Below are 57,659 nucleotides of genomic sequence, written 5' to 3' on the forward strand. Positions count from 1 at the left end.
AAGAAGATCGCCTTCCACCTGGATAGGAAGGCGAAGGAGGCGTGAGCCTTCCTAAACCACCTCAAAAACAACTCGAGAAAGCAAAAGAGAAACCCAACGTTTGAAAAAACGTGGGGTTTCTCTACAATCTGAGCCCTCGGGAAGAGGGCTTTTTGTCTTGTGCCATAATATTATATGATAGGAAGATGGACTAGCTTGTTAGGAAAGGAATGTATTCGAAGCATGAATCTTACCGTTATTGCGGCAGAATTATTCGCTGCTGGCATTCTGCCGCCTGGCGAACTTGTCATATCCCCACTTGCAGGCGGTACGTCCAGTATGGTGTACCGGATGAAATGCGGCGATGCCGATCCGCTTGTGCTCAAACTGAACGAGCCGAGAACCATTGCCGCGGAAGCGGAGTATTTGGACCGTTACCGGCATTTGCCTCTTCTGCCGACCTTCCAATACGTGAATCCCGAGCACCGTTTCCTCGTCTATTCCTATATCGACGGCAATTCGAATTATGTCCCTGGGAGTAAGCTGGAACTGATGAATTCGCTTGCCCGCGATATTATCGCCAAATACGATCAGGTGCCGTGGACGGGAGGCAAATTCCCGACCTGGCACGACTATCTGATCGCGGAGATCGAAGATTCCAGACGGAGCTCGGGGACGCTGTTCACCGCCTCTGAGCATCGGATGATCTATACCATGGCGGAGAAAAAGGAACGGGTGACGGGGCCGTTTTGCAAGCTGCACGGCGATTTCGGGGTACATAATTTTATTTTTGACGAGGGGAAGCTGAAGGGCGTCATCGATCCGATCCCGCTCACGGGACAGCCTGTCTACGAGCTGGCCTTCGCCTTCGTCTCCTCGCCGGATGAACTGGAGCCCGACATTATCGCTAGCGTTGTGCGGCAGAAGGATTGGCCGTTCACGAAAGATCTTCATACCGTCTACGAGGATATTCTGATCGCGCTGTACAATCGGATCATACGTTGTACGCATCATCATCCAAAAGATTTAAGCGCTTATATGGAAGCGTGGAAAGATTGGAAGCTGTTCGTGAACTCGAAATCTTGACTCGGAAAGCGAGGAAGCAAGTATGCCGAGACTGTATGGCAATCGGATTATGCTGCGCGAATATCAGACCGAGGATTATGCCTGCATGCGCGAATGGGTGAATGAGCCGGAGATCGTGGACTGTCTCTCCGATGTATTCTTGTATCCGCAGACGGCCCACGACACGCGCAAATTTCTGGATGCCGTCATCGAGCGGGAGAACGAGGACCATCGCGGATTCGTCATTGCGGATCTGGAAACCAGTGTATACATGGGCCAAATCGATCTGTTCAGCTTCGATTGGAGGAGCCGTGTCGCGGAGATGGGAATGGTCATCGGCAATCCGGCGCTGCACGGACTCGGCTTCGGGAGTGAGGCCATCCGGCTGCTGCAGCAGTTTGCCTTCAACCAGCTGAATTTGAATCGGCTAGAATTGAAGGTTCATGCAGACAATGCCAAGGCGATCCGCTGCTACATCAATTGCGGATTCCAAGAAGAGGGCCGCCTGCGCGATCGACATTTTGCGAACGGGAAGTATAACGATTTGATCCTCATGTCGATTCTGAAACGGGAATATGACGCGCGAGAAGGAAGCTCGGTATGAGCAGGGCGATGCTGGAGGAAAGTACGGCGAACCCTAACTCGGTTGATGCAGCGCGCGGGAGCCAACCAACAGCGGGCTTAGGCGGTTGGCTCATCCTTGGCCAAATGATGCTGTGGTGGTCGCTGATCGGTTCCGTAATCACGATGGTCGACGGCATGGGAGTGTTAGCGGACTCCCTCATGACAGTGAAGAGTAGCCTTGTTGATAACGGCATTGCTTCTGCCTCGTCGGTCACGTCGTGGTTCATCTTCATGCTGGTAATATGGTGTGGCAATCTCGCAATTATTATCTTAAATGCTATAGCGCTGATGTTGCTTTATCGCCGCAAGCGATTGTTCATTCGCTTCGTTCGTATCTATTGGTGGATGGTCCTCTGTTTGTCGGTGATTGCATTCCTATATCCCATCGCGACCGATCATGTATCTTCTATGGCCCAGTTATATGTGAAATTGATTGAGAACCTTATCATCTGCTGCATCTGGCTCCTCTACTACAGCCGATCCTCTCGGGTCAAACATACGTTCATCAGATAGTGAAGGAGGCGCGCACATGAAAGAATACAGCCTCACACTCGAGCCTTCTTCAATCGACAAGCTGCCGGTTGAACGGGACATCCTGAATTCAGACATCTACTTTAATCAAGTGTCGAAAGATAAAGACGAATTATCCGACGAGGAGATTCGCAAGGAGCTAGAGGAAGCGGCCACGATCGGGGCCGAACGATACCTTATTAAAGACGGCGATTCGTATATCGGCGTATTGGATTTCCTCATGAACAATCCGAGGGACAACTGTACATGGCTTGGCCTCTTGCAAATCAAGAAAAGCGAGCAATCCAGGGGGCTCGGGCTCGCGGCATTCCGGCTGTTCTGCGAGATGATGCGCGAGCGCGGCGTTACGTCATTCCGACTGGGTGCCATCGTAGAGAATGAGCCTGCCCGCCGGTTCTGGGAGCAGCGGGGCTGCAAGCCGGTGAAGAATGCGACTTTGCCGGATGGCAAAGCGATCGTCGTCTATGAGAAAGATCTGAAGGAGGATTAAGCGTGGCTATCCGTATTGAAGTTGTACCTGCTGTAAGTCCGGAATTGCGCGAGATGATCGCTAAGCTCGATGAGGATTTGCTGGAACGTTACGAACCGGCAGATATTCACGGGCTGGATTTTACCGCTCCGAGCATCGGCGACATGATCTTCGTCGTCGCCTTCGAGGACGACATTGCCGTCGGCTGCGGCGCGATCCGGCCGCTCGACCATTCGTGCGTGGAGTTGAAGCGATTCTTCGTGGATAAAGCTCATCGGCGGCTGGGCATCGCCAAGCAGATGCTGGAGACGTTAGAGCGGGAGGCGGCGTCGCGCGGGTTCCGGTCGATCCGGTTGGAGACCGGTAAGCGTCAGCCGGAAGCGATCGCTTTTTACCAAAAGAACGGGTATGAGCAGATTGCTCCGTTCGGCCCTTATGTCGGAGAGAAGTATAGCGTTTGCTTCGAGAAGTGGATGGCCGTCCGTCCTGCTTAATGTTCGACTGCCGCTTAAGTAAGGAACACCTTCGCCCAAGCAGTCCTGCAAGGAATGCGACTCATGGGGCAAGCATCGGTACGCATATGCTTTATGAACATCACATCATTGTGAACGCTGTTCATGAAGCGGGGGGAAGCCTATGGAGCTATTCCTATTGTTGTGGATCGTGTCGATTATTGCGCTGTTCTGGGTATGGTCGGATGCTTCGGCCCGAAGAGGGGGCAATATCGGCTGCCTATGGGCGTTGGTTGTGTTCATTCTTGGTCCGATCGGTTTAATCGCTTACTTGATCGTCCGGAAGATGGATTAATGTGGAAAATAAATAAATCTATTCAAGGAGCTGGATCGTCTAAAGACAAAGACGTCTAAGATCGATGGCCGTTCATGGGGCAAGGAGCAAATACGATGGGGAAAATTCCGAAGCTGACGCGCAGGCAGTTTATGAAGGCATTGGCAGGTGCAGGCTTGTTCGCAGCACTGGGCGGTCCTGGCTATAGTTATGGCATCGAACGACATTGGATCGAGACCACCGAGCATCGCATCGCTATTTTCCCGGGCGAACAGTCTCATCCGTTCAAGGGCAGCCGAATTGTGCATATTACCGATATCCATTACGGGCATCATTGGCATCAGAAGCAGTTCGCGTCGCTGGCGAAACGAATCGAATCATTAAAGCCGGACATGATTTGTTTCACTGGCGACCTCATAGATTCGAAGCTGGGAGATATCGCGGAATGCGCTGCGCTGTTCAAGCAAATTGAAGCGCCGCTTGGCAAATATGCCGTACTCGGCAATCACGACAAGCGTTATTTGATCCCGGACATCCATGAGTTTTGGCTTCAAGCCGGCTTCGAACTGATCGTCAATGATCATCGGATCGTGCGAAAGGACGGGGCATCCCTGGTCGTGGCTGGAATTGACGATACGCTCTCCGGTTACCCGGATCTGAAGGGCGCATTACGAGGCATCGGCGAAGAGGAGACGGTTTTGCTGCTTGCGCATGAGCCGGATTTTGCGGATACGGCAGCCGAATTTCCGCAGGTAAAACTGCAGCTGTCTGGCCACAGCCATGGCGGCCAAATAAGGCTGCCGTTTGTTGGCGCTATTTTCACGCCGCATCAGGGGAGTAAATATGTAGCCGGTCTCTATACAATCGGGAACAGTGGACTTCACGTGTATACGAGCAGGGGGATCGGAACAACGGCACTGCCTATCCGCTTCTTATGCCGGCCGGAGCTGGCGGTCATTACGCTCGCTTAAGTTCGTGCTGCCGCAAATTGTACATACCGGCATTCGCAGGCAAGGGTTACCTGCCATTGCAGCTAGTTCATCGAGTAAACGCATGCTGAAGGAGTACTTATGCCCGTCATTCATAGTTCTATATTCGTCCAAGCCTCTGCCGAGGTATGCTTCGATGCGGCCTTAAGCATCGATATCCATATGGCTTCAACTTCGCGAACGCGTGAACGCGCCATAGCTGGGCGTACCAGCGGTTTGATCCAGCTTGGCGAATCGGTCACCTGGGAGGCTGTGCACTTCGGCGTTAAGCAGCGGCTTACTGCCGTCATAACTGAGCTGGAGCGTCCGCATCGCTTCGTCGACGAAATGGTGGACGGCGCGTTCAAGCGGTTCTGGCATGAGCATAGGTTCGTTCCCCAAGACGGCGGGACGCTCATGATCGATACGTTCGATTACACCGCGCCGCTCGGCTGGCTGGGCCAAGTTGCTGACGGGCTGTTCCTGACCCGATACATGGACAAGTTCCTGCGTGAGCGCAACGCGTACATTAAACAAGCGTGCGAACAATAAAAGAGTATGGAGTAGATGCAAGTTGCAACAAGAACGACAGCCGGCAGCCATTGAAGCGGATATGACCTTCCTCGAAGGCGTGAAGGCTTGCATCCCGACGCTGCTCGGCTATTTAAGCATTGGATTCGCCGCAGGCGTGGTCGAGCAGACGGCTGGACTGTCCGTGATGGAGATCGCGCTGCTCTCGGTGCTGGTCTACGCCGGCTCTGCGCAGTTCATCTTCGCGGGCATGGTAACGGCAAGCCATTCGGCCCTTGTGATTATCTTTACTGTTTTCTTCGTTAATCTTCGCCACCTTCTCCTCAGCGCGGCGTTATCTCCGTATTTCAGGCATTTGTCTCCGCTGAAAAATTTCCTGATCGGCCTGCTCGTCACGGACGAGACGTTCGGCGTCGCCTCAAGCGTAGGGCAACTGAAGCACCGGTTGTCCGAGCGATTCATGCACGGCTTGAATATTACGGCGTACGTGAACTGGATCTTGGCCAATATCGCAGGGGCGATCCTAGGCGAATATATATCCAGTCCAGAGGCTTATGGCCTCGATTTTGCGCTGGTCGCCATGTTCATCGGGCTGCTTATCCTGCAGATGGTTAGCCGCAAGAAGCTACGGACCGATATCGCGGTTGGCGTCAGTGCGATATTGCTCGTCGTATTCCTAGGCAGTCTCGGTGCCGGGAGTCTGTCTGTTATCGGAGCTGCCGTATTGGCGGCGGGATTGGGGGTGTGGCTGGAACGATGGAAATAAGTATGTCCGTCCTGCTTATCATTATCGGGGCTGCCCTCGTCACCGCGATCCCGCGCGTCGTGCCGCTCATGCTGCTCAGCAAGCTGCAGCTGCCGAATTGGTTCATGCGCTTCTTGTCCTATGTGCCGATCTCCATAATGGCGGCGCTTGTCGGGCAAGAACTGTTCGGCATGCATGGCGAAGCGTCTAATCCGCTCCTGGCGAATAAGGAGGAGCTGCTCGCTGCTGTCATTACGTTCGTTGCAGGCTGGCTCACACGAAGCCTGCTGCTGACCGTCATTGTCGGCATTGCAGCCATGGCGCTGGTGCGGGCGTTTCTGTAAGAAGTCCGAAATTTTATTCGTTTTTGCATAAAGTTATGGTTCACCATTCCTGGCGGGTCTGATAAAATAAACGGGCACCAGCGAGCTTTTTGCTTATTTTCACACATTATTGGGGGTTTACAGCTTGTCGTCCGTTCCGATTATTACATTCCTATCGCCGCCCTTGCCTTACTTCATCGAATCGAACCGCTGCTGCAACGCGCCGGGATGGGAGCATCCGAACCGACGCAATCTTGGCGTATTCGATCTGCTCTTCGTACATAGCGGGACATTACATGTGGGTGAAGAGGATCGTACTTGGGCGCTTAAGCCGGGGCAAATGCTCATTCTTCGTCCCGACCGCTGGCATTACCCCGTGCAGCCCTGTTCGGAAGCAACCGTATTCGACTGGGTTCATTTTCAGACCGCAGGCCAGTGGGAAGAGGTCGAAGATACGAACTTAGGCTCGCTGCGCGGCGATTATTACTCGTATGCGATCCGGCTGCCGAAGTCGATGACGCTTGCTTATCCCGAAGAAGCGATCTCGTTATTCAGTAAGCTTCACGATGCCGCGATGGGGACGTCGCATGCGGCTTTCTGGCAGCGCCAGCAGTGGTTCCTGCACATCCTGCAGCTGTTCGACGAAGGGTGGCGGACAGATGCGGCCAAAGCGCCGATCGCCGTTGCCGAAGAAGCGGCCGCTTACTTGAAGCTGAATTTCCGTGACACCGTAACGAATCAGAAACTGGGAGACGTCATGGGGCTTCATCCGAATTATATCGCCCGCTGCATGAGTGAGGTTTTCGATTGCACGCCGCAGCAATACTTGTTGTCTTATCGGCTCGACCAAGCGAAATTGATGCTGCTGAAGACGAACTGGCCGATTGCCCGGATCGCGGAGGAGACCGGCTTCAAACAAACACCGCATTTTTCCCGCTCATTCGCAGATCATGTCGGCGTGACGCCGCTCGCGTTCCGCAAGAAATATACCGGCAATGCGCTCCCGCGCGCCATCGGCCGAAGAAGCGGAGAAATCGAGTAAGCCGTCGGCCGAAGAAGAGTAGAAATCAATTAAGCCTATACAAATTTTGGGGAAGCCGCATGAGAAGGTTGAGGATCGAGAAATCGGGAGGAAAAGAGCGCTTTTCCCGGTGGAGCGGACCGATACGGATGAATATGCGGGTATCCTTCTCTTTTTAAGTATGAACGCGTGTTTACAACTTTCGGATATTCGCTTACGATGACTCGGTATAGGCGTGATTCGCACGCACCAAGATCGAAAGTGAAGGTTGGGATTGACGTGGAGAGAACAGAAAGAAACGTACTGGCAGGCCGCACCTATGAGGATACCTTCAAGCAAGCGACCCAGCAGCAGGGGGAGCAATCGGCCATCCGATTTCTTATTTCGCTGTACAAAGGGAATTTCCGCAATCTATTGATTTCCGTCTTATTCCTTATTATCAAAAGCTTGCCTGTGTACGCGTTGCCGATCGTCACGTCGAACATTATTAATATCGCGACGAATCCGGGCGAGCATGCCATCCGCAGCCTTTGGATCAACTTTGCCGTCATCGCCGTCATTATCGCGCAGAATATTCCGACGCATGCCTGGTATGTCTCCTACATGAGCCGCGCTAGCCGCCATGTGGAAGCGGGTCTGCGCAGTGCCCTTGTGCGCAAACTACAGCAGTTGTCCATTACTTATCACCGCGACCTCCAGTCCGGGCGTCTGCAATCGAAGGTCCTGCGTGACGTGGAAGCGGTCGAACAGCTGTCCAAGCAAGTCATGTTGTCCTTGCTCCCGGCGGTGTTCAATATTATTGTCGCGGTCGGCATAACCGTGTCGCACAGCTGGTCCGTCTCCATGTTCTTCATCCTGACCATTCCGATCTCCGTGGTGCTCGTCTCGATCTTCCGACGCAAAATCAGACGGACGAACAGCGAATTCCGGCAGGAAATCGAGCAAATGTCCTCGCGGATGTCCGAAATGGTCGAGATGATCCCCGTGACTCGCGCGCACGGCCTCGAGAAGGTGGAGATTCAGCGCATCGACGACACGTTACGCAATATTCAAGGCAAAGGACGTAAGCTGGATTTGCTCGAAGCTTATTTTGGCGCTTCGAACTGGGTCACGTTCCAAATCTTCCAGGTGCTCTGCTTGTTCTTCACGGCCATATTGGCATACAGAGGCCAGATTCCGGTCGGCGACATTGTCATGTATCAGGGCTTCTTCAATATGATTCTTGCCTCTATCACCGGACTTATGACGATTTATCCGAATATTGCCAAAGGGTTCGAGTCGATCCGATCGATCTCGGAAATTCTGAAGTCGCAGGAGATCGAGCGGAATCAAGGTAAGCTGAAGCTGACGTCGCTTCGCGGGGAATTCTCGTTCCAGCAGGTGCAACTGATCTATCCCGGCAGCGAGCATCATGTGTTGGAAGAAGTGAATCTTGAGGTTCAGCCCGGTGAATGCATCGCTTTCGTCGGTGCGTCAGGAGCGGGCAAATCGACGATCTTGAACTTGGTCATCGGTTTTTTGCAGCCAACGGGCGGCAAAATCATGGTGGATGGCGTTGACCTGGATACGATCGATCTGCGAACCTACCGTAAATTTCTGGCCGTTGTGCCGCAGACGAATATTTTGTTCTCGGGCTCGATCCGGGATAATATCTGTTATGGCTTGAAGGATATTCCCGAGGAGCGGATAGAGGAAGCGATCCGTATGGCCAACCTGGAGGAGCTGGTTGCCCGGCTGCCGAAAGGACTCGATACGATGGTCGGCGAACATGGAGGCAAACTGTCCGGCGGACAGCGCCAGCGGATTGCCATTGCGCGAGCGCTGATTCGCGATCCGAGGGTCATTATTCTAGACGAAGCGACTTCGGCATTGGATAACGCTTCCGAGTTCCATGTCCAGAAGGCGATGCAGGAGCTCATTAAAGGACGAACAACCTTTATCGTCGCGCACCGCTTATCGACGATTCGCGATGCGGACCGGATCGTGGTGATGAAGAACGGGCGAGTGGCCGAGGTCGGCACCTTCGACGAGCTGATTGCGCGCAAAGGGGAGTTTTACAACTTGAAGCAGCTGCAAATCTAATCGCAAGAAGGCCAGCTTCCTATCCGTTCATGCGGAAGGAGGCTGGCCTTTTTAATACGCGTATTACGTTCGTAGCGGTCTAGAAGTTGAAGTTGTCCGGGTCTGGTCCGAAGCGGCGGCCGGCATCGAGCGCCGTAATCCGCGCCATATCCTCTGCGGAAAGTTCGAAATCGAAAATTTCCGTGTTCTCGCGTATCCGCGAAGGCGTCGTCGATTTCGGAATCGTCACCACTTCATTCTGGAGATCCCAGCGCAGAACGATCTGCGCCGCCGACTTGCCATAACGCGCAGCGATCTCCGCGAGCACCGGTTGGTCGAGGTTACCCTGCATCAGCGGGCTCCAGGCTTCTAGCTGGATGTTGTTCTCGCGGCAGTACTGACGAAGCGGCTGCTGAGCCAGGAGCGGGTGGTATTCCACTTGGTTAACCATTGGAATGACCTTCGCGTCCGCCTTCAGATCCTCGAGATGATGTGTCTGGAAATTGCACACGCCGATAGCGCGGGCAAGCCCGTCGGCATAGATCTTCTCAATCGCGCGCCATGTATCCTTGTACTTGCCTTTCGTCGGCCAGTGAATCAGATACAGGTCCAAGTATTCCAGTCCGAGCAGCTTGCGGCTTTGCTCGAACGCGGCAAGCGTCGAGTCGTAGCCTTGATCGGCGTTCCATACTTTGGTTGTAACGAACAGCTCTTCGCGAGCGATTCCGCTCTCTTGGATCGCTTGCCCGACGCCGGCTTCATTGCGGTAAGCGGCAGCGGTATCGATGCTCCGGTAACCGGTCTCGATCGCCGAGCGCACGGCATCAACGACGCTTGCGCCTTCGCTGATTTGCCATACGCCGAAGCCGAGCCACGGCATTTTGACGCCATTATGCAGAACGGTGCTGTCAGTGAATGCTTTTGTCATCGTTGATCACTCCTTCGAATGGTTATGTCAGGTTAGAGGGACAGTTCGTAAATCGCCTTGACATCGTCTTTGTTCAGACGCTTGAAAGAACCGATCGGGCCGAAGCGGACAGCTTCCTCCGCCATCCGGTCGAACTGGTCGCGGCCGATATTGTAGTGGGACAAGGTAGCAGGGGCGCCGATGCGCGTGAAGAACGCGCGGGTTGCTTCAATACCAGCCAGTGCGAGTTCTTCGTCCGATTTGCCAGTTGGGTCGATCCCCCAGACGCGGACAGCGAATTGGGCAAAACGGTCCGGACGCGCATCATAGACGTATTTCATCCAGCTCGGGAAGACGATGGACAAGCCTGCGCCATGCGGAATGTCGTAGATTGCGCTGATCTCGTGTTCGATGCCGTGCGAAGCCCAGTCATTGGCCATGCCGACCGAGATCAGGCCGCCGTTAAGCGCAAGCGTACCGCACCACATCATATTGGCGCGCGCGGCATAATTCTCAGGGTTCTCCAGGACGGCCTCGGCGTTCTCGATCATCGTCTGAAGGATCGATTCGCACAGACGTTCTTGCAGCGGCGTGTCTTGCGTCAAGCTGAAGTATTGTTCGAACACGTGCGACATGATGTCGACAATGCCGTTGACGGTCTGGTCGCGAGGAACCGTATATGTAAGGGTAGGATCCAGAATCGAGAATTTAGGGTAGACAAGCGGGCTGCCGAAGCCGCGTTTTTGATTCGTTTCCCAATTGGTGATAACGGAGCTTCCGTTCATCTCCGAGCCTGTTGCCGACAGCGTCAGCACGGTTCCGATCGGAAGCGCGTCTTGCACGGCTGCTTTGCGGTCGAGGAAATCCCACACATCGCCGTCATATTTGGCGCCGGCTGCAATCGCTTTGGAAGCGTCGATGACGCTGCCGCCGCCGACCGCGAGGATAAAGTCCACCTGATGGTTGCGGCACAGCTCGATCCCTTTGTTAACCGAAGTCAGACGCGGGTTTGGCTCAATGCCCGACAGTTCTACCACATTGGCGCCGATCGAGGACAACTGCTCGAGTACGCGGTCATACAGACCGCTTTTCTTAATGCTGCCTCCGCCGTATACGAGGAGAACGTTTTTGCCGAATTTGCCGACCTGCTCGCCAAGCTTGCTAAGCGTGCCTTCGCCGAATAAGATGGCAGTCGGATTGTGGAATGAAAAGGAATTCATGAGTCTGGCCTCCTATTAGTTGCTTCAAAAGTTCATGTTATGAAGCGGAATCGTATTTGCGGTACGTCCACCATTTTAGACATTGACATAAGCAGAAGTCAAGGCGAACGCGCGTTTATACCTATGGTTTTGTACGGAGCTATGTCTTGAATGATTAACTTCCAAGTTATATAATGAGCGAAAATGGACAAAGAACGGTTGCGTGTATAATGAAAATCGAAGTCAGTACAGCCAACATGAAGTTCCTGGAGTGCATCTCCTCGCCTACGCGGGTACGGATCATTGAACTCCTCCGCGGCGAATCGCAAAACATTACAAGTTTGTCCCAAATTCTAGGCATTCAACCGCCGATCGTGACCCGTCATATCCAGATGCTAGAGGAGGCGGGCATCGTAAGGTCGGAGCTCGTTCCAGGCAAGCGGGGGATGCAAAAGCGCTGCACGCTGCTTCTGGAGGAAGCGACGTTGTCCTTCAAGTCGGAACAGTCCGGCCCGATTCCCGGCTGCCATCGCACTCGGGTGCCGCTGGGGCAGTACAGCAATTTTGCCGTATCGCCACCGTGCGGCCTCGTCTCCGTGGACAAACGGATCGGCATGTGCGACGACCCGCGTTATTTTGATGACCCGGAGCGCATGAATGCGCGCATGCTCTGGTTCGCCCGAGGTTTCGTAGAGTACCGGATACCGAACTATTTGGTTCGGGGCGAACGGCCGACCATGCTTGAAGTGACGATGGAAATATGCTCGGAGGCGCCATGTTCGCATGCGGAGCAGCCCTCGGATATTACGTTCATGGTCAATGGCATGGCGCTTGGCACCTGGACATGTCCCGGTGACTATGCGCATCCGAGGGGCAAGTATACGCCGCACTGGTGGACCAAGACCCAGTACGGGCTGCTGAAGACAATTCGCGTGGACAAGACGGGGACGTATATTGACGGAGTGAGGGCATCCTCCATAACATTAGCTGATCTCGCGATTCGCCCGGGGTCGGAGCTGCTGCTTCGAATAACGAGCCTGGACGATGCGCGGCACAGCGGAGGCGTGTCGTTGTTCGGCAGCGGCTTCGGCAATTACGATCAGGATATCGAGGCGGCGCTATGGTATGAGAACGAATAATGGACCATATAGTTGGAAGAGGGCTGGCGATTTCGCATCAGCCCTCTTGATTATATCATTACGCAGAAGGAAATTAATGGGTCAAGGTCGAAGTAGTTGTTAGATTCGTTCGTACACGAGAAGGCAAATGAAGCGAGGGATAGCGATGAGAGCCTTAATTATGAAGTCGAAGCGGCTGGAATTGCGAAGGACGCAGGACGAAGATTTGAGCATCGTCATTGCTATGGAGCAGGATCCCGACAACTCCCCTTACATCGAGGCGTGGCCTTTCGAACAGCACCGTCAGACGCTCGACAACGAGGATTATTTGCATCTCGTCATGGAGAGCCGCAATAAAGGCGTCATAGGTTTTGTAATCGCATGCGGGCTTGCCGATCCATCGAAGAATATTGAGCTCAAACGCATCGTCGTTGCCGAGAAGGGCAAGGGCTACGGCAAGGAAGCGCTGAAGAGCATGATGGCCTTCGTATTCCAGGAGCTTAAGGGCAACCGATTATGGCTAGATGTGTACGAACATAATGAACGGGCCCGCTCTCTGTATGACAGTCTCGGGTTTCAAGCGCAACCGGGTCGTCTTCGCGCAACGGATATCCAGCAGCCGAGCGACGCAACGCGTACGTTAATGGCGATACTCGACAATGAGTATTTCGCTCACAGACAAGCTAGAGGAAATATCAATCGAATGTAACGTAATGCGAGCCTGGTTGTCTTCATGTGAAGAAGAGATACCAGGCTCTTTCATTTTTATGTCATATTTTGACGAAATAGATCTGTTGCTTATGGTAGTTTCGTGACAGATCTACAACAAGCCTCGACAAGCCCCATTCTTTGAAATTGATTCACCGGATCACAATCCGGTTAAAAGAATAAGTATGCTCAACGGACGAGGACCAAAGTGCAAAAAATGCCGCAAATCCCCGTCCTTACGGGGATTTTTTTGATTGTGTCCGAATTGTGATGTTGGCATGAATGATAGGGGGAAGCACGTATATATGAAATAAGAACGAATCGTAATAATTGGGCGGGAAAACAGTCCAAATTTTCAGAAAATAAAGTGCCAATCATGCACCAAGCGTGTATAATGGAAGAAATCCCATAATTACGTGAGATAAATTTACATAATGTTCACAAATAATTGTCATGTTAGGGGGTGCACCCACTATGGTAAATGCCGCATCCATCGGCTTGTCCACTCGGGATTTGTATTTATTCAACAATGGCAGTCTATTTCACAGTTATCGTACTTTCGGTGCACACCCGATTCGGCTGTCGGATGAAACCGGCGTCCGATTCACGGTTTGGGCTCCGAATGCGAAGAGCGTACGTATCGTCGGAAGCTTCAATCAATGGAACGGCGCGCGCCACGCGATGGAGAAAGTCGAGAACACGGGCGTATGGAGTTTATTCGTTCCGGATATTGGCGTCGGCGAGCTATACAAATACGAGATTCAGACCGCAACGGGCGGAAGGGTGCTCAAGTCCGACCCCTACGCGTTCCAGTCGGAACGAAGACCGCTTACGGCATCGATCGTCTCGGAACTGTCGGGCTTCAAGTGGCAAGATGACGAATGGATGGCCCGCAAGCAAGTCGCCAGCCCTTATCACGAGCCGATGCTGATCTATGAAGTGCATTTGGGATCGTGGCGGATTAAAGGCAAAGAGGATTTTCTGACCTACGAGGAAATGGCCGATGAGCTGATCGATTATGCCGTCGGCATGGGATATACCCATATTGAACTGCTTCCGGTTACCGAACACCCGCTCGACCAGTCCTGGGGCTATCAGGTGACCGGTTACTATTCCGCGACGAGCCGCTATGGCACGCCCGAGCAACTGATGGTCTTCGTCAACCAGTGCCATAAGAGGGGGATCGGCGTTATCCTCGACTGGGTGCCGGGGCACTTTTGCAAAGATGAACACGGGCTGCGGTTATTCGACGGTTCTCCGATCTATGAAGGACTCGATTGGCGCAGGGCTGAGAAGCCGCTCTGGGGAACGCTTGCGTTCGACTTCGGCCGTACCGAAGTGCAGAGCTTCCTGATCTCCAATGCGATCTTCTGGATGGATGTCTATCATATCGATGGTTTGCGGGTCGATGCTGTCGCCAGCATGATCAACTTGCATTTCGACAAACCGCCGGAACTGCAGACCTTCAACGAGCATGGGGGGACGGAGGATACGGATGCGCTCGAGTTTCTCAAGAAGCTGAACGAGACCGTGTTCCACTACTACCCAGACGCACTTATGATTGCCGAGGATTCCTCCGCATGGCCGGCCGTTACCGCTCCCACCTACATGGGCGGACTCGGCTTCAACTTCAAATGGAATATGGGCTGGATGAATGACATGCTCCGCTATATGGCACTCGAGCCGGGCGATCGCAGGCATCATCATCAACTCATTACCTTCTCGCTTATGTACGCCTTCTCCGAAAATTACGTATTGCCGCTCTCGCATGATGAGGTCGTTCATGGCAAACGATCGCTGCTTAACAAAATGTCCGGATCCTACGAGCAGAAATTCGCTCAACTGCGGCTGTTCTTCGGCTATTGGATGACCCACCCCGGCAAGAAGCTGCTGTTCATGGGCGGCGAATGGGGGCAGTTCGACGAATGGAAGGATGCGGAGTCGCTCGACTGGATGCTGCTCGACTACGATCTGCATCACCGGATGAATCATTACGTGCGCCAGTTGAACGCCGTTTACGCCCAGGAGGCGGCGCTATGGGAACGGGATTGCGACCCCGCGGGATTCGAATGGATCGATGTCCATAATGCCGCGCAGAGCATTATCGTATTCCTGCGGCGCGGCCTTACGCCGGACAAATTCGTCGTGGTGGTCTGCAACTTCTCCATGAACCATTACCAGAACCACCGGGTTGGCGTTCCGGACCCCGGTATTTACCGGCTAGCGCTGAGCAGCAACGAGCAAGCTTACGGCGGCAGTGACCAGGATAGTCCGGTGCCGTTGCGCGTCGAAGCGGATGAACGCCCGTGGCATGGACGTCCCTATAGCGCGGTTATCGATGTTCCGCCGCTCTCGTTCCAGATGCTGTCCTATGAAGGTGTTGTGCCCGTCCGGCTTTCCGGACGTTCTCATAAGCAAGTCCAAACCATATAACGCGGCAGAGCACCGGTCGGCAAGCGAGAAGGGATGGCTGCAGCAACCAACAGCCGCAAGGTTCGCGCGTGACGGATAGGCGTATCAAGCCGTAAGCGAGGAGAGTTGAATATGGGCAGAAAAGAAATGATTGCGATGCTGCTCGCAGGCGGAGAAGGAAAAAGGCTCGGCGTACTGACGAAGGACCTGGCCAAACCTGCCGTCCCCTTTGGCGGCAAGTACCGTATTATTGATTTTACGCTTAGCAATTGTGTCCACTCCGGCATCGACACGGTCGGTGTGCTGACCCAATATCAACCGCTCGTCCTGAACAGCCATCTCGGCATCGGAAGTCCATGGGGACTTGACCGGAGGGATGGAGGCATGGCTGTGCTGCCGCCATATGTGAAGCAGAAAGGCGGCATGTGGTACAAGGGTACGGCGAACGCCATTTATCAGAATATGGGTTTCATTGATCGCTTCGATCCCGAATATGTGCTCATTATCTCGGGCGATCACATCTACAAGATGGATTATGATCTCATGCTGCAAGAACATAAACGAACTGGGGCGGACGTGACGATCAGCTGCATTCAAGTAGGCTGGAAAGAAGCGAGCCGATTCGGCATTATGCATGTGGACGAGAAGGGGCGAATCGAATCGTTCGAAGAGAAGCCGAAGGTGCCGACGAGCAATATGGCATCCATGGGCATCTATATTTTCTCGTGGACGGTGCTTCAACAATATCTCATCCGGGACGAAGCGAATCGGATGTCCGGCAACGATTTCGGCAAAGACATCATTCCTGCTATGCTAGCCGACGGGATCCATCTCCACTCCTATGCGTTCAACGGATATTGGAAGGATGTCGGAACGATCGAAAGTTTATGGGAAGCGAGCATGGATCTTCTCGCGGAGAAGCCGGGACTTGACTTATATGATCGCAGTTGGCGCATCTACTCCGTCAATCCGAATCAGCCCGGCCATGCGGTGGCGCCCGGCGCGGAAATTTCGAATTCGCTGATTACCGAAGGCTGCCTGGTGGAAGGCGGCGTGTACCGGTCGGTCCTGTTCCATGGCGTGCGTACGAGTCCGGACAGCAGGGTTCAGGATTCGGTCATCATGCCTAATGCTAAGATCGGCAAAGGAGCTCGCATCTACCGGACGATCATCGGTGAAGGCGCGATCGTTGCGGACGGTGTTACGATCGGCAATCCAAGCGGAGGTCCGATAACCGTCATCGGCAGTGATGAGTTCGTAGCAGCGAATCAATCCTTGTTGGAGGTGGAACAGCCATGAGCCGGAATATGTTGGGCGTTATTAATTTGATTCACGAATCCGATGAGCTTGAAGCGCTCACGGCTAGCCGCTGCCCGGCTTCCGTGCCGTTCGGCGCGAGATACCGGCTGATCGATTTCACCTTATCGAGCATGGTGAACTCCGGCATCTCCAAGGTCGCGGTATTCGCCCATACGAAGTATCGTTCCTTGATGGATCATCTCGGTTCGGGCCGCCATTGGGATTTGCACCATAGGCAGAGCAGTCTGTTCGTGCTTCCGCCGGTAACCGATGATGTCAACGAAGTCAGGCGCGGGGATTTGTTCCATTTCTATCAGAACCGGGACTACTTCACGCGCAGCAGTCACGACTATGTCATCGTCACGCGAAGCCACATGGTCTGCAATATTAACCTCGATCATGTCCTGGAAGAGCATATTGCCACAGGAGCCGATATAACCGTGATTTGCAAGAGGCAAAGCGAACTCTATGGCGGAATGGCCCGCAAGGTCATGACGGACGGCGCGGGGCGCGTGACCGGGATGCAGGATCATTTCGGCCGGCTTAACAGCGATCTGATCTCCATGGAAATGTACGTCATGAGGAAGGAACTGCTGCTGGAGCTCGTCGATACGTCGCTGGCGCAAGGACAGGATCATCTGGTCCGCCATGCGATAATGTCGCGTCTTGATACGCTGCTCGTCCGCAGTTATCAGTATACCGGTTACTTGGGCGTCGTGAACACGATCGAAAGTTACTACCAGAACAACATGCAGCTGCTTCGGCCCGAGGTATGGAAAAGCCTGTTCTTCGAGCCGGGCCCGATCTTCACGAAGGTGAAGGATGAGCCGCCTGCCCGTTATTGCGAAGGCGCCAAGACAAGCAACTCGCTGATCGCCAATGGCACGATTATCGAAGGGACCGTCATTAACAGCATTATTTTCCGCGGCGTGCATGTGCGCAAAGGCGCTGTCATTCGCAATAGTATCGTCATGCAGAACGGCATCATCGGCGAGAACTGCAACTTGGATCGCGTCATTCTGGATAAGGATGTCCGGATCGAGGCGTCGCGCGAGCTCCGGGGAGCGGATGCAGTACCGTTCGTAGCCGGCAAAAGGAAAATCATTTAGTCGTAAAGCCGTGAGGCGCAGCGTCTTCCGTTCATCAGTTGAACAGGGGACGCTCGCCTTGTAATTATATGAGGATTCAAATGTGGGAGGTAATCACATGAACGTGTTATTCGTCGCATCGGAGGCTGTTCCGCTCGTCAAAACAGGAGGGTTGGCCGATGTCGTCGGTTCGTTGCCGAAGGCGCTGAAGGAGCGGGGGGCGGATGCCTCGGTCATTATGCCCAAATACGGGGCGATCCCTCAGGCGGCCGTCGAGCAAATGGAGACCATTGCGACGTTCGCGGTCAAGGTAGGATGGCGTTCACAATATTGCGGTTTGTTGAAGGTGGACATTGAAGGAATCGTCTACTATTTTATCGATAATGAATACTATTTCGGACGCGATGGCATTTACGGTTACGGGGATGATCCGGAACGTTTTGTCTTTTTCTCGCTTGCCGTTGTCGAAGCCCTTCGTTATCTCGATGTTATGCCGGATGTGCTCCATTGTCATGATTGGCAGGCGGGACTCGTTCCTTACGTGCTGCGCTGCTGGTACGATCATGATCCTGCTTATAAGCGCGTTGCGACGATGTTTACCATCCATAACTTGAAATATCAAGGCGTGTTCGGGAAGCGGCAGCTGCAGGATCTGCTTGGCGCGGGGGACGAGCTGTTCGGTGCCCGCGGGTTAGGGCATTATGAGGCGGCGAATCTGATGAAAGGCGCGCTTGAATATGCGGACAAGCTGACTACGGTGAGTCCGACTTATGCAGGCGAAATCCAAACCGAAGCATACGGCGAAACATTGGACGGACTGCTTCGTTACCGCGCGGGCGACCTGGTCGGTATCGTCAATGGCATCGATACGATATCCTTTGATCCGATGAACGACCCTGCTGTCGTTTCTCCTTACCGCAACTCCTTATCCCGCAAACGCAAGAATAAGCTGGCGCTGCAGCGGGAGCTCGGCCTTCCTGAATCGGAGAGTACGCCGCTGATTGGCATCGTTTCCCGTCTGGTGGACCAAAAGGGCTTCGATCTCGTGGCAGCCGTGCTGGACGAGCTGCTCGAAGAAGAAATTCAGTTGGTTGTGCTCGGATCCGGAGATCCGCATTATGAAGGTTTGTTCAACTGGGCGACGGCGAACCGGCCGGACAAGGTGAAGGTCTGGATCGGCTATAACGATTCGTTGGCGCGCCGCATCTACGCGGGCAGCGATATGTATCTCATGCCATCGCTCTTCGAGCCTTGCGGCCTTAGCCAGCTGTTAGCGCTGCGCTATCGCAGCGTGCCGATCGTGCGCGAGACCGGCGGACTCAAGGATACGGTCAAATCCTATGACGAGGTGACCGGAGAAGGGAATGGATTCAGTTTCACTTGGTACAATGCGCATGACATGCTGTACACGATCCGCCGCGCGATCGGACTTTACCGCCAGGAAGCGGTCTGGGAACAGATCGTCATGAACGGCGTGAAAGAGGATTACAGCTGGACGCGTTCGGCCAAGTCTTACATGGCTTTGTATGCGGAGCTGGCTGCCAAGCGAAAGGAAGCTGAGCGATGGCCCGTCACCTCGTAACCGGTAACGGCAAGCTGCTTATCAATCTGGACCGGAATAATTATATCCGTGATATTTATTTTCCTTATGTGGGGCAGTTGAACCATGTCGGCGGGCAGTATTGCCGGGTGGGCGTCTGGGTTGAAGGGCAATTCGCCTGGCTGGATGACCCGGCATGGCAGTTCGAGCATGGATACTTCGAGGATTCGCTCGTCACCAATGTAAGGGCGGTACATGAGCGTTTAGGGATTGAACTGCGGATTAATGACGGCGTCCATCAACGGGAGTGCATCTTCCTGAAGCGGGTGTCGATCCGTAATATGGCTTCCGAGGCGAGGGAAGTGCGGTTGTTCTTCCACCAGGATCTGATGATTGACGGGTCGGAGGTTGGCGATACGGCTGCTTACTATCCGGAAAATCATACGTTGTTTCATTATAAGCGCTCCTCCTATTTTATGTTCAGCGGACAGTCTGACCTTGGCGGGATGTATCAGTTCACGACGGGGATCAAGCGATTCCATGCCGCGGAAGGCACGTGGCGCGATGCGGAGGACGGAACCTTGATGGGCAATGCCATTGCTCAAGGCTCCGTCGACAGTACGATGAGCTTGCGCACCGTCGTTCCGCCGTTCGGCGAGCAGACGGTCTATTATTGGATGTCGATTGGCAGCAACCTGGAGGAAGTGAAGGCGCTCGACCAGTATGTGCATGACCACCATCCGGAGAAGCTGCTTAGCCGAATCGTCGTCTATTGGAGGCATTGGCTGCAGCGGGCGGAAGATGATCTCGGCGATCTGACGAGTGAAGTGCGCCGCATGTATCGCCTCAGCTTGCTGATCGTGCGCACGCAAGCGGATGAGCGCGGGGCGATACTAGCGGCGAATGATACCGATATTCTGCAGTACAACCGCGACCATTACAGTTACATGTGGCCGAGGGACGGCGCGTTAATCGCCGATGCGATGTCGATGGCTGGTTTTCAAAGCGTGATTACGCCATTCTTTCACTTTTGTGCGCAAGCGATGTCTCCGGACGGTTACTTGTACCACAAATACAATCCGGATGGCACCGTGGGCTCCAGCTGGCATCCGTATTATGTGCAAGGCGTTCGCAGGCTCCCGATCCAGGAGGATGAGACCGCGCTTGTCTTGTACGCGTTGTGGAAAGACTACACTAGGCATCAAGTGATTGAGCTGCCGCAATCGTTGTACAGCAGCCTGATCCGCAAGGGCGCGGCCTTCTTAAGCGCGTATATGGATCCTGAACTCATGCTGCCGCTGCCGAGTTATGATCTGTGGGAGGAGCGGTATGGGATTTGGACCTATACGGTAGCCTCGGTCTATGCCGGTTTGAAGGCGGCGGCTTATTTTACGGAGCTGTTCGGGGATTATGAACGCAGCGACCAATTGAGCCGGTTAGCGGAACGGATGAAAGCATCCATGCTGGACAAGCTGTGGGATGACGAAGCCGGGCGTTTTGCTCGCGGACTAGTGGAACGAGATGGCCGCTGGGTGAAGGATATGACGCTTGAGAGCAGCTTGTTCGGCATATGGGAGTTTGGCGTGTTGCCGGTCGATGACAATCGCGTCATTCAGACGATGGAGGCGTTGAAGCGCGGACTTGCCGTTCGGACGCCGATCGGCGGTATAGCGCGTTATACGAACGACTATTATTTCCAACAGTCGGGCGACACGGAATTGGTTCCGGGCAATCCATGGATTATCTGCACCTTATGGATGGCGAATTACGAGATCGAATCCGCCCGTTCGCTAAGGGAACTGGATCCGCCGCGCAGAACGTTGGAGTGGGTGATCGCTCATGCGCTGCAGAGCGGGATATTGCCTGAACAGCTTCATCCAGGCGATGGCGGTCCGTTATCCGTTGCTCCGCTGACTTGGTCGCATGCCACATTCATCCAAAGCGTCACGCGCTATTCGAACAAATACAGGCTGCTTGCCGAAGCAGGCCATTAATACACTTGAAGAGGGGGTTGCCTTGGCGACTCCCTTTTTGTTTGCTGATGCTTGTGATTTATATGACATCAAATGTTAGATAAAAGGGATACAATGAATGCTGTGTGAATGTTCCACAAAATCCACACAAAAAAATTGTGCCTCATTTCTAGAGACATTCGCCAAATTATACGTTAGAATGAGATTTATAGTTGTTTGTGGTAAGTATGTGTTAATTAAACTAACGTAAAATTGATTCTTACTCGTAGAGAAGGAGGGATCGTTTCATGGCAGACGTGAAGCCGGCTCCGGCTCAACCTGAACTGAGGAGGCGCCTTATGATGGAGAGACAATCAGGCTTTGGCGTACAGGATCCCTTCAAGGCTAAGCACAAAGGTGGAGATAACACGGCTGCTTCGTTTACTGTTCAAGACCTGCTGGGCATGCCGCTGCTGAGCAAGGCGCAGCTCATATCTAAATCCGGATCGACAGGTCTCAATCGTGCTGTCAATCGTGTGAATATTGTGGAACTTCTTGAAGACTTGCAGTGGGTTAGGCCAGGGGAATTCGTGATGACAACGGCTCGGCCGTTCAAGGATCATCCCGGCCGGTTTCTTAATTTCATCGCCGCTGCCGCCGAGAAGGGAGCATCGGCTTTCGGCATACGGCTCAATATGGCTGCGGATTCCATTCCCGGCGAGGCGGTGCAAGCCGCAGAACGCTTTGCGCTGCCGCTTCTGGCTTTGCCGCCCGACGCTGCTTTCGCTGATATTGTCAGAGAAACAATGGAACATGTGCTCACGCAGGAAGCGGAACAGCTCGTTCAGATCCAGGATCGGATCCAACTGATGAGCAGGCTGCTCGTAAGCGGAGGCGGGATGCACGTCTTCTTGGACCAGATGGAGTCCATGCTCGGCAATCCGGTTGCGCTAGTTCGTCATGGCAAGGGGCCGAGCCTGTCGATGGGGCTAAGAGGCAAGTTGACTGCCGGAGAGGTTAAGCTGCATCGCGCGTTGTGGCATCAGTTAGAGGAGATGCAAGGCGCCGGCGGCAAGGGGTTCTGGTACTATACGGATACAGGTGCCGCCATAACGGCGGTATCACTGGCTGGCGGCCGGAATGCCAACCGTTTATACGCAGCCGAGATTGCGCGCAGTCAGCCAGATTCGGCTTACCTGGTTCTTATGGAACAGGACCAGGAGATTAAGGCTGTAGATGCGCTGACGATTGACCGTCTTAGCGCGCTTGCGGGCCTTGAGCTGTCCAATGCTGAAGCGCTGCGCGAAGTGGAAGGCAAGTATTTGGAGCAGTTTCTGCAGGATTGGTTGACCGGGAAGCTGCTAACGAAGAAAGACGTACTGTTGCGTGCGGAAGTGGCTGGATGTCCACTGCGTCTCGACCTTCCTTTGCAGGCTGTGCTCGTGGAATGGGGGATCAGTGAGCCGTCTGATACGGCGGATCTGCTGCGTTCTGCTGTTGATGCGATCAATGCGTATGACTTTGAGACACCGGAACAAGTCTTAGCCAGTGTGTGTGAAGGAGAATTGGTGCTTGTCCTCTCTTCCTCTGAGCCGATTACAGCCGAATTCGCAGATACCATCGAAGGCTTATGCGGCATGGAAGGCATCTCGCTCTATGCAGGGAACAAAGTAATGCCGCTCGAGCGGTTGTCTTCGAGCCTGATGGAGGCCAAACGCACGAGGCAGGCTGCGTCCATCTGCAGATTGACCGGGAAGCTCGTGCAGTATGACGAGCTTGGCATTTACAGCTTGTTATATCTGATCCCGCGGGGCGAAGAGTGGCAGTCCGTATTGAGCCGATACATCGAGCCGCTGTTGTTCTCCGACCGCAAAGGCGGGAGTCTGATGGAGACGATCGATGCCTTCTTCCGTTGCAACGGTAACGTCCGTTTGACCTCCGAGATGCTGGAGACGCACTATAATACCGTCGTCTATCGGCTAGAGAAGGCACGACAGCTGTTGAATGTGAATCTGGATGACTCGGAGATACGTCTCCAGCTGCAATTAGCGATCAAAATGTACCGTATGAATGAACCGCTATAACGTAAGGGTGACAACTGCAGCAAGACAGCCTGTCCGCTGTCGCTGCAGCAAAAAGGCGCTGCCGCCGGCACAATGCCATTAAGTGAAGTCTTAGCTTAATGACATTGGCCGTGCGCAGCGCCTTTTCGATTATGATTTGCTAGGTTAGTACAGTCCGCCACGCAGAACGATAACCAGCAAAATGTAGAGAACAAGAATGATTCCTGCACTCGTCCACAAGAATCCGCCTACGCCTGGTCCGCAACCTGTGCCTGCTACAGGGTATCCCACTGTACATACCTCCTAAGTTGTTAGTATTGTGATGATTTCCTTATCACACTGTCAGTATATGCGGAGGGCATGGTTTGGTTTGGACGATTGTACGGCAGCAGATGCATCTGGACATGCGCCCATGCGATAAGGCGCGCTGTCCGCGGCGGCTGAAGCCTTGCCCGTCAAGGGCCCGGCACGGGCGGGTACGCCCGGGAGGCGGCGAACTGGCGGATATGTTTAATTCGGGTCTCGGCTTTGGCTTTGAGTCCATTGCCAATCAGGAGCATAGCGGAGGAACTGGCAGCGATCAGATCCACGCTGCCTACGCATATGCGCGGCTGAATATTGTGCGTGCTCACCGTGACGGACTGTTCAGCCGGTTCGGGCAACGGCCATAGTGGTAACGGCCGATTGAAGACCGCATACGATTCGAAGTAGACGTTATGCCGCTCCTCATGACTGACTTCGCGCTGAACCGCTAACGCTCTCACTTTGGCATCGATCTCGGCACGGTCCCCGAATTGCACGATCGAAGCGTTCGAGGCGCTAATGATATGAATCGTTCCGAGTTCGGAGATCCGGACGGGAAAGTCGTTGTCCGTCATAGGTTCACGTTAACCGGTTCGTTTATGGTGACATCATTATCGCTCTCGCCCGTGGCTTCATCACTGCCTTCAGGCGGATTGAGCGGCGCGATCGGACCGACAACAAGCGACTCCGGAGGCGTGTCGAACATCGAGTAGAGCGCGAATTGCTCCGTATCGCCGATCTGGAAGACCGAAGAGCTGGCGACGGCCGTCATTTGTACGCTGCCCACGTAGAGGGAGTGATTGACGACTTTCAGATTCAAGGCATGGCACCTCCGTTCATTGGGCTTGCTGGCGCTCCCGCATTGCCTTGGAGCTGAGCCATGTAGGCGCGAAGCGCGCTGTTAATATCGCGGGTCGTCTTCTGAATGACGAGACCGCTCACTTGCTGCGGATCGGGCTGCTGTTGCTGCAGCCCTTCTTCTTGGTTAGGCGCTTGGCTGGCATGTTCGATATAGTATTGGATCCGGGTGGAAATCTGCTTGCGAATATCTTCAATGACCAAGCGGCGGTGATAAGGATCCAGCGGAATGCCGTACTCGGATTCGAGTATCGCGAGCTGGGCCGGAGCGGTCTGGTTTAAGTATGCGTCAACCTGCTGCCTGATCTCCGGGTAAGGCGTCTGCGGGAGGGCGGCTTGCGAACCGTTAGCAAAGCTTGCGGGGAAATGGTTCGGTCCGCTTGTAGCTGCATCCGAAGAAGGAGGCGGAGTTTTGCCGGGGACCGGCGGCTGATTCGGCACCACCAGCTGTCCGATCTCCTTGATATACTCTTCGTTCGGCGTCGTCATGCCGATATTGAGCGTGCCATCCAGCTTCTCGACTTTCAGCTGGTCGAAGGAGTATTCCATCTTGTCGATATGATAGACCGGACGGGTCTCTGCGGCTTGCACGCGTTCGGCTAGTCTTTCCATTTGCTTGCGCAGCTGTTCGATCATTTCGCCTTGCTCTTGCAGCTTGCACTGCTGCTCATGCAGGATGGCTTGCTGTTCGGACAGACGCTGCGACAAGGTCATACATAGCTGCCACGGCGTCATAGCCGGCCCACCGAATGATTGCACGGCCATTCACCTCCGTTTAAGTAGGAAACTAAGCGGGATTTGGCAGTGGTACAAAGGACAACGGATTCTCGCTCCCGAGCTGCGGCGCAGGACCAGTGAAGCCGCCCGTGTTATACAGCTGGGATAAGGAGCGGATGGCACCGGCCGTTCCGACTTGGAGCACGGAAGAATTCGTGACGCTGTCCACCCGGAATTGATGAATCGTAATATGCTGATGGACCGTCAGGCTCATATGACATTCGCTCCGCTCGCCACTTCGTTCGAAGAGCTGTCGATGACGTCCGGATCAAGCGTGCTCGTTGCGCTGACGGCATTGTTGGAGTTCGACAAACTCCCGGTGAGGAATGAACCCGATCCGGCATAGGTCTTGGAGGTGCTAGAAGGAGACATCTGCACCGAGTCGCCGAATTGGACGATAGAGCTTCCGCCGAGACTGACAATGTTGACGAAGCCGACTACTGCTGGCATTTGAGGACACTCCCTTTTTTCACAGGCTATCGAGATAGTTACATCGTATGCGCAAAACGCCCAATTGTGACTTTCGGCGAAAATAGCGGCGGATGGCAGGAACCTTGTAGCGGATGGTGGGCGCTGCGCATAGGCTAACCGTATAAGGGAGGTGGGCGCAAGGTGGCGTCGCAATGGGAAGAGTTGGAGAAATGGATGCAGGGCCAGCAATTGCCCAAAGGGTTCGATCTGTTCCGCAACCCGGACTGGGTGGAGAATTATGTACGCAGTCTGGTGACCAAATCGCTGCCATCCGCAGCTGCCTCGCTCGGAACGGGGTTGGCGGATATTAAAGAAACGAAGCGTTCCCTGGTCATCACATATCCGCTCGGGGAAGAAGCGGACCTCACAAAACTTCGCGTACTCATTCGGGAAGATAAGCTGCGGATCGCCGGCATGGCCGAAGGGAAGGGCGAGACGATTACGCTGCCCAAACTCGTGGTGCCGTCCAAATCCAGCGTACATTATGAAGGGGCGAGTCTGGTCGTCAAAATCATGAAGCGGCAGCCGCGGCGCCGTGTGCATGAAGCGGAAATCCGCCGGATTTGGCAGGGGGAAGAATAGGGGAGGATTGGCAGACCGAACGGCCATTTGTGGCAAAAAAATGTCTTCGCGCAGCTTCTAGCTGTGGCAGTAATACAAGCTTTCCCTTATAATGCAGGTATACACATGCTTATAGAGGGAGTGTTTGGCTTGACGGTCGATGTCAGCGACGTATCCGCCAGTTTGTTTGTTACAGGGGCGATCTTTATTCTGCTCATCTTCTCCTTGCTCAGCTTGGGCGTGCTGCAGATGTTCCAGCAGCGGTTCAAAGTGGGGTTCTACAGCTTCGCGGGGGCAGTGGTCAGCAGTATCGTATTCGGGGTTATATTGAATGAATGGTTCGTGTAGCGAACCGGTCAAGGAAGCCGTTCCAAGCGTCTGATGAGACGTAAGGGGCGGCTTTTCATTCTTTTTGTAGGCATTTTATTCAATCCGCGCAATCAGGTTTAAAAATAGTCAATAATCCAAGTTGCCAGAACATAAGATGGAGTATAAGATAAGGATAAGAGAGAATATTCAGAACATTTCGACACCGGAAGAGGAGGGGTTGCCGTGAATAAGAGCTATGAAGTGGAGTATTGCAATTTGGAACTGCGATTCGACCGCCGGCAAATCCAAAATCTAATACGCGACCTCATTCAAGAAGGCTACTCGCTTTATTGGAGCGAAACGGAAGACTATTTTCTTATCTCGGTCCGCAGCGGACGCAAGCTCGTGAAACTCCGGTTCCAACGGGTTCGCAGCCGCTATAAAATAGTGGGCGATTATGTAATCAAAGACGAGAAGCTGTCCGAACTCCTCGAGAAACTCATCAACGACTCACGCGGGCATGCCGTAGTCAAGCGGTTCAAGGACCGCCAGATTGTCATCGAAAGCATCATGTTTGGCGAGATTATACGACTTGTGGAGGTGTCTGGTATGGAACACAGAATCATTTATCAAAAGAAACCTTATGTTACCGTGGAAGAAGTGATTCAGGCGTTTCAATCAAGGCGTGCGGAAGAGCGTGCAGCGGTGCTGCGGTTCGAGCTGGATTATGAGCTATCCGTTCTTCACGAGGCGATCACCGAAGGACGTGAAGAAGATATCGCCGCTTCTAAAGAACGTCTTACCACACTTAGAATTGAGATGATACAGCTTGAGTTGTAAGTGCAATTATCAATCTAATGAAGACAAGTAAGCTCCCGGGATTTTGTCACCGGGAGCTTATTTTGTTGATCATTCACGAAATAGGTTAAAATGAAGATCTGATGAAAACCGCATTTATTAAGGATTTATGGTTTTCATTCTGTTTCAAAAAGAGTAAAATAACTGTATTGTTCCACAAAAAACGTATAGAAAAGGGATGGAAGAACCATATGTCTAAACAACAAATTGGTGTAGTTGGTCTGGCCGTCATGGGTAAAAACCTGGCGCTCAATATCGAAAGCAAAGGCTTCACGGTATCGGTGTACAACCGTTCCCGCGAGAAAACGGACGAGCTGCTGAAAGAAGCAGAAGGCAAGAACCTCGTTGGCACGTTCACGGTTGAAGAGTTCGTTCAATCGCTCGAATCGCCGCGCAAAATCCTGATCATGGTTCAAGCTGGCGCCGGCACAGACGCTACAATCGACGCGCTTGTTCCACACCTGGATCAAGGCGATATCATCATCGACGGCGGCAACGCTTATTTCCCTGATACACAACGCCGCAGCCGTGAGCTGGAAGGCAAAGGCATCCGCTTCATCGGTACAGGCGTATCCGGCGGTGAAGAAGGCGCGCTGAAAGGCCCTTCCATCATGCCAGGCGGTCAAGAATCCGCATACAAGCTGGTTGAGCCAATCCTCACAGCAATCTCCGCTAAAGTCGGCGAAGACGCTTGCTGTACATATATCGGTCCAGACGGTGCCGGCCATTACGTCAAAATGGTCCACAACGGCATCGAGTACGGTGACATGCAGCTCATCTGCGAAGCTTACGACCTGCTTAACCGCGTCCTTGGCGTAAGCACGCAAGAGCTTCACGAGATCTTCACCGAGTGGAACAAAGGCGAACTGGACAGCTACCTGATCGAGATCACGGCTGACATCTTCTCCAAGTACGATCCAGAAACGAATAAGCCAATGGTAGACGTTATCCTTGACTCCGCTGGCCAAAAAGGTACTGGCAAATGGACGAGCCAAAGCGCGCTGGATCTTGGCGTGCCGCTGTCCATCATTACGGAATCGGTATTCTCGCGTTTCCTCTCCGCGCTGAAAGAAGAGCGCGTTGCAGCTAGCAAGCTGCTTAAAGGACCGCAAGCCGCTCCATTCCAAGGCGACAAAGCCGCATTCATCGAAGCAGTTCGCAAAGCGCTGTTCGCTTCCAAAATCGCTTCGTACGCTCAAGGCTTCGCTCAAATGCGCGCAGCTTCCGACGAATACGGCTGGAACCTTCGTTACGGCGATATCGCAATGATCTTCCGCGGCGGCTGCATCATCCGTGCCGGCTTCCTGCAGAACATCAAAGACGCATATGACCGTCAGCCTGAACTGAAGAACCTGCTGCTCGATTCCTACTTCCAAGAAGTTGTGGAATCTTACCAAGGCGCATGGCGTGAAGTTGTAGCTACAGCTGTAACGCACGGTATTCCGGTACCTGGCTTCGCAAGCGCACTGGCTTACTACGACAGCTACCGCACTGAGCGTCTGCCAGCGAACCTGCTGCAAGCTCAACGCGACTACTTCGGCGCTCATACGTTCAAGCGTTTGGACAAAGAAGGCACGTTCCACTTCAACTGGATGCAATCCTAAGGCTTGTCCGTTCTCGGAAGCAGTCCGTCAGCTGCTGCTAGCAGGCAGCTTCGGAGACGATCGGCTTCAGGGCCGCAGCCGCTGCGCTGTTTGATCAGTATCGTAGCGGCTTCGGCGAAACTTTGAAAAGACTGTAACAATTGTGGCTGGGGAAGGCTCGCTAATAGCGGCGCTTCGTCAGCCATTTTCTTTTTCATATATTCCAACATCCAGATCACATCTTCGCGGCATAGCGGATAATCGGTCGAGAGCATCCGATCAAACCGGCTGCGTGCCGGAAGCGGCTCATGATGAAGAGCCATATTCTTCACTCCTTGGGGGCCATTGGGACCGGTATTCATCGTCTTGTTACTATCATCTGTACGGCAAAATGAACATTTTTATACCCTTTGAACGTGGAATGATGATATTATTATTTGAAAATACTACGAAGTGATGAAAGAATAGACTTTGAAGCAAGCAGGTGTACATATGATGACTCATGCATTTGGCGCTCCGCGGCATATTGTACTCGTCGGTTTCATGGGGACAGGCAAGTCGACCGTAAGCCGCTTATTGGCGGAACAGATCGGTTGCCTCGCTGTGGATATGGACGCTGAGATCGAGCGGCGGATCGGCCGCGATATACCATCGATCTTTGCGCAAGAGGGCGAAGCCTTCTTCCGGCGGGTCGAATCCGAAGTCCTTGCAGCGCTCCTCGCGTCGGAAGATAGCTCGATTATTGCGACTGGCGGCGGAGCGGTGCTGGCGCAATCGAATTGTGACCTTATGCTAAAGCAGGGGATGGTCGTCGCTCTGACGGCACAGCCAGAACATATCATTGCGAGAGTTCGAGGCGACGAGAATCGGCCATTACTGCAGGGCGATGTGGAGGAACGGGTGAATAAACTGTTGGCGGATCGCAAACATGCGTATGCATTTGCACCGTTGCAGATCGATACGACGGCTCTCGAAGCGCAAGCGGTTGCTGATCTCATCGCTGAACAATGGAAGGCTACCGTTCGATGAACGTTAGGATGGCCATTGTAATCGGCGGTGCGTTAGGCGCGCTCAGCCGGTATGGACTTTCCCGGCTGTTCCCCTATCATCTGCACGGGGCATGGCCATGGGCGACATTCATCTGCAATATAACGGGAAGCTTTGCCCTAGGCCTATTGTTTGCCGCCGTCGTACGATACGGGCTGTCGTCCATTTGGAGAGAAGCGATTGGGACTGGTTTTATCGGGGCATATACGACGTTCTCGGCATTCAGTCTGGAAGTGTTCCAGCTCTTCCGGGATGGAGCTATCGGCGTCGCGCTCATGTATTCGGCTGGAAGCATGCTTATGGCGGCGGTAGCGGCAGCAGTAGGGCCAGTGCTTCTTCCTCCCCGTATGAAGGAGGAGGCGTAGCATGTTGAATACGCTTGCCGTTGCGCTCGGCGGTTCGATCGGGGCGTTGCTCCGCTATCAAGTTGGCGTGTTGGTTACAAGAAGAGGAATTCCTGCTTATAAAGGAACCTTCTTTATTAATATAGTCGGAGCTCTGCTGATCGGAATCCTTGCAGCCATTCATCAGCGATACGATATCGCGGCGGGATATGCGCTGACCGTGACCGGTTTTTTAGGCGGATTTACGACCTTTTCTACATTTGCCGTGCAGCTCGTCAGTTTGCTGCGTGAGCGACAATTCAAGACGGCCGTGCAAGTGGGAGGATTCACGATTCTGCTGGGCATCCCCTTGGCCGCTATCGGTTTTCTCGCTGTGCAAGCTATATTGGAATCGTAGAATGTTTAAGTTGTATTCCTTCGTGATTTCCACCCCATTACGATATAAAGGAGCATACTATTACACATGGACGTTATCGTTACCCCAACACCGAAGCTGCAAGGCGAAATTCAAGCACTATCTTCCAAGAACTACACGACGCGTTACCTGCTCGTAGCAGCGCTTGCGGAAGGCACCAGCACCATTTATTATCCCGCTCATAGCGAGGACAGCGATGCGATGCGCCGCTGTATCAGCGACTTAGGCGCGACAATTGAAGAGGACGACGAGAAGATCGTAATTACGGGATTCGGCCGCCATCCGCGCGATGTGAAGGAGCTTGACGTCGGTAATGCCGGAGCGGTTCTCCGCTTCTTAATGGCGATCGCCGCATTATGTCCGGAAGTGACTTTCATCAATCGTTACCCGGATTCGCTCGGCAAACGTCCGCACGACGATCTGATCGACTCGCTTGGCCAACTCGGCGTACAAGTGGAACATCGTGAAGGCAAGCTGCCGATCACCATTCGCGGCGGTGCCCCGAAGGGCGGCAAAATTACCGTCTCTGGCGCGGTGAGCTCCCAATTCCTTAGCGCGCTTCTGTTCTTGACCCCGCTGCTTGAAGAAGACAGCGAGATCGAAGTGCTGAACGACCTGAAGTCCAAAGTGGTCGTCGGCCAGACGCTCGAAGTGCTCGAACAAGCCGGTATCGTCATCGAAGCGAGCGAGGACCTCATGCATTACCGCATTAAAGGCGGGCAACGCTATGAGGCGAAAGAATACGTCGTGCAAGGCGATTATCCGGGATCTGCTGCTGTACTGGCAGCAGCGGCCGTTACGCAATCGGACGTGACGCTCCATCGTCTTATGGAGAACAGCAAGCAAGGTGAACGTGCGATCGTCGATGTGCTTCGCATGATGGAAGTACCGCTTACGCATGAGAATGGCATTGTGCACGTGCAAGGGAACGGCAGACTGAAGGCGCTCGAATTCGACGGCGACAAAGCGACGGATGCCGTGCTCGCAATGGTCGCTGCAGCCGTATTCGCCGAAGGGACTTCGCGGTTCTATGATGTCGAGAATCTTCGTTACAAGGAATGCGACCGCATTACCGATTACTTGAATGAACTGCGCAAAGCCGGCGCGAACGTCGAAGAGAAGCGCGACGAGATTATCGTCCATGGCCGTCCTGAAGGCGTCGAAGGCGGAGTCGAGATTAACGCGCATTACGACCATCGCGTCATCATGGCGCTGACGGTAGTGGGATTGCGCGCGAAAGCGCCGCTTCGGATCAAGGACGCGCACCATGTTGCAAAATCGTACCCGATCTTCTTCGATCATCTCAAAGCGCTCGGCGCGAATGTCGAATGGGTGGAATAGGCCACATTTTTTGAATAGGATACGGTAGTGAGTAAGTCCACCTAATGGATGAAAGAGAGGCATCGGCCATGGCATTCAGTAATCCGACCCGTGATGAAATCAAACAAATTCTGACGGACGCACAGGTAATCGCCGTTGTAGGGCTATCGGATAATCCGGACCGCACGTCGTATATGGTATCTGCCGCAATGAAGGCCAAGGGTTACCGGATTATTCCTGTCAATCCCAATGCGGAATCGATTCTCGGCGAGACGTGCTACAAGTCGTTGAAGGATATTCCAGAAAAGGTCGACATCGTGAATGTATTCCGTCGAAGCGAACATACGCCACCGGTAGCGGAAGAAGCGGTTGCCATTGGCGCCAAAGTGCTGTGGCTGCAACTCGGCATTCATCATGACGAGGCGGTTCATATCGCCCAGAATGGCGGACTTAAAGTGATTACCGACCGGTGTATTAAAGTGGAAGATTCCATTTTACTCCCGAACGGAAAATCCAAATCTTGACGGTCATATAAAACGTGCGTCTCTCCAACAATAAGTGAGGCTTCAACAACGGCACAAGCCGCTGCAAGGAAGCACATCTTATTTATATCCGAGGAGGAAATGACGTGTACCAAAACAACTTTGGCCAACAATCTTTCCAACAACAAAGCAACCGTTACCAGCCTGTCGGGTTTGTTCAATCCCAATACCAAGGGATTCCTAGAACATCGAGCTTTACTTCGAACTACTCGAATCAAAGCTCCCAACCTGTCATTTCCCATGTCGGGTACACAGCTGGCAATGCGAGCCAAAGTTTCGGCCAAGCTCAACAGTTTGGCAGTGGTATTTCCCACACGTCATATAACCCGGTTATCTCCCATGTAGGTTCGTCAGCCGGCCAAAGCTTCAACTATCAGTCCCATGGTCCGGTCCAAACGCAGACGGCGAGCTACACACCGGTGATTTCGCATTTTGGCGGTTCGTCCTCGAGCCAACAAGGTTTCCAATCCGCTGGCCAAGCGCAAGCTAACCAACCTGTCATTTCCCACGTGGGATATACAGCTGGTCAAGACTTCAACCGCAGCCAGTTCGGTGCACAGCAGTTCGGTGCACAACAGCAGTTCGGTGCGCAACAGCAGTTCAACAGCTTCTCGCCGCAAAGCGCGCATGCTGTAACGCCGTTCAACCCTGTGTACCAAGCAACGAATCAGTCGCAAAGCGCTGGTCCGGTGATCTCCCAAGTGGGTTATTCTACTGGAACGCAATCCGGCATCGGCTTCAACTCTGCACAACGTTTCTAGGACTATACGCAGATCTGATTGCCAAGGCGGCGGGCCGAACGGTCCGTCGTTTTTCTTTTGACAAAGCGGGAATGAACGCTTACGATCATACATAGATCGCAGGTCCGCATGAGAGGAGGGTTATTATGAACATCATGGGACAATTGCAGCAGCTAGGACGATCGCTCATGCTGCCAACGATTGTCCTTCCAGGTGTAGCGATACTGCTGAGCCTAAGCGCCTTGCCGTGGTCAGAGTTCGGATTGCCGCAGATGTCGCAATATTTGCAGACTGCAGGACAGACGATCTTCGCTTACTTGCCATACTTATTCGCGTTCGGCGTGGCCATGGGAATGACGAGCAATTCCGGATCCGCTGGGCTAGCCGCACTGTCGGGGATGTTTATTTACTCCAGCATCATCGGCCAGAGCAAATACGGCTTAGAACCCACCGTGCTTACCGGCGTCGTACTGGGGCTATTGACCAGTATCCTCCACGAACGCTTTAAGACGATCCGTTTTCCCGAATACATACAGTTTTTCGGCGGACCGCGCTTTGTTCCGCTCATTATGTGCTTGTTCTCGGCTATATTCGGCATTGCCATGATCGGCGTCTCCCCGATCATACGCGAACTGCTGGTGGAGCTTGGCGATATCGTCAATTCCGGCGGCGGGTTCGGCGTGTTCCTGTACGGCTTTGTCATGCGGATTCTGGTCGTCTTCGGGCTTCATCACCTGGTCAGCCATGTCTTCTGGTTCCAGGTCGGCGGCTACGAACAAAGTGACGGGTCATTGGTATTCGGCGATTTGCCGCGGTTCTTCGCGGGGGATCCCACAGCAGGCGCCTTTATGGCAGGGTTGTATCCGACAATGATGTTCGCGCTGCCAGCCATCGCTTTTGCCATCATTCATGAAGCGCGCGAGGATCTGAAGCCCAAGATTCGCAAAACGTTCTTGTCCGCCGCATTATCCTCGTTCTTGACCGGGGTTACGGAACCGGTGGAATTCGCATTCCTATTCGTTGCACCGTATCTATTCGTTATCCATTCGCTTCTATCCGGCCTCATGATGTGGCTGACGTACGAGCTAGGCATCCGGCATGGTTTCTCTTTCTCGGCCGGCGCAATTGATTACATCATCAACGAACATTTGGCTACGCGAGGACTGCTGCTCATCCCGATCGGGATCGTATTCGGCTTCATCTATTATGTGCTGTTCCGCTGGGCGATACGGAGATTTCGGATCCCGACGCCCGGCCGCGAAGAAGGCTCGCAGCTTGATGAATGGGCCGGGGATATCCCGTACCGTGCACCGCTAATCCTGCAAGCCATCGGCGGTAAGGAGAATATCCAGCAGATGGAGGCGTGTATTACGCGGCTGCGTCTGAAGGTGGGCAACGACCGCCTTATCGACAACAATGCGCTGAAGCATCTCGGCGCTGCTGGAGTAATTCGGCTTGGCGGCGGGAATGTTCAGATTGTCTTCGGTACCTATTCGGAGCTCATTCGCGAGGAGATGGATAAGGCGATACGCCGCGATTTGCTGCGGGTGCTGTTCAGTTCGCCGATGCAGGGTAAAATGATCGCATTGAGCGATGTGCCGGATCCGATTTTTGCCGGCAAGCTGGTCGGCGATGGGGTCGCGTTCATTCCGGATCGCGGGGAACTTGTATCGCCGGTGCACGGAAAGGTGATTCATATCTACCCTTCCATGCATGCGATCGGTATACGCACGCCGGAGGGACTAGATGTACTGCTGCACATCGGCATCGATACGTCTTCATTGAAAGGAAAAGGCTTCTCGGCGGTTGCCAAGGAGGGCGATGTCGTCCACCCCGGGCAGTTGCTTATCAAGTTCGATCTTGCGTTCGTTCGTGAGCATAGCAAGTCGCTGGCGACGCCGATGGTCATAACGAATGCCGACCGGGTACGCTCCTGGAGCTTCGCTCCTTATAAAGGCGTCAAGCGCGGCCAGGCTTCCGTTATGTCGGTCGTTCTTAAAGAGAGAAGCGGTGGAGGGGATTAATACGTGATACAAGGGATTGGGGCCTCAGCAGGGATCGCCATCGGCAAGTCGTTCGTCCTGCCGAATTGGGAGTGGGATCTGCCTGAGCAAAAAATAGATGTTGCCGATCTGGCAAGAGAATTCGAACGGTTGTACGAAGGCATACGTACATCCAAGAGTGAGATCGAACAGATGAAGGATGAGCTTCGCGAGGTTGTCGGGACGGAGGAAAGCTACATCTTCGATGCGCATCTCGCCATTCTGGAAGATCCCGTGTTTATGAATGAAATTCAAGGCATCATCCAGCGGCAGTATAAAGCGGCCGAGGTTGCGGTGAAGGAAGCGATCGATCACTTCGTGACGATGTTCGACCTGCTTGATGACGAGTACATGAAAGAACGTGCCCTCGACATTAAAGATGTCGGCAACCGGCTGCTGAAGCATCTGCTCGGCGCGCCTGAGATTACGCTGCCTTCCGACACGCAACCGTTCATCCTCGTGGCGAAGGAGCTGTCGCCGTCGCAGCTTGCTCACCTCAACCCTAACCATGTGCTGGGGATCGCAACCATGGCCGGAAGCACAACCTCGCATTCGTCCATCATGGCAAGGGCGCTCGGCATTCCGCTGGTAGTCGGATTAGAATCGAAACTCGACGATCAGATTGATCAGATCCAGACGGGCGATACGCTTATTATCGACGGGACGAGCGGGATCGTGCATCTGGAGCCGGATGATGCGGTGATGGCTCATTATTCCGAACTGCAGAGGAGTCAGAAGGAAGCGAGCCTGAGACTGAAAGGGATTGCCTCCGTCCGCTCCGTTACGCAAGATGGCAAGGAGATGGAGCTGTCCGCCAACATCAGCTCGCTGAAGGAACTGGATATTGCGCTAGGCAGCGGCACTTATGGCGTCGGACTGTTCCGGACCGAGTTTCTGTATATGGACCGCCATCGGCTTCCGAAGGAAGAAGAGCAATTCGAGGTATACCGCAGCGTAGCGGAGAAGCTTGGCGGCAAACCGCTTATCATCCGAACGCTGGATATCGGCGGCGACAAGCACCTCGATTACTTCGAACTGCCGGAGGAGGAGAATCCGTTCCTCGGTTACCGCGCAATTCGAATCTGTCTGGATAAGACCGATCTGTTCAAGACGCAATTGCGGGCGATTCTCAGAGCCAGCGCTTTCGGCAATGTGAAAATCATGTACCCGCTAATCTCGTCCGTCGAAGAGGTGCAAAGCGCCAATGCGCTGCTGGAGGAAGCCAAGCGTGAGCTGGCCTCCGAAGGAATCGCACATCGCAGCGATATCGAAGTGGGGATCATGATTGAATTGCCGGCAGCCGTCATGATTGCGGATATGCTGGCGGCCGAAGTTGATTTCTTCAGCATCGGCACCAATGATTTAATTCAATTCACGCTTGCGGTCGACCGGATGAATGATAAGATCTCGCACCTGTATGAGCCGTTCCATCCTGCAGTGCTGCGGATGTTGAAGACGACGGTCGATGCAGCCAAGCGGGGCGGCATACATGTTGGCGTGTGCGGCGAATTAGCGGGGGATCTGCGCGCTTTGCCGATCTGGCTTGCGCTTGATGTCGATGAGCTGAGCATGTCGGCTCATGCCCTTCTGCCAATAAAAGAACGGCTGATTTGCATGAAACAGCAAAACAGCCGTCGGTTGTTCGAAGAATTACTATCCTGCCGTACGAGCGATGCCGTTAAAGCATTGCTGCACGATTTTGGCAAGCTGATCGAGCGGGAATCCAGACAGCCAAGCTCGAAGTAAGTCGATTATTGCTTAGCAAGAAGAGCATCAACGAACGCCTTGCCATACGGAGGTAGATCGGGTGGACGACGAGCGGAGATCAGATTTCCATCTACAACAACCGGCTCGTCGATCCATGTTGCGCCCGCATTCTCCATATCATCGCGGATGCCTGGCGTCGAAGTGACTTTGCGGCCCTGCAATATTTTGGCCGACACCAACACCCAGCCTGCATGGCAAATCTGTCCGATTGGCTTGCCTGCGGCGTCCATCTCTTGGACGAGCTGCAGCACTTTCGGATAACGGCGGATCTTATCGGGTGCCCAGCCGCCTGGGACGAGCAGGCCGTCGATCTGTTCGCTGCTCACCTCATCGTAGGACAGGTCAGCTGTTGCGGGTACGCCGTATTTGCCAATATGAGTGTTGCCTTTCTCCGGACCGGCGAACAGCACCGTTGCGCCTTCTTCGCGAACGCGGTATACCGGATACCAAAGTTCCAAATCTTCAAATTCGTCATCGAGCAGACAGATGACGGTCTTACCTTGCAAAGACATCGGAATTCCTCCTTTAAGGTATGGACAAGTATCGATCATTTTTATTGTAACGGAGGTGGAGCCGCCCATGCAAACCGCACCTGTGACGGAGAAGCCGCGCGCGAAACGGATAAGAGTCGTGCTGCGCTTTGTACCGGCAATCGTCTGGATGGGGGTGATCTACTTCTTATCCGATCAGACCGGAGAGGAACTCAATACCTTTTTGCCGTGGATGCAGAAGTTGTTCCCGATGATGAGCGACTTTAACTGGGGACACTTTGCCGCTTATTTTATACTGGCCTTATCGTTCGATTATGGATTCGGGTCAAACAGCGACCGGCTGCCGGTTAAGCTTGTTATCGTCATGCTCTGTCTTCTCTACGGGGTGACGGATGAATACCATCAATCCTTCGTTGGTGGACGGACGCCGGATTGGCACGATCTGCGCAACGATACGATCGGAGCTGCGCTGGCCGTACTTACGACCTCGTTGCCATGGGTCCGGAAGCTTAGAACGAAGCTAGGTGGATAAGCAGTAACAAGAAAATATTACAATTTACATAATTGCAGGACTTTATGCGCAAGGAGTCGAATACCTTATCGTCAAGAAACACATGTGTCCATGACTTGGGCGTATGGTTGGAGAAGACGAGAAGGAGTGGACCATTTTGGAAAAGCGTTGTCCTTGCGGCGATGTGATGCCGATGAAACTGCGAACCGTTATTTATTCGGGCAAAGTCGAGATCGACAATGTCCCAATTTATACCTGCCCTTCGTGCAATCGCAGTGAGGTGTTTCCTGTGGTTAAGCCGGATTTGACCGGGCTCATCGGCAAGCTCGGGGCGAAACCTGACAAGAAAACGTATTTATTTAACGAAGTGAATGAACTGGCAGACTTGTTGGTGGAAGCCTATCAGGTGCGCAAGAGCACGGATATTGCGGTCGTGAAGCCGTTAACGGAAGAGCGCATCAACATGCTGCTGGATTTGTATACAATCGCAAAATCTACTGGTGATGAAGTCTGGATTGCTGAAATAGAGAAGCGTCTGCACCAATTAAGCACGATGTCTTGATGTCCTTTCGTCTTTACGCACATCCTAGGCCTCTCACCATTAGACGAATCCCTTCGAATCGTTGCGAAAAGTAATATTTTGTCGTATCATTACGGTAAAAGTAATGCGGACGAGCGTTATAAATTTGAGCTAATGGAGAGAAGGACCGTGACGGTAACCATTTATGATGTAGCAAGGGAAGCTGGCGTGTCGATGGCGACAGTGTCGCGGGTCGTGAACAACAACCCGAACGTTAAGCCGCAGACACGTAAGAAAGTATTTGAAGCCATTGAGCGGCTCGGTTATCGCCCGAACGCAGTTGCAAGGGGCTTGGCCAGCAAGAAAACGACAACCGTTGGCGTTGTTATTCCGGATATCTCGAATGCGATTTTCGCCGAGGTAGCGCGCGGAATCGAAGATATTGCGAACATGTATCATTACAATATTATTCTATGTAATGCCGACAAGAAGAAAGACAAAGAAATCCGAGTCATCAACACGCTGCTGGAGAAGCAGGTAGACGGTCTGCTGTTTATGGGCGGCGCTGTTACGGACGAGCATCTGCAAGCGTTCAAGACGGCCAACGTACCGATCGTGCTCTGCGCGACAACCGATGAGCAAGGTCTGATTCCATCGGTCGACATCGACCATGAAGCAGCGGCTTATGACGCTGTGCAAGCGCTCCTGAAGCAAGGCCATACGCGTATTGCAATGATTAGCGGCACGTTGCAGGATCCATCGATCGGCTTTGCCCGTTTCCAAGGATACAAGCGTGCGCTGGAATCGGCAGGCATTACGTATGACGAGAACCTTGTGCGTATCGGTAATTACCGTTATGAATCCGGTTCGGAAGCGATGAAGTATTTCCTGGATCTGTCGGATCGTCCGAGTGCAGTATTCTCTGCTACGGATGAAATGGCGATCGGGGCGATTCATCAGATTCAGGATTCCGGTCTTAAAGTTCCGCAAGACGTCTCGATAATCAGCGTCGATAACAGCCGGATGGCCTCGATGGTGCGTCCGCAGTTGACAGCGGTTGCTCAACCGATGTACGACATCGGCGCCGTATCGATGCGTTTATTGACTAAATTGATGAAGAAGGAGACCGTTGACCATGCGAAAGTCGTGTTGCCGCACGAGATCGTAACCCGTCAATCGGTAAGCGCAATATAATGGCGAAGACTTACAACAAGATTGGAATCATCGGTGCAATGGTCGAAGAGATCGATCTTCTCCATAAGCATGTCGAGAAGACAGGCTCGTTCGAGAAAGCTGGCATCACCTATGTGGAAGGCAAGCTGCATGGACGAGACGTCATTTTCTGCAAATCGGGAGTTGGCAAAGTGAACGCGGCTGTTTGTACGCAGCTGTTGGTCGATGCCGGCGTGGATTGCATCTTATTTACCGGCGTAGCTGGCGCGGTCGACCCTGCGCTCAACATCGGGGACATTGTCGTATCGACGACTTGTCTGCAGCATGATATGGATGTAACGCCGCTTGGTTTTGCGCGCGGCCAGATTCCGTATCAAGAAGTGTGGGAATTCGAAGCAGATCCAGCGCTTGTACAGCTTGCGCTGGATGCTTGCGAGCGTCAATTCCAAGGCCGCAGCGTCAAAGGCAAAGTGCTCTCTGGCGATCAGTTCATCGCCTCGCGCGATGTTGTCCGTTCGTTGTACGAGGAGCTCGGCGGCGCGTGCGCCGAGATGGAAGGTGCGGCAGTCGCGCAAGTCTGCGCGATGAACAGCACGCCATTCGTCATCATTCGTGCCATGTCGGACAAAGCCGATGGCTCTGCACATGTGAACTTTGCTGAGTTCACTGTAGAAGCTTCGGTGAACTCGCATCGCATTATCGATGACATCATGCAGCATATTTAGGGCATGGAATAGGACAAGCCAGTCACTCTCCGATTTGGAGAAGGACTGGCTTTTTTTGTGCCCGGCACGCGGCCCTATAGATTTTGTATGGCCGTCTGAACCGCTTGGCGATTACGTGCTGTGATCTCATTCCGTCGTGGCATAGGAGCCCAATCCTCGACCTGATCGAGCCACTGGGCGGGAAGCTCATCTTCGCAAGAAGCGCTCCAGGCCTCTACCCATTCGGGAGGCAGCGGCTCATTGGCGTTCGGTTGCGCCAGCTTCCTGCTGATCGGGTGATCGGTCATCTCCAGCCAGACCATCGACCAGGCACGGGGGACGACACGCCACCGGTCATATCCGCCGCCGCCAAGCGCGACCCACTTCCCGTTACAATAGCGATGAGCGAGCTCATGAATGATCGAGGGCATCGTCTGATAGATGCGCATGCTGCAATGCACATGCGATAATGGATCAAGCGCGTGAGCGTCGCATCCATGCTGGCTGATGATCAAATCAGGCTTGAAGGAAGCGGTTACTTTTTCAATCGACGTGCGAAAGCTCTCGATCCAAGAATCGTCCTCGGTATAGGGCTCTAGCGGAATATTCATACTAGTGCCGTGTCCTTGGTCAGCGCCTCGCTCGTGGACGAAGCCAGTCCCGGGAAATAGGAATTTGCCTGTCTCGTGAATGGAATAGGTAAAGACATCCGGGTCGTGATAGAATGCCCATTGGACGCCGTCACCATGATGGACATCGGTATCGATATAAAGAATGCGAAGATCGAATGTTTGTCTCAGATAGGCGATCGCGACGGCTGCATCATTGTAGACGCAGAAGCCTGAGCCGCGTTCAGGGAAGGCATGGTGAAGCCCGCCGGCCATATGGTAGGCATGGTTAGCCTCGCCTGAAGCAACGAGGTCAGCGGCCATGACAGAGCCCCCGACGATGGCTGCAGCTGCATCATGCATGCCCGGGAAGAACGGGGTATCCTCCGTTCTCAGTCCGTAACGTTCCGCTATGTCGGTCCATTGCACAGCAGGATTCTCACAGCTGAGTCCGCGCACTGCTTCAATATAATCCTGACGATGTATAAGGCTTAGCAGCTCGGGATCAGCGGAGTCTGCCGTCAGTATGCAGTCTGCCGTCAGTGCGCCTGTCTTCTCCAGTAAATCAACGGTGAGCGGAATGCGCTCGGGATGAAACGGATGGTCATCATGAAAGTAATAACGGGCAGCGCCCGGATGATGAATAAATACGGCATTCGCCGGCATCGTTCTCATCGCCTTCCTGATTAGTACATGAACCGTTGTCTAAACCGGACACGGTCAAACTGTTCCACAGAGGATAGCGGCACTTCCTTGCCGATCCGCACCATGAGGCAATTGGCTGGGTGAGCGCATATCTCGGGATCGTCGGTAGCGAACCATACCATGCCAACCGACTTCATAAGCTTCTCCATCATTGCTCTATAGTCCCACACGCTAAGTTTGGCTCCTTCCAGATCCCAGTGCCAGTAATACTCGGTCGTATAAACGATCGCATTCTCGAGCTGGCCGCCTTCAAAAGCGAGCCGGATAAGCCGTTTGCCGAGGCCGAGCGAACGGTATTCGTCAGCCACCTCAATCGCCCCCAGCTCGATCAGATCCTCCATGCCGCCTTCGGACCAACGCTCCAGCTCGTCGGGATAATGGAAGGTGACATAGCCTACGATGGATTCGCCATCGCGTGCGATGATGATGCGGCCTTCCGGGAGGCCGGCAATCTCAATAAGTGCTTGATGTTGTTCGGGAGGTCTTCGGAAAGCATCCAGGTCAGCGTGAAGCACAAGCTTGTCCAGCACTTCAGGCGGAACAGGACCTTCAATAATGATTTCACGATCGTGATAGGGCAATCGCTCCGAATGCATCACCTTGCGATGTTCCAACGGCTATAGCTCCTCTCAGCGCACAGTCTAGTCATCTAGCCACTACATACACTTATAACATTAAACCGGGAATATGAAAAGAATGGATGAAACGAGAGATGCTGTGTTATAATTATGTAAGCGCATTCTTAAAATCCGCTAATGCTCGACAGGGTAAGTCAATTTGCTCACGACCGATCGCTCGGCAAGTTGGCGCTTATACTATACGGCAGCTTTCGAACGACCGTTTTACAATGGCTGGGAGGATGATGGTTATGGTAAACATGCATCAGGAGCGGATACCGGCTTCGGCAACCCGCTCCAACATGGCAAGCTATGATGAAACGTACAAGCAGTTCGATTTCGCGCAAGTAGAACAGCAGTTTTCTTGGCATGCAACCGGTAAAGTCAACATGGCCTATGAAGCGATTGACCGACACGTCGAGCAAGGCAGAGGCGATAAGGTCGCGCTCTATTATAGCGATGCACAACGGGATGAATCCTACACGTTCGAGCAATTATCGAAGCAGTCGAACCGCTTTGCCAACGTGCTGCGGGATCTAGGCATTGGCAAGGGGGAACGCGTTTTCATTTTCATGCCACGGACGCCGGAACTGTATGCGAGTCTGCTCGGCATTTTCAAAGTAGGCGCCGTAGTTGGCCCGCTATTCGAGGCGTTCATGGAAACCGCGGTGAAGGACCGCCTTCAAGATAGCGGTGCAGTTGCAATCGTGACGACTCCGGCGTTATTGCCACGGATTCTGCGTAACGAGCTGCCTGAGCTTAAACATATTATTGTCGTCGGGGATGACGTCGCTGCCGAAGAAGGAATCGTCGATTATCACAGCGCAATGGCTAATGCCTCCGAAGAAGCGGAGATTGAATGGCTCGGCCGTGAAGATGGACTTATCATTCACTATACATCGGGTTCGACCGGGAAGCCCAAGGGCGTCTATCACGTACAGAACGCGATGATCCAACATTACTTTACCGGCAAAGTGGTTCTTGACCTGCAGCCGGATGATATCTATTGGTGTACGGCAGATCCAGGCTGGGTTACCGGTACATCATATGGCATCTTCGCACCTTGGCTTAACGGTGCGACGAATGTTATCCGAGGCGGGCGTTTCAGCCCACAAGACTGGTATAAGACGATTCAACGTTATGGCGTTACGGTGTGGTATAGCGCACCGACCGCATTCCGCATGCTGATGGGGGCCGGCGATGACATCGTAGGTCAATATGATCTAAGCAGCCTGCGCCATGTGTTGAGCGTCGGCGAGCCGCTCAACCCGGAAGTGGTACGTTGGGGACTGAAGGTCTACAATCAGCGCATCCATGATACGTGGTGGATGACGGAGACTGGCGGTCAATTGATTTGCAATTATCCTTCCATGGATATTAAGCCCGGATCGATGGGCAAACCGCTTCCAGGCGTGAAAGCTGCGATCATCGATGATGCGGGTAATGAACTGCCGCCATACCGGATGGGTAATCTGGCCATTCAGACGCCGTGGCCGTCGATGATGCGCCAGGTGTGGAATAATCCCGCCAAATACGAGGAGTACTTCCGCATTCCGGGCTGGTACATCTCCGGGGATTCCGCATATCGAGACGAAGATGGCTACTTCTGGTTCCAGGGCCGCATCGATGATGTCATTAACACAGCCGGCGAGCGAGTGGGTCCGTTCGAGGTGGAGAGCAAGCTAGTCGAGCATCCGGCAGTGGCCGAAGCAGGCGTCATCGGTAAGCCGGATCCGCTGCGCGGCGAGATTATTAAAGCGTTCGTTGCGCTTCGTGAAGGTTTCACGCCAACGGATGAACTCAAGGCAGAGATCTCCAAGTTCGTGAAGGACGGGTTATCGGCCCATGCAGCGCCGCGTGAGATCGAATTCAAGGATAAGCTTCCGAAAACCCGCAGCGGCAAGATTATGCGCCGTGTCTTGAAGGCTTGGGAGCTGAATCTGCCTACAGGCGATCTATCCACGATCGAGGATTAATGGACCTGCGAAATCACGCACAAAAAAGGCTTCCGTTCCCAACATGTACGCCATGTTGGAACGGAAGCCTTTTAGTCGTTATTTAATGGTTACGGTTCCGGATGCTGCGGATTCACCGGTTTGGTTAATCGCCGTGACTTTGAAGGCGCCGGAATTCAACGTAACGACGAAGTCGAATTGCGGTTCCGAAGTCGTGCCCAGTTTCTTGAAGTTGCCGTCATTGTTGGCGCTGTAGTAAACCGCATAGCCGGTAACTTTCTCGCCGCCGGGATTCGCAGACCACTCGAGGTGAACGCCTGCATCAGACTGCTTCACCGTCAAGCCAGAAGGAGCGGAAGGGGCTCCCGTGGCTTGCGTGTCACCGCCGCTTGGGCTCGTTGGAGTGTCAGGATTGCCCGTAGTATCCGGATTGGTGGTGCTTGCCGGAACATCTGGGGTGGAGCTGCCAGTCGTTCCACCCATCGTATACGATCCGTTGCCGACGATTGCGCTTGGCGCCGATTCTTTGCCAGCTACGTCTACCGCGGTTACATAGTAAGCATAGGCCGAACCGCCGTTAAAGTAGTTGACGAACCGGTATTCTTCACCAGTCAGCACAGGAGAGCCGATCTTGGAGAAGGAGGAACCGTTCGAAGAACGGTATAAGCGATAACCGACTACGTCGGATTCCGGCGAAGCGTTAAATGAAATCCGGTAGGCGCTATTGCCATCCACCAATTCGATGCTGAGACCTGAAGGCGCCGATGGCGCACGGCCATCGTCAGCGCGCGGATCCGTCTTGGACGGCGCATCGAGCTTGGCGTCGGCCGGCAAATAGAAGCTGAGCGGTCGTCTGCTATCCGCAGGAAGTTTAGCCTGCGCTTTCTGGATTTCGGCCATAAGCACATCAAGCGGTTTCTCGCGTTTGACCGCAACTTGTTCGCGAACCATGTCAGCCGGCGTACTGGACTGCGGGATGTAGTTCACGCCGTTGTAAGAGATATAAGCGAGCTTCACTAGTGCATCGTCAGATTCTTTAGGCAGGTACTCTTTATTGAACCAGTCGGATACGAGCATGCCCATCGAGCGGGTCAGTTCGGTTGGTTTCTTGCCGCTGACACTCGATACAGTCGCCTTGACGATATTGTCAGGCTTCGTGAATTCTTTCGTCGGGAACAGCTCTGGCTTAGCTTCCGTAACCTCGTTCATGATAAGCGTCCAGATGCTTCTAGCTCTCGCGCGGCCATCCTTGGACAGCGTGTGAGCCTGTTTCTCGTAGCCGGACCATACGCCAAGCGTAATATCCGGCGTGTAGCCCTCGAACCAAACGTCGCCGTAGCTTTGCGTGGATCCCGTCTTGCCGACGACAGGAATCTTGCCGTAGTTCTTAAAGTTCGAAGTGATCGAATGCCCTGTACCGCTCCGGTCAGAGATAACCGTCCGCAGCATATCCGTCATCAAGAAAGCGGTCTGTTCCGAGAAGACCCGGGTCGGCTTCTCTTTGTGTACATAGACGGTATTGCCTTTGGAATCGGTGATGCGGCTGATCATGTACGCGTCGTTGAAGACGCCGTTGTTGGCGATAGCGCCGTATGCATTGGTCAGCTCTTCGACGGAGACCCCGACGCTGAGACCGCCGATAACACCGGTCTGAGCATATTCATCCTCGGGCTTGAGCGTAGTGATCCCCAGCTTGCGAGTGAATTCCCATGCTTCCGCGATCGTAACCTTCTCGTTAAAAATCTTCAGGGCCGGCAAGTTAAGCGAGCGGTTCAATGCTTCCCTTGCCGTCACGAGTCCGAGATACCTGTTATTCGAGTTCTTCGGAATGTGGAAGCCTTTCTCGCCGTCCTTGAGCACCATCGGCGCGTCGTCGAGAATGCTGCCTGGCTGCACAAGACCTTTATCGATCGCAGGCAGGTAAGCCGCGATGGTCTTCATCGTCGATCCTGGCTGACGCGTCATTTGAGTAGCGTGGTTCATCTGCTCTTCATAGAAATCGCGTCCCTCAAGCATGCTTAGGATGGCGCCAGTCTTATGGTCTATCATAATCGCTGCAATCTGCTCCATGCCTTTCTCCTCGCTGTCGGGCGAGAAGTTCTCCTTGTTGGAGCCGATTTCGTGCATGATGTTATAGACTTTCTTATCGATCGTCGTATAGATCCGGTACCCGCTTCGCAGAAGCTCTTCGCGAGCTTGTTCAAGCAGCGCGGAGTTCTCCTTCTTGCGTACATCCGCCAAGGTTAGATTCGGATCCTTTTGCATGAGCAGAATCTCTGCAGCCTGGCGCTCCGCTTCCAACATGAGATAAGGGAAGGTAGTGTATGCTTTCTCGGTGACTTTGGCGAGCGAGCCTTTAATATCGAAAGTCAGCGCCTCGTCATATTCGGCCTGCGTAATTCGGCCCGTCTCGAGCATCCGTCCAAGCACGATACGTTGGCGGTCCATCGCATAGCCGAAGTTCTTCTCGTTAAAGGTGCCTTTGCTCGTGAATGCCGAGTACCCCGAAGGGCGCTGCGGCAAGCCGGCCAAATAAGCCGCTTGGGCAATACTTAATTGATTCAGGTCTGTAATATTGAAGAAGCCCTTGGCAGCCGCTTTAATACCGTATAGATTATAGCCATTAGCGCCTGTGCCGAACTGGACTTTATTCAAATAAGCTGTCAGTATTTCATCTTTGGTCAGATATCGTTCCAGTCGCAATGACAAGAAAATTTCCTTGGCTTTACGGCTGTCGGTCTTATCTAGGTTCAGGAACACCTGTCTGGCCAATTGCTGCGTCAGCGTACTGCCGCCCGTCTGGGTATCCTCGTTGAGCACCTTCTGTTTGACCGCGCGGCCAAGGCCGTTAATATCGATCCCGATATGCTCATAGAAATTGTTGTCCTCAGTAGCCAATACGGCATCGATCACGCTCTGGGGCAAATCCTTCATCTCGATGAGACGGCGATCCTCTTCCGTACGGAGCTGCCCGACCGGTGTTTGTCCATCGTTGAAATAGACGAAGCCCGTAATGGCGTTCTCGTTAATTTTGGATGTAATTTCGGCGCGAGAACGGACAGGCTCATCGCGCACAAACGAAGCGACATATCCCGTAACGGCCCCGCCAACGAGTAAGCCGATCATAAATCCGAAGATAAGTAGCCACTTTAAGGTTATAAGCGTCACAATGCCAAAAGTCCGCCATCGGCTGTATCCTTTGACTTTCTGCTGACGATCTTCATTCATCAACGTTCGATTCCTCCTCCGATTAACACCCGTATTATAGCATAAATCGAGCGGAGAAAGCAGGAAACCGTGCCGAATATGAACAAATGATTGCCCTGTCCTGGGCATGTACGACTATTGACTTGCCCGATTTTATTGTGATATAACCTGTTCAAGCAATTGAATATGCAAAAGCTTCGACAGGTCACAGTAGAGCTGCTATGCGTCGCTTGCAGAGAGCCGGTGGGTGGTGAGAACCGGTACACGCAGCAATTCGAATTACCGCCTTGAGCTGAGTAGATGAATGCAAGGAGCCGCTGTCATGTGAAGCGACAAGCCTCCCTTGGCTGTGTAGTCTATGTCCGGATCGAATATCCGTTATCATAATGAAGTGAGAGCAGTCTGCCTAAATGCGGTTGCTCTAACGAGGGTGGTACCGCGAGCTAATCCTTCTCGTCCCTTGAGGACAGAAGGATTTTTTGTGTTTACATCCTATCGTGCAGGAGTGAGTGAGGCATGGAACAGATCAAATGGGAACAACTATCGGTTGAACAGCAGCAATTGGTTCAGCAGCAATGGCGGCTCATCTCGCGCGGCGCGGTGGAGATCGTTCCGGAGGAGACGCTGCGGGACAAAGTCATCCAATCGGTCGCTACTGGCATACCGCTAAAAGTTAAGCTGGGGCTCGATCCATCCGCGCCGGATATTCATATTGGGCATACAGTCGTCCTGCACAAAATGCGCCAGTTCCAATCGTTCGGGCATGAGGTGCAGCTTATCATCGGCGACTTCACAGGCCGGATAGGCGACCCGACAGGCAAATCGGAGACGCGCAAACAGTTGTCGGAAGAGGATGTGAAGCGCAATGCGGCTACTTACCAGCAGCAAATTTTCAAAATCCTCGATCCGCAGCGTACGCGCGTGTACTACAACTCGGAATGGCTGTCGCCGCTTCATTTTGCCGATGTCGTGAATCTGTCCGCCAAGGTGACTGTAGCCCGAATGATGGAGCGCGACGACTTTACGAAACGGTTCACTTCGGGGCTTCCCATCAGCATCCATGAATTTTTCTACCCGCTCATGCAAGGTTATGATTCCGTTGCGCTCGAAAGCGACGTAGAGCTGGGCGGGACGGATCAGAAGTTTAATCTGCTTATGGGGCGCACCTTGCAAAAGGAGTACGGCAAGCCGGCTCAGGCTGCTATCATGATGCCGCTGATCGAAGGGTTGGACGGCATACAGAAGATGAGCAAGAGTCTAGGCAATTACATCGGGATCGCTGAAGATCCTAATCAAATCTACGGCAAGACGATGTCCGTCCCGGACGAGTTGATGTTCAAATACTTCGAGCTGGCTACTGACATCAGCAACGAGAAGGTGGAGGAGCTTAGTCACGGCCTGGCATCTGGATCCATCCATCCGAGGGATGCCAAAATGCGGCTCGCAAGAACGTTTGTGGCGATGTACCATAGCGAGGAGGAAGCGGAGGGAGCGGAGCGGCATTTCATCACCGTATTCCAGCAACGTGCGCTACCGACGGAGATCGAGGTCGTGACTATACCAGCCGAAGAACTTACCGAAGGCCGGATCCGTATTGCCCGCTTATTGACCGTGCTAGGCTTAAGTCCGTCCAGCAGTGAGGCAAAGCGCAGCGTGCAGCAAGGAGCGGTCAAGCTGAACGAAGCGAAACTCGTTGATCCGAATATGGAAATATCGCCTTCGGACGGCGATGTTCTGCAGGTAGGCAAGAGGAAATTCGTGAAGCTGCATAGATAAGAATGTTAGATATGGAAGTGGAGCCGGGACAGGAATGTCCTGGCTCTTGCTTTTGTTTGGCGGGGCAGCGCAACTTTACGACTACTGGGAACGTATAAAAATTAGGTGCATTTAGGAAATTGTGGAACTAAGGGAGGGGTGATATGGAAGCCCTGTTCTGGACCTGCTTAAGCTTCGGTATTCTGTATGCAATCATCGCGGTTGTACTAGGTGATTGGCTGAGCCTGGCTTTTCACGGCGCATTGGATTTTCTATCGATCGATGGGCATAAACTGCTGCAGCCAACTTCGCTCGTGGGCAGCATAACCATCTTCGGCGGCGCCGGCCTGATGCTCGAACGTTATTCCTCGCTGGAAGAAACTGTAGTTCTGCTCGTATCCCTCCTGATCGCGATCCCTGCCGGCCTTGGTATTTACTTCGTCTATATCCGTCCGATGGAACGCAGCGAGAACTCGACCGGATATTCGATTACAGAATTGATGGGAGCGATCGGCGAAGTGTTGACGCCGGTGCCGGCCATCGGTTATGGCGAAGTCTTGCTGAAGAAAGGCGCCAGCGTTACGCATCATATCGCGGCCAGTTTCGACCAAGAGACGATTCCGTCTGGTGCGAAAGTGGTTGTCATCGAAGTTGATGTACAGGAAGGGACGCTGCTCGTATCCAAACTCGACTTATAACAAAGATTGAACTTTCCATCTGAGAAGGAGAATGCGATGATGGTACCGGATTATTTGTTCATCCCTATAATTGTGATCGGTGTGCTGGTTGTGCTAGGTTTGGCGTTCTGGGCGAGGTACAAAACGGTCGGTCCAGAACAAGCGATGATTGTTACCGGCTCCTTCCTGGGGGGCAACAACATTTCCTCCGATGAAAACGGACGCAAAATCAAAATCGTCCGCGGCGGCGGGGCGTTCATCCTTCCGATCTTTCAACAAGCGGAGTTCCTGTCCTTGCTCTCCCATAAGCTTGATGTGTCGACGCCTGAGGTGTACACGGAACAAGGCGTGCCGGTTCTCGCCGATGGCGTTGCCATTATCAAGATCGGCGGCTCGGTCGAGGATGTAGCTACGGCTGCCGAGCAGTTCATGGGCAAGCCGATCGAGTCGCTCAAGTCGGAGGCGCAGGAGGTGCTCGAGGGGCATCTGCGGGCTATTCTCGGATCTATGACAGTCGAGGAGGTCTATCGCAACCGGGACAAATTCGCGCAAGAGGTGCAAGGCGTCGCGGCACGGGATCTCAAGAAAATGGGTCTTTTGATCGTTTCCTTCACGATCAAGGACGTTCGGGATAAGCATGGCTATCTGGAAGCGCTAGGCAAGCCGAGAATTGCAGCGGTGAAGCGGGATGCGGAAATTGCCGAAGCGGAGGCGATCCGCGATGCGAGAATTCAGAAGGCGCGCGCGGAAGAGGAAGGCCAAAAGGCAGAGCTGCTGCGCGATACGAATATTGCCGAAGCCGGCAAGGAGAAGGAACTGAAGGTCGCTTCCTTCAAGCGGGAGCAGGATACGGCCAAAGCTGAGGCTGACCAAGCGTATGCGATTCACGAAGCGCGCGCCAAGCAATCCGTCGTGGAAGAGCAGATGCGCGTCGAGCTTGTTCGGAAGGAACGGGAGATCGATATCGAGACGAAGGAAATTTTGCGCAGAGAGAAACAGTATGACGCCGAAGTGAAAAAGAAAGCGGACGCGGACCGCTACGCCGTCGAACAAGCGGCGGAGGCGGATAAGGCCAAGCGGCTGCGCGAGGCGGATGCCTTGCAATACCGCATCGAGGCCGAGGCCAAAGCGAATGCGGAACAGAAGCGGTTAGAAGGTCTAGCCATTGCGGATGCGGAGCGTGCCAAAGGTACGGCGGAGGCGGAAGTTATCCGGCTTCGCGGCTTGGCGGAGGCCGAAGCCAAGGAGAAGCTAGCACAAGCTTTCGAGAAATTCGGCGAAGCTGCGGTGTTGGACATTATCGTCAATATGCTGCCTGAACTTGCGGGCCGGGTTGCCGAACCGATCAAAGGAATCGATAAACTTACGGTAGTCGATACCGGTCATGGCGAAGGCGCGGCGCGCGTCAGCAACTACGTGACCTCGCTTATGGCCACCGCGCCGGAGATGCTTAAGAACGTGTCGGGAATTGATCTGAATGCGCTTGTTCAAGGCTTGACGAGCGGCAGAACGGAGAGCGGACGCAAGGCGTTCGGGAAGACGTGGGAAGAAGAGGCGTAACGGGTTGTCAAAAAAAGAAGGGGCTGCCGATCTCATCCCGAAGGATGATGACCGGTAGCCCCGACTTATTAACGGCTGTAGAACTCGACGATTTGCTTCTCGTCAATTTCTTGTGGAAGCTCAGCGCGCTCTGGAAGGCGAACATACTTGCCTTCAACTGCAGCGTCGTTAAATTCCAGGTAGTTTGGAAGGAAGTTGCGGCCTTCCAGTGCTTCTTTAACCGACTTCTGTGTGCGGCTGCGCTCACGAAGACCGATTACGTCGCCAACTGCTACGGAGTAAGAAGCGATGTCGACTTTTTTGCCGTTTACTGTAACGTGGCCGTGGGAAACCAGCTGACGTGCGCCAGCGCGGGAGTTCGCGAAGCCAAGACGGTAAACGAGGTTGTCCAGGCGGCTTTCAAGGAGAACCATGAAGTTTTCGCCGGATTTACCTTTCATTTTAGCTGCTTTATCGAACAGGTTACGGAATGGCTTCTCGTTAACACCGTACATGTGGCGCAGCTTTTGCTTTTCCATCAATTGAACGCCGTAGCCGCTAAGCTTTTTGCGTTGGTTCGGGCCGTGTTGACCTGGAGGGAAAGCGCGTTTCAATTCTTTGCCAGTACCGCTCAGGGAAATACCGAGGCGGCGGCTTAATCTAAATTTAGGACCTGTATAGCGTGCCATGTGTCGTGACACTCCTTCATCGAATAGTATGAGTGAAAATTGGAGTTTCGCCGAGTACTGTCTGCTTGTTATCGTAATAACGTAACTCTGACAAGTAAGTTCAGCCGCTGACTTGCCAGCGACAGCCTCCGTGAGGGTGACACAAAACCGGACCAATGTTCATTATTAGATTTTATTGAATTCCGCACTAGTTGTCAAGTAAATGACCTTTGCAGTTTCAAGTTTATTAAGAATGGTTTATGGAACTATAGGCCTAGTATTTTATGACTATAATAGTGCATAATTTTCCAAGTTCAGCTATGATACATATAGTTAGGTAGAAGAGATCAGGACGGTGCTGGCGTTTATGGAGTCAACGAAATCTAGCGAATGTACGATCTGCCGCGACAGCTTAAACGAATCAGAGAACGCAGCTTGGCAGCACGATATTTGGTGTGAGCGTGAAGATGTCTGTGAATCGGATGAATCCTATGTCATACATACGGTGCAGAGATTATTCCGAATGTGGCTCGATGAGTTGCCGCAGGGGAAACTCAAGAGCGGCAATTTGTCCGTATGGAGCGCTAACGGTACTTTGATCAGCGCCCATGAAGCGCAGCATATGCCGATAGAGGATGAACTAAGCAATCTAGTTAGACACACATGCGATTCGATGCAGTATCGCATCATTGATGATAATGTTATCTTTCCGCTGCCGAAGCGTAGCGCTACAGGCTGTCTAGGCGCTCTGGTCTGGAGCAGGAGCGACAGCAGCGCCGATTCAGAAGATGTGGCCGAGCTTTTGCAACAGACCGCATTGTATCTGAAGACGCTATTCTATCACGAACGCGACCGAACGTTTGCCAAGGAACTGTTGCTAAGGCAGCAGGCAACTGAGAAACAAGCGACGCAGCAAGAACTGATCCTGCGGATGGGCAAGCGGCTTCACGACCAGAATGATGTGTCTGCCGTCATTCACGAATTGCTGGATTACATGGTGACGAATTATCCCTATGCAGCTTTCGATTTATATTTATCGCAGGATTTCGTTAAAGGCGATCCGCGCATTAAGCCGCTGTTGATCCGCAATGCGGCGGAGGATATATACGCGCAATCCTTCCTTGAAGCAAGACCGATCGCCGTACACGCCCCGGAAGGGATCGTGAAACTTGCGATTCCAATGAGCGGCAAGCAGGCGGTTTACGGCGTTATCGGCGCCAAGCTTCCCGCTGATGATTGGGACGATGCAGATTTCGCTTCATTTATACATGTTTGCTCGACGGCAGGATCGGCCTTCGAGAATGCGAAACTTTTCGAGCAATCGAATCTGCTCATCTCCGAACTTCAGATGATCAACGAGCTGACGATGCAGCTGAACCAGTCCCTGAAGCTGAGCGAGATATTCGAATTTACGATGAGCGAATTGCTGCGGATCTTCAAAGCCGACCATTGTTCGGTCTTGCAGCTCAACACGGAGAAGGATTGTTTCCAATTCGTAGCGACCAATTCAGCGCTGTTCAACCGCGATAGTGTTCCATCCGATTACGGCTTTGCGGGAATAATCAACAAAACCCGTGAACCGATTATTACGTCGGATTACTGGAACTCCAAGCATGTGTCCTCCAAGATTATGGATGCCACAGATTCGAGATCGTTGATCGCTTCACCGATTATGGACGGACCTAATCTTGTCGGCGTCATCATACTTACCCATCGGAATCCCAATTATTTTTCTTATGACAACTATAAATTGCTCCAAGTGCTCTCGACGCATATCGGTCTTGCGATCTCCAATGCCTCGCTGCACGCGGAAGTGCGCCGTATGGTCATTACCGATAATCTGACCGGGTTGCATGCACGACATTATTTGAACGAGAAAATCCAGTCTAACCAACGCAAGGACCGGTGCGGCTCGCTCGTCGTTGTCGATATCGATCACTTCAAGAAAGTCAACGATACGTATGGGCATCTTGTGGGCGACAGAATCTTGATGCAAGTTAGCGAAGTCATCATGAACTCGATTCGGGAAACGGATACCGCTGCGCGTTGGGGTGGCGAGGAGCTGGCGGTATACTTGCCGCAGATCCGATCAGAGCAAGCTTATATGATCGCGGAACGGATACGTTCGAAGGTTCAGCATCTGACAGATCCCGCCGTAACGGTTTCTTGCGGTATATCGGAATGGACGTTCGAAGATGAGAAGATAAGCGTCGAATCCTTGTTCCATAAGGCAGATATGGCGCTGTATGAAGCGAAGCATAACGGACGCAATCAGATTATCGTAGCGGTATAGAAGCAAACGAATAGCAGTCTGCATCTTGCGCGAAAGCAATCACCTTCCGAATAAGGGACCTGCCTCCAAGAGAGGATAACAGGTAGAACGGTAAGACGGGAGTGTGTTGTTTGTGACTAACCGGATCGTCCCAAGCCTGACTGCAGCTGTAATCTGTACTTTGCTGATGCTATCGGGCTGCAGCGGACGTGTTGCAGAGAAAGAACCGAATGAACTGTTCTCGTTGGCGGTCTCGGGACTCTCCGGGATTGATCGATACACCTTCTCTGGTACGTCAGGCGCTACAACGCCGTCCAATGTGAAGGTGAGCGGAGTATCCTTCAGCGGTAAAGTGGAGGGTCACAAACGAATTCGGATGCAGAGCAATGAAGCGACTGTCGACGCAGCCCGTACGGTTGGCGATCCGCTTGCCTATTTGAAACAAATGCAGCTTGAAGCCACCCGGATCACAGCACTACCTGGTGAATCTGATAACAAAGTAACGGTCTTGCAGATCGAAACTTCAAGCGATTCAGCGCGTAAACGCTGGAAGAAGCAGCTTATGCAGGATTTCGATCAGGCAGTTGCCGGCCAAGACAAGCAGATCGGCCAGCAGGCAGCAGGGGGCAAGACAAAGTCTGCGCTTAGCGAAGAACTGCAGGCTGAAGTTGTCCGTTCGCGCCAACAGTTTAACCAGCTCCTGCAAACGCTGCAGGTAAAGACGGTCTGCAAGCTGACCATCGAACGCAAGCGGCTGCTGCCCATCAAACTTCTGGAACATACCACGCTCATCTATGAAGCGGACGGCAATCAGCAGCAAGAGGCCCATCAGCTTGAGATGCGCATCATGCCTGCACCTGATCGCTGATATGTGCATCTGGTCAATATTCGTGTTAGGATAAGAACGTTAATACGTTTTTAAGGATGTGGATGACAGTGTACGATGCAAGGCTGCGGCAATTGGCTTCGAATTTGGCAGGTTACTCCATCGATGTTCAGCCAGGCGATAACGTGCTCATCGATATGATCGGCTCAGAGCGTGATCTAGCGAAACTACTGATTGAAGAAGTGGCGAAGCGCGGCGGAAGACCGTTCGTCGAGACAAGCGACCGTTCGGTACTGCGCACGATGCTTAAGCATGCGACCAAGGAACAAATTGAACTATGGGCTTCGTTCGATCTGAAGCGCATGGAATCGATGCAAGGATATATTGCAATCCGGGCGGGCGAGAATGCGAATGAGCTTGCGGATGTGCCGAGCGATAACATGAAGCTGTATGAACAGCTTTACCGCCATCCGATTCATTCCGAACAGCGCGTCAAGCATACGAAGTGGGTAGTCCTTCGCTATCCGAACGCGTCGATGGCGCAGCTCGCGAATATGAGCACCGAGGCGTTCGAAGATTTCTACTTTAACGTGTGTAACCTCGATTATGCGAAGATGGACCAGGCGATGGATCCATTGGCTGATCTGATGAGCCGCACGGACAAAGTGCGCATTGTTGCACCAGGAACGGACCTGACGTTCTCCATTAAGAATATCGGCGCCAAGAAGTGCTCCGGCCACCGCAATATTCCAGATGGCGAAGTATTCAGCTGCCCGGTCCGGGACAGCGTCCAAGGAACCATTACATATAACGCGCCGTCCGTATATTCCGGTGTTACGTTCGAGAATGTTTCATTCACGTTCGAGAATGGTAAGATCGTACATGCGACCGCGAACGATTCGAAGAAGCTTAATGAGATCTTGGACACCGATGAAGGCGCGCGTTATATCGGTGAATTCAGTCTGGGCTTCAATCCGCATATCCTGCATCCGATGAAGGACATTTTGTTCGACGAGAAGATTGCAGGCAGTCTCCACTTCACGCCTGGACAGGCGTATGAGGAGACGGACAACGGGAACCGTTCAGCCGTCCACTGGGATTTGGTATTGATCCAAAGGCCGGAGTACGGCGGTGGAGAAGTGTATTTCGATGATCGTCTGATCCGTAAGGACGGGATCTTCGTCATTCCGGAATTAGAAGCGCTGAACCCTGAAAATTTGAAGTAAAAGCTCTTGTGTGATACCCAAATTAAGGTTATGATGAAGGAAAGCGTCTGCTAGCAAAAGTAAACAACTCATGGAGGGATTCGCATGTCCAACAACGCAGCAATCGTAGACATTTCCCAAACGGCCAACAAATTCCGGTCGTCCATCGTTCTCCAAGCCGAGAACAAATACATCGACGTGAAGAGCATTCTCGGACTGTTCACAACGTTGGTCGGCGGCCATTCTTATGAGCTGCATGTTCATGGACCAGATGCCGATGAAGCTAAAGGTGCAATGGCAGAAGTATTCGCCAAGCATAACTTGAACGTAACGGTAGTAACTGAATAGCGTATCATTGATGGAGCATCAGGCTGTGGCAGCATAGCTTGGTGCTCTGTTTAATTTGTCCCCCTTGGTGCTTGATTTGTCCTTGTGCTATCGTTAGTTTTTGTTTAATATAAAAGATATAGAAGACGGCGAGCAATACATGCATAAGGGGGAGTACGATGTCTTCATCTGAGGTTGCAATCCATTTGAATCAAAAAGCGCTCAATCTCCTTCAGGAAGATGCCTATAAAATCGAAAAACTGATCGAAGTCCAAATGGAAAACCTGACGACAAGAAAGTGTCCGTTGTACGAAGAAGTACTGGATACCCAGATGTACGGTTTCTCCAGGGAAGTCGATTTCGCTGTTCGTGCTGGTCTAATTGTCGAAGCAGAAGGCAAAGAAATTATCAGCAAGCTGGAGCGTAACTTGGCGGTTCTCTACGAAGCGTTGAATAAGTAGTAAGAAGGGTGGTCCTGTGAACAGCCCCCCGTCAAGTAGACAGTACAAAAAATAAAAGTCAATCAAGCGGCCTTCGTCCTGAATTCCATTGGACTGAGGCCGTTTAATTTTG

59 protein-coding genes and 1 other annotated feature are annotated in these 57,659 nt (G+C 53.1%); of the genes, 45 read left to right on the forward strand and 14 right to left on the reverse strand.

Annotation, left to right across the window (positions count from 1 at the left end):
• Positions 1-222 precede the first annotated feature (222 nt).
• The 12 genes from FHS18_RS31740 to FHS18_RS31795 all read left to right on the forward strand — a co-directional run bounded on the left by FHS18_RS31740 (position 223) and on the right by FHS18_RS31795 (position 9,124).
• On the forward strand, positions 223-1,065 hold the full coding sequence (locus tag FHS18_RS31740; RefSeq protein WP_183604418.1) for an aminoglycoside phosphotransferase family protein: 843 nt from the start codon (positions 223-225) through the stop codon (positions 1,063-1,065).
• A 22-nt stretch (positions 1,066-1,087) separates the two neighbouring features.
• Positions 1,088-1,648 (forward strand): GNAT family N-acetyltransferase, encoded by a 561-nt coding sequence (locus FHS18_RS31745; RefSeq protein ID WP_183604419.1) that lies wholly within the window; start codon positions 1,088-1,090, stop codon positions 1,646-1,648.
• Positions 1,645-2,181 (forward strand): DUF2569 family protein, encoded by a 537-nt coding sequence (locus FHS18_RS31750; RefSeq protein WP_183604420.1) that lies wholly within the window; start codon positions 1,645-1,647, stop codon positions 2,179-2,181. Before FHS18_RS31745 ends, FHS18_RS31750 begins: the two co-directional genes overlap by 4 nt.
• Positions 2,182-2,197: 16 nt before the next feature.
• On the forward strand, positions 2,198-2,689 hold the full coding sequence (locus FHS18_RS31755; protein ID WP_183604421.1) for a GNAT family N-acetyltransferase: 492 nt from the start codon (positions 2,198-2,200) through the stop codon (positions 2,687-2,689).
• A gap of 2 nt (positions 2,690-2,691) precedes the next feature.
• The gene (locus tag FHS18_RS31760) at positions 2,692-3,162 is read left to right on the forward strand and encodes a GNAT family N-acetyltransferase (RefSeq protein ID WP_343060768.1); all 471 of its coding nucleotides are present in this window, start codon (positions 2,692-2,694) and stop codon (positions 3,160-3,162) included.
• Between the two features lie 142 nt (positions 3,163-3,304).
• A complete protein-coding gene (locus FHS18_RS31765; RefSeq protein ID WP_183604422.1) occupies positions 3,305-3,475 on the forward strand; it encodes a hypothetical protein in 171 nt (56 codons plus the stop codon).
• 95 nt (positions 3,476-3,570) lie between these two features.
• Positions 3,571-4,425 (forward strand): metallophosphoesterase, encoded by an 855-nt coding sequence (locus tag FHS18_RS31770; RefSeq protein ID WP_183604423.1) that lies wholly within the window; start codon positions 3,571-3,573, stop codon positions 4,423-4,425.
• A 99-nt stretch (positions 4,426-4,524) separates the two neighbouring features.
• Positions 4,525-4,974, forward strand: a complete 450-nt coding sequence (locus tag FHS18_RS31775) for an SRPBCC family protein (RefSeq protein ID WP_183604424.1) — start codon at positions 4,525-4,527, stop codon at positions 4,972-4,974.
• 61 nt (positions 4,975-5,035) lie between these two features.
• Positions 5,036-5,719 (forward strand): AzlC family ABC transporter permease, encoded by a 684-nt coding sequence (locus FHS18_RS31780; RefSeq protein ID WP_183604470.1) that lies wholly within the window; start codon positions 5,036-5,038, stop codon positions 5,717-5,719.
• On the forward strand, positions 5,710-6,042 hold the full coding sequence (locus tag FHS18_RS31785; RefSeq protein WP_183604425.1) for an AzlD domain-containing protein: 333 nt from the start codon (positions 5,710-5,712) through the stop codon (positions 6,040-6,042). The genes FHS18_RS31780 and FHS18_RS31785 overlap by 10 nt, the downstream gene beginning before the upstream one ends.
• 124 nt (positions 6,043-6,166) lie before the next feature.
• Positions 6,167-7,063, forward strand: coding sequence for a helix-turn-helix transcriptional regulator (locus FHS18_RS31790; protein ID WP_183604426.1), 897 nt, complete (start codon positions 6,167-6,169; stop codon positions 7,061-7,063).
• A 258-nt stretch (positions 7,064-7,321) separates the two neighbouring features.
• Positions 7,322-9,124: an ABC transporter ATP-binding protein gene (locus tag FHS18_RS31795; RefSeq protein WP_343060769.1), complete on the forward strand. Its 1,803-nt coding sequence runs from the start codon at positions 7,322-7,324 to the stop codon at positions 9,122-9,124.
• Between the two features lie 79 nt (positions 9,125-9,203).
• Here FHS18_RS31795 and FHS18_RS31800 read toward each other — a convergent pair whose 3' ends face one another.
• On the reverse strand, positions 9,204-10,031 hold the full coding sequence (locus tag FHS18_RS31800) for an aldo/keto reductase (RefSeq protein WP_183604428.1): 828 nt from the start codon (positions 10,029-10,031) through the stop codon (positions 9,204-9,206).
• 32 nt (positions 10,032-10,063) lie between these two features.
• On the reverse strand, positions 10,064-11,230 hold the full coding sequence (locus tag FHS18_RS31805; RefSeq protein ID WP_183604429.1) for an iron-containing alcohol dehydrogenase: 1,167 nt from the start codon (positions 11,228-11,230) through the stop codon (positions 10,064-10,066).
• A 209-nt stretch (positions 11,231-11,439) separates the two neighbouring features.
• Between FHS18_RS31805 and FHS18_RS31810 the strand changes: the two genes are divergently transcribed.
• The 8 genes from FHS18_RS31810 (at position 11,440) to FHS18_RS31845 (ending at position 23,410) form a co-directional block, all read left to right on the forward strand.
• Entirely contained in the window at positions 11,440-12,348 is a 909-nt protein-coding gene (locus FHS18_RS31810; protein ID WP_183604430.1) for an ArsR/SmtB family transcription factor, read from the forward strand.
• A 145-nt stretch (positions 12,349-12,493) separates the two neighbouring features.
• Positions 12,494-13,036, forward strand: coding sequence for a GNAT family N-acetyltransferase (locus FHS18_RS31815; RefSeq protein WP_183604431.1), 543 nt, complete (start codon positions 12,494-12,496; stop codon positions 13,034-13,036).
• Between the two features lie 473 nt (positions 13,037-13,509).
• Entirely contained in the window at positions 13,510-15,468 is a 1,959-nt protein-coding gene (gene glgB, locus FHS18_RS31820) for a 1,4-alpha-glucan branching protein GlgB (RefSeq protein WP_183604432.1), read from the forward strand.
• A gap of 111 nt (positions 15,469-15,579) precedes the next feature.
• Positions 15,580-16,746 (forward strand): glucose-1-phosphate adenylyltransferase, encoded by a 1,167-nt coding sequence (locus tag FHS18_RS31825; protein ID WP_183604433.1) that lies wholly within the window; start codon positions 15,580-15,582, stop codon positions 16,744-16,746.
• On the forward strand, positions 16,743-17,855 hold the full coding sequence (gene glgD / locus FHS18_RS31830; protein WP_183604434.1) for a glucose-1-phosphate adenylyltransferase subunit GlgD: 1,113 nt from the start codon (positions 16,743-16,745) through the stop codon (positions 17,853-17,855). The genes FHS18_RS31825 and glgD overlap by 4 nt, the downstream gene beginning before the upstream one ends.
• 97 nt (positions 17,856-17,952) lie before the next feature.
• Positions 17,953-19,416, forward strand: coding sequence for a glycogen synthase GlgA (glgA, locus tag FHS18_RS31835; RefSeq protein ID WP_183604435.1), 1,464 nt, complete (start codon positions 17,953-17,955; stop codon positions 19,414-19,416).
• Positions 19,398-21,368 (forward strand): glycoside hydrolase family 15 protein, encoded by a 1,971-nt coding sequence (locus FHS18_RS31840; protein WP_183604436.1) that lies wholly within the window; start codon positions 19,398-19,400, stop codon positions 21,366-21,368. Before glgA ends, FHS18_RS31840 begins: the two co-directional genes overlap by 19 nt.
• 317 nt (positions 21,369-21,685) lie before the next feature.
• Positions 21,686-23,410 carry a PucR family transcriptional regulator gene (locus FHS18_RS31845; protein ID WP_183604437.1) on the forward strand — a complete coding sequence of 575 codons (1,725 nt, stop codon included), beginning with the start codon at positions 21,686-21,688 and terminating at the stop codon, positions 23,408-23,410.
• Positions 23,411-23,554: 144 nt separating this feature from the next.
• Here FHS18_RS31845 and FHS18_RS34720 read toward each other — a convergent pair whose 3' ends face one another.
• From FHS18_RS34720 to FHS18_RS31875, 6 genes are all read right to left on the reverse strand, one after another.
• Positions 23,555-23,680, reverse strand: coding sequence for a sporulation protein YjcZ (locus tag FHS18_RS34720; protein ID WP_183604438.1), 126 nt, complete (start codon positions 23,678-23,680; stop codon positions 23,555-23,557).
• A gap of 164 nt (positions 23,681-23,844) precedes the next feature.
• Positions 23,845-24,267: a spore germination protein GerPE gene (locus FHS18_RS31855; protein ID WP_183604439.1), complete on the reverse strand. Its 423-nt coding sequence runs from the start codon at positions 24,265-24,267 to the stop codon at positions 23,845-23,847.
• Entirely contained in the window at positions 24,264-24,512 is a 249-nt protein-coding gene (locus FHS18_RS31860) for a hypothetical protein (protein WP_183604440.1), read from the reverse strand. Before FHS18_RS31860 ends, FHS18_RS31855 begins: the two co-directional genes overlap by 4 nt.
• Positions 24,509-25,309 carry a spore germination protein GerPC gene (gene gerPC, locus FHS18_RS31865; RefSeq protein ID WP_183604441.1) on the reverse strand — a complete coding sequence of 267 codons (801 nt, stop codon included), beginning with the start codon at positions 25,307-25,309 and terminating at the stop codon, positions 24,509-24,511. Before gerPC ends, FHS18_RS31860 begins: the two co-directional genes overlap by 4 nt.
• A gap of 28 nt (positions 25,310-25,337) precedes the next feature.
• Positions 25,338-25,541 (reverse strand): spore germination protein GerPB, encoded by a 204-nt coding sequence (locus FHS18_RS31870; RefSeq protein ID WP_183604442.1) that lies wholly within the window; start codon positions 25,539-25,541, stop codon positions 25,338-25,340.
• On the reverse strand, positions 25,538-25,777 hold the full coding sequence (locus FHS18_RS31875; RefSeq protein ID WP_183604443.1) for a spore germination protein: 240 nt from the start codon (positions 25,775-25,777) through the stop codon (positions 25,538-25,540). Before FHS18_RS31875 ends, FHS18_RS31870 begins: the two co-directional genes overlap by 4 nt.
• A gap of 162 nt (positions 25,778-25,939) precedes the next feature.
• On the opposite strand from FHS18_RS31875, the gene FHS18_RS31880 reads away from it, so the two are divergent.
• The 4 genes from FHS18_RS31880 to gndA all read left to right on the forward strand — a co-directional run bounded on the left by FHS18_RS31880 (position 25,940) and on the right by gndA (position 29,130).
• Complete coding sequence (locus tag FHS18_RS31880; RefSeq protein WP_183604444.1) at positions 25,940-26,380, forward strand: hypothetical protein; 441 nt, start codon at positions 25,940-25,942, stop codon at positions 26,378-26,380.
• Between the two features lie 129 nt (positions 26,381-26,509).
• The gene (locus FHS18_RS31885) at positions 26,510-26,707 is read left to right on the forward strand and encodes a hypothetical protein (protein WP_183604445.1); all 198 of its coding nucleotides are present in this window, start codon (positions 26,510-26,512) and stop codon (positions 26,705-26,707) included.
• A gap of 204 nt (positions 26,708-26,911) precedes the next feature.
• The gene (locus FHS18_RS31890; protein ID WP_183604446.1) at positions 26,912-27,508 is read left to right on the forward strand and encodes a hypothetical protein; all 597 of its coding nucleotides are present in this window, start codon (positions 26,912-26,914) and stop codon (positions 27,506-27,508) included.
• A 209-nt stretch (positions 27,509-27,717) separates the two neighbouring features.
• Entirely contained in the window at positions 27,718-29,130 is a 1,413-nt protein-coding gene (gene gndA / locus FHS18_RS31895; protein ID WP_183604447.1) for an NADP-dependent phosphogluconate dehydrogenase, read from the forward strand.
• Here gndA and FHS18_RS31900 read toward each other — a convergent pair.
• On the reverse strand, positions 29,127-29,432 hold the full coding sequence (locus FHS18_RS31900) for a hypothetical protein (protein WP_183604448.1): 306 nt from the start codon (positions 29,430-29,432) through the stop codon (positions 29,127-29,129). The genes gndA and FHS18_RS31900 overlap by 4 nt on opposite strands.
• A 169-nt stretch (positions 29,433-29,601) precedes the next feature.
• Between FHS18_RS31900 and FHS18_RS31905 the strand changes: the two genes are divergently transcribed.
• From FHS18_RS31905 to ptsP, 8 genes are all read left to right on the forward strand, one after another.
• Positions 29,602-30,138 (forward strand): shikimate kinase, encoded by a 537-nt coding sequence (locus FHS18_RS31905; protein ID WP_343060771.1) that lies wholly within the window; start codon positions 29,602-29,604, stop codon positions 30,136-30,138.
• Positions 30,135-30,521, forward strand: a complete 387-nt coding sequence (gene crcB / locus FHS18_RS31910; RefSeq protein ID WP_183604449.1) for a fluoride efflux transporter CrcB — start codon at positions 30,135-30,137, stop codon at positions 30,519-30,521. Before FHS18_RS31905 ends, crcB begins: the two co-directional genes overlap by 4 nt.
• 1 nt (position 30,522) lies before the next feature.
• On the forward strand, positions 30,523-30,897 hold the full coding sequence (locus FHS18_RS31915) for a fluoride efflux transporter FluC (protein WP_183604450.1): 375 nt from the start codon (positions 30,523-30,525) through the stop codon (positions 30,895-30,897).
• Between the two features lie 66 nt (positions 30,898-30,963).
• Positions 30,964-32,256, forward strand: a complete 1,293-nt coding sequence (aroA, locus tag FHS18_RS31920) for a 3-phosphoshikimate 1-carboxyvinyltransferase (protein WP_183604451.1) — start codon at positions 30,964-30,966, stop codon at positions 32,254-32,256.
• A 68-nt stretch (positions 32,257-32,324) separates the two neighbouring features.
• Positions 32,325-32,759, forward strand: a complete 435-nt coding sequence (locus tag FHS18_RS31925; RefSeq protein WP_183604452.1) for a CoA-binding protein — start codon at positions 32,325-32,327, stop codon at positions 32,757-32,759.
• Positions 32,760-32,863: 104 nt separating this feature from the next.
• Positions 32,864-33,538 (forward strand): hypothetical protein, encoded by a 675-nt coding sequence (locus tag FHS18_RS31930; RefSeq protein ID WP_183604453.1) that lies wholly within the window; start codon positions 32,864-32,866, stop codon positions 33,536-33,538.
• Between the two features lie 125 nt (positions 33,539-33,663).
• The gene (locus tag FHS18_RS31935; RefSeq protein ID WP_183604454.1) at positions 33,664-35,541 is read left to right on the forward strand and encodes a glucose PTS transporter subunit IIA; all 1,878 of its coding nucleotides are present in this window, start codon (positions 33,664-33,666) and stop codon (positions 35,539-35,541) included.
• 3 nt (positions 35,542-35,544) lie between these two features.
• Positions 35,545-37,305 (forward strand): phosphoenolpyruvate--protein phosphotransferase, encoded by a 1,761-nt coding sequence (ptsP, locus tag FHS18_RS31940; protein WP_183604455.1) that lies wholly within the window; start codon positions 35,545-35,547, stop codon positions 37,303-37,305.
• A 5-nt stretch (positions 37,306-37,310) separates the two neighbouring features.
• Here the strand turns inward: ptsP and FHS18_RS31945 are convergent, their stop codons facing one another.
• Complete coding sequence (locus tag FHS18_RS31945) at positions 37,311-37,838, reverse strand: type 1 glutamine amidotransferase domain-containing protein (protein ID WP_183604456.1); 528 nt, start codon at positions 37,836-37,838, stop codon at positions 37,311-37,313.
• Between the two features lie 67 nt (positions 37,839-37,905).
• On the opposite strand from FHS18_RS31945, the gene FHS18_RS31950 reads away from it, so the two are divergent.
• The 4 genes from FHS18_RS31950 to FHS18_RS31965 all read left to right on the forward strand — a co-directional run bounded on the left by FHS18_RS31950 (position 37,906) and on the right by FHS18_RS31965 (position 40,746).
• The gene (locus FHS18_RS31950) at positions 37,906-38,349 is read left to right on the forward strand and encodes a VanZ family protein (RefSeq protein WP_183604457.1); all 444 of its coding nucleotides are present in this window, start codon (positions 37,906-37,908) and stop codon (positions 38,347-38,349) included.
• A gap of 136 nt (positions 38,350-38,485) precedes the next feature.
• Positions 38,486-38,890: a hypothetical protein gene (locus FHS18_RS31955; protein WP_183604458.1), complete on the forward strand. Its 405-nt coding sequence runs from the start codon at positions 38,486-38,488 to the stop codon at positions 38,888-38,890.
• 147 nt (positions 38,891-39,037) lie between these two features.
• Positions 39,038-40,042 carry a catabolite control protein A gene (gene ccpA / locus FHS18_RS31960; protein ID WP_183604459.1) on the forward strand — a complete coding sequence of 335 codons (1,005 nt, stop codon included), beginning with the start codon at positions 39,038-39,040 and terminating at the stop codon, positions 40,040-40,042.
• Positions 40,042-40,746, forward strand: a complete 705-nt coding sequence (locus FHS18_RS31965; protein ID WP_183604460.1) for a 5'-methylthioadenosine/adenosylhomocysteine nucleosidase — start codon at positions 40,042-40,044, stop codon at positions 40,744-40,746. The genes ccpA and FHS18_RS31965 overlap by 1 nt, the downstream gene beginning before the upstream one ends.
• A 74-nt stretch (positions 40,747-40,820) precedes the next feature.
• Here FHS18_RS31965 and FHS18_RS31970 read toward each other — a convergent pair whose 3' ends face one another.
• Complete coding sequence (locus FHS18_RS31970) at positions 40,821-41,999, reverse strand: acetoin utilization protein AcuC (RefSeq protein WP_183604472.1); 1,179 nt, start codon at positions 41,997-41,999, stop codon at positions 40,821-40,823.
• A 20-nt stretch (positions 42,000-42,019) separates the two neighbouring features.
• Complete coding sequence (locus tag FHS18_RS31975) at positions 42,020-42,652, reverse strand: GNAT family N-acetyltransferase (RefSeq protein WP_281378911.1); 633 nt, start codon at positions 42,650-42,652, stop codon at positions 42,020-42,022.
• 254 nt (positions 42,653-42,906) lie between these two features.
• Between FHS18_RS31975 and acsA the strand changes: the two genes are divergently transcribed.
• The gene (acsA, locus tag FHS18_RS31980) at positions 42,907-44,631 is read left to right on the forward strand and encodes an acetate--CoA ligase (protein ID WP_183604461.1); all 1,725 of its coding nucleotides are present in this window, start codon (positions 42,907-42,909) and stop codon (positions 44,629-44,631) included.
• A 78-nt stretch (positions 44,632-44,709) separates the two neighbouring features.
• Here the strand turns inward: acsA and FHS18_RS31985 are convergent, their stop codons facing one another.
• Complete coding sequence (locus FHS18_RS31985) at positions 44,710-47,838, reverse strand: transglycosylase domain-containing protein (RefSeq protein ID WP_183604462.1); 3,129 nt, start codon at positions 47,836-47,838, stop codon at positions 44,710-44,712.
• A gap of 167 nt (positions 47,839-48,005) precedes the next feature.
• Positions 48,006-48,281: a binding site (T-box leader), on the forward strand.
• 61 nt (positions 48,282-48,342) lie between these two features.
• On the opposite strand from FHS18_RS31985, the gene tyrS reads away from it, so the two are divergent.
• The 3 genes from tyrS (at position 48,343) to floT (ending at position 51,809) form a co-directional block, all read left to right on the forward strand.
• Entirely contained in the window at positions 48,343-49,593 is a 1,251-nt protein-coding gene (gene tyrS / locus FHS18_RS31990) for a tyrosine--tRNA ligase (protein ID WP_183604474.1), read from the forward strand.
• 143 nt (positions 49,594-49,736) lie between these two features.
• The gene (locus FHS18_RS31995; RefSeq protein ID WP_183604463.1) at positions 49,737-50,270 is read left to right on the forward strand and encodes an NfeD family protein; all 534 of its coding nucleotides are present in this window, start codon (positions 49,737-49,739) and stop codon (positions 50,268-50,270) included.
• A 36-nt stretch (positions 50,271-50,306) separates the two neighbouring features.
• Entirely contained in the window at positions 50,307-51,809 is a 1,503-nt protein-coding gene (gene floT, locus FHS18_RS32000; protein ID WP_409348595.1) for a flotillin lipid rafts scaffold protein FloT, read from the forward strand.
• A gap of 68 nt (positions 51,810-51,877) precedes the next feature.
• On the opposite strand, the gene rpsD is transcribed toward floT, so the two are convergent.
• Positions 51,878-52,477 (reverse strand): 30S ribosomal protein S4, encoded by a 600-nt coding sequence (gene rpsD, locus FHS18_RS32005; protein ID WP_183604464.1) that lies wholly within the window; start codon positions 52,475-52,477, stop codon positions 51,878-51,880.
• Between the two features lie 346 nt (positions 52,478-52,823).
• Here rpsD and FHS18_RS32010 point away from each other — a divergent pair, with 346 nt between their 5' ends.
• From FHS18_RS32010 to FHS18_RS32030, 5 genes are all read left to right on the forward strand, one after another.
• Positions 52,824-54,749 (forward strand): sensor domain-containing diguanylate cyclase, encoded by a 1,926-nt coding sequence (locus FHS18_RS32010; protein WP_246428032.1) that lies wholly within the window; start codon positions 52,824-52,826, stop codon positions 54,747-54,749.
• Positions 54,750-54,861: 112 nt separating this feature from the next.
• The gene (locus tag FHS18_RS32015; RefSeq protein ID WP_183604465.1) at positions 54,862-55,596 is read left to right on the forward strand and encodes a hypothetical protein; all 735 of its coding nucleotides are present in this window, start codon (positions 54,862-54,864) and stop codon (positions 55,594-55,596) included.
• A gap of 62 nt (positions 55,597-55,658) precedes the next feature.
• Positions 55,659-56,780, forward strand: a complete 1,122-nt coding sequence (locus FHS18_RS32020) for an aminopeptidase (RefSeq protein ID WP_221401547.1) — start codon at positions 55,659-55,661, stop codon at positions 56,778-56,780.
• A gap of 84 nt (positions 56,781-56,864) precedes the next feature.
• Positions 56,865-57,107 (forward strand): HPr family phosphocarrier protein, encoded by a 243-nt coding sequence (locus tag FHS18_RS32025; protein WP_183604467.1) that lies wholly within the window; start codon positions 56,865-56,867, stop codon positions 57,105-57,107.
• Positions 57,108-57,265: 158 nt separating this feature from the next.
• Complete coding sequence (locus FHS18_RS32030) at positions 57,266-57,547, forward strand: Fpa/YlaN family protein (protein WP_183604468.1); 282 nt, start codon at positions 57,266-57,268, stop codon at positions 57,545-57,547.
• The last annotated feature ends 112 nt before the right edge of the window (positions 57,548-57,659 follow it).

This window comes from Paenibacillus phyllosphaerae, from assembly GCF_014192105.1.
In the GTDB taxonomy this organism is placed as follows: Bacteria; Bacillota; Bacilli; order Paenibacillales; family Paenibacillaceae; genus Paenibacillus_Z; species Paenibacillus_Z phyllosphaerae.

Coding starts and splice junctions, on each gene's coding strand:
- FHS18_RS31740 (WP_183604418.1), top strand. CDS start 223: ATGAATCTTACCGTTATTGCGGCAGAATTATTCGCTGCTGGCATTCTG.
- FHS18_RS31745 (WP_183604419.1), top strand. CDS start 1,088: ATGCCGAGACTGTATGGCAATCGGATTATGCTGCGCGAATATCAGACC.
- FHS18_RS31750 (WP_183604420.1), top strand. CDS start 1,645: ATGAGCAGGGCGATGCTGGAGGAAAGTACGGCGAACCCTAACTCGGTT.
- FHS18_RS31755 (WP_183604421.1), top strand. CDS start 2,198: ATGAAAGAATACAGCCTCACACTCGAGCCTTCTTCAATCGACAAGCTG.
- FHS18_RS31765 (WP_183604422.1), top strand. CDS start 3,305: ATGGAGCTATTCCTATTGTTGTGGATCGTGTCGATTATTGCGCTGTTC.
- FHS18_RS31770 (WP_183604423.1), top strand. CDS start 3,571: ATGGGGAAAATTCCGAAGCTGACGCGCAGGCAGTTTATGAAGGCATTG.
- FHS18_RS31775 (WP_183604424.1), top strand. CDS start 4,525: ATGCCCGTCATTCATAGTTCTATATTCGTCCAAGCCTCTGCCGAGGTA.
- FHS18_RS31780 (WP_183604470.1), top strand. CDS start 5,036: ATGACCTTCCTCGAAGGCGTGAAGGCTTGCATCCCGACGCTGCTCGGC.
- FHS18_RS31785 (WP_183604425.1), top strand. CDS start 5,710: ATGGAAATAAGTATGTCCGTCCTGCTTATCATTATCGGGGCTGCCCTC.
- FHS18_RS31800 (WP_183604428.1), bottom strand. CDS start 10,031: ATGACAAAAGCATTCACTGACAGCACCGTTCTGCATAATGGCGTCAAA.
- FHS18_RS31805 (WP_183604429.1), bottom strand. CDS start 11,230: ATGAATTCCTTTTCATTCCACAATCCGACTGCCATCTTATTCGGCGAA.
- FHS18_RS31810 (WP_183604430.1), top strand. CDS start 11,440: ATGAAAATCGAAGTCAGTACAGCCAACATGAAGTTCCTGGAGTGCATC.
- FHS18_RS31815 (WP_183604431.1), top strand. CDS start 12,494: ATGAGAGCCTTAATTATGAAGTCGAAGCGGCTGGAATTGCGAAGGACG.
- glgB (WP_183604432.1), top strand. CDS start 13,510: ATGGTAAATGCCGCATCCATCGGCTTGTCCACTCGGGATTTGTATTTA.
- FHS18_RS31825 (WP_183604433.1), top strand. CDS start 15,580: ATGGGCAGAAAAGAAATGATTGCGATGCTGCTCGCAGGCGGAGAAGGA.
- glgD (WP_183604434.1), top strand. CDS start 16,743: ATGAGCCGGAATATGTTGGGCGTTATTAATTTGATTCACGAATCCGAT.
- glgA (WP_183604435.1), top strand. CDS start 17,953: ATGAACGTGTTATTCGTCGCATCGGAGGCTGTTCCGCTCGTCAAAACA.
- FHS18_RS31840 (WP_183604436.1), top strand. CDS start 19,398: ATGGCCCGTCACCTCGTAACCGGTAACGGCAAGCTGCTTATCAATCTG.
- FHS18_RS31845 (WP_183604437.1), top strand. CDS start 21,686: ATGATGGAGAGACAATCAGGCTTTGGCGTACAGGATCCCTTCAAGGCT.
- FHS18_RS31855 (WP_183604439.1), bottom strand. CDS start 24,267: ATGACGGACAACGACTTTCCCGTCCGGATCTCCGAACTCGGAACGATT.
- FHS18_RS31870 (WP_183604442.1), bottom strand. CDS start 25,541: ATGAGCCTGACGGTCCATCAGCATATTACGATTCATCAATTCCGGGTG.
- FHS18_RS31875 (WP_183604443.1), bottom strand. CDS start 25,777: ATGCCAGCAGTAGTCGGCTTCGTCAACATTGTCAGTCTCGGCGGAAGC.
- gndA (WP_183604447.1), top strand. CDS start 27,718: ATGTCTAAACAACAAATTGGTGTAGTTGGTCTGGCCGTCATGGGTAAA.
- FHS18_RS31900 (WP_183604448.1), bottom strand. CDS start 29,432: ATGGCTCTTCATCATGAGCCGCTTCCGGCACGCAGCCGGTTTGATCGG.
- FHS18_RS31905 (WP_343060771.1), top strand. CDS start 29,602: ATGATGACTCATGCATTTGGCGCTCCGCGGCATATTGTACTCGTCGGT.
- crcB (WP_183604449.1), top strand. CDS start 30,135: ATGAACGTTAGGATGGCCATTGTAATCGGCGGTGCGTTAGGCGCGCTC.
- FHS18_RS31915 (WP_183604450.1), top strand. CDS start 30,523: ATGTTGAATACGCTTGCCGTTGCGCTCGGCGGTTCGATCGGGGCGTTG.
- aroA (WP_183604451.1), top strand. CDS start 30,964: ATGGACGTTATCGTTACCCCAACACCGAAGCTGCAAGGCGAAATTCAA.
- FHS18_RS31925 (WP_183604452.1), top strand. CDS start 32,325: ATGGCATTCAGTAATCCGACCCGTGATGAAATCAAACAAATTCTGACG.
- FHS18_RS31935 (WP_183604454.1), top strand. CDS start 33,664: ATGAACATCATGGGACAATTGCAGCAGCTAGGACGATCGCTCATGCTG.
- FHS18_RS31945 (WP_183604456.1), bottom strand. CDS start 37,838: ATGTCTTTGCAAGGTAAGACCGTCATCTGTCTGCTCGATGACGAATTT.
- FHS18_RS31950 (WP_183604457.1), top strand. CDS start 37,906: ATGCAAACCGCACCTGTGACGGAGAAGCCGCGCGCGAAACGGATAAGA.
- FHS18_RS31965 (WP_183604460.1), top strand. CDS start 40,042: ATGGCGAAGACTTACAACAAGATTGGAATCATCGGTGCAATGGTCGAA.
- FHS18_RS31970 (WP_183604472.1), bottom strand. CDS start 41,999: ATGCCGGCGAATGCCGTATTTATTCATCATCCGGGCGCTGCCCGTTAT.
- acsA (WP_183604461.1), top strand. CDS start 42,907: ATGGTAAACATGCATCAGGAGCGGATACCGGCTTCGGCAACCCGCTCC.
- FHS18_RS31985 (WP_183604462.1), bottom strand. CDS start 47,838: ATGAATGAAGATCGTCAGCAGAAAGTCAAAGGATACAGCCGATGGCGG.
- FHS18_RS31995 (WP_183604463.1), top strand. CDS start 49,737: ATGGAAGCCCTGTTCTGGACCTGCTTAAGCTTCGGTATTCTGTATGCA.
- floT (WP_409348595.1), top strand. CDS start 50,307: ATGATGGTACCGGATTATTTGTTCATCCCTATAATTGTGATCGGTGTG.
- rpsD (WP_183604464.1), bottom strand. CDS start 52,477: ATGGCACGCTATACAGGTCCTAAATTTAGATTAAGCCGCCGCCTCGGT.
- FHS18_RS32010 (WP_246428032.1), top strand. CDS start 52,824: ATGGAGTCAACGAAATCTAGCGAATGTACGATCTGCCGCGACAGCTTA.
- FHS18_RS32020 (WP_221401547.1), top strand. CDS start 55,659: ATGACAGTGTACGATGCAAGGCTGCGGCAATTGGCTTCGAATTTGGCA.
- FHS18_RS32025 (WP_183604467.1), top strand. CDS start 56,865: ATGTCCAACAACGCAGCAATCGTAGACATTTCCCAAACGGCCAACAAA.
- FHS18_RS32030 (WP_183604468.1), top strand. CDS start 57,266: ATGTCTTCATCTGAGGTTGCAATCCATTTGAATCAAAAAGCGCTCAAT.